The organism is Chryseobacterium wanjuense (assembly GCF_900111495.1).
GTDB lineage: Bacteria > Bacteroidota > Bacteroidia > Flavobacteriales > Weeksellaceae > Chryseobacterium > Chryseobacterium wanjuense.
Map to the genome: position 1 here is coordinate 1,786,783 of NZ_FOIU01000001.1, position 57,671 is coordinate 1,844,453.

The 57,671-nt window shown below is 36.0% G+C and carries 52 protein-coding genes (1 of these 52 running past the window's edge); 5 read left to right on the forward strand and 47 right to left on the reverse strand.

Translation table 11 applies throughout. The features are described from left to right. Positions 1–430: 430 nt before the first annotated feature. The 16 genes from BMX24_RS08085 to BMX24_RS08160 all read right to left on the reverse strand — a co-directional run bounded on the left by BMX24_RS08085 (position 431) and on the right by BMX24_RS08160 (position 19,375). Complete coding sequence (locus BMX24_RS08085; RefSeq protein ID WP_089791522.1) at positions 431–1,033, reverse strand: acetyltransferase; 603 nt, start codon at positions 1,031–1,033, stop codon at positions 431–433. A gap of 285 nt (positions 1,034–1,318) precedes the next feature. Next, positions 1,319–2,497: a glycosyltransferase family 4 protein gene (locus BMX24_RS08090; protein WP_089791523.1), complete on the reverse strand. Its 1,179-nt coding sequence runs from the start codon at positions 2,495–2,497 to the stop codon at positions 1,319–1,321. After that, positions 2,494–3,360, reverse strand: coding sequence for a glycosyltransferase family 2 protein (locus BMX24_RS08095; RefSeq protein ID WP_089791524.1), 867 nt, complete (start codon positions 3,358–3,360; stop codon positions 2,494–2,496). Before BMX24_RS08095 ends, BMX24_RS08090 begins: the two co-directional genes overlap by 4 nt. Positions 3,361–3,368: 8 nt before the next feature. Continuing rightward, a complete protein-coding gene (locus BMX24_RS08100) occupies positions 3,369–4,538 on the reverse strand; it encodes a glycosyltransferase family 4 protein (RefSeq protein WP_089791525.1) in 1,170 nt (389 codons plus the stop codon). Then, complete coding sequence (locus tag BMX24_RS08105) at positions 4,535–4,753, reverse strand: hypothetical protein (protein ID WP_089791526.1); 219 nt, start codon at positions 4,751–4,753, stop codon at positions 4,535–4,537. The genes BMX24_RS08100 and BMX24_RS08105 overlap by 4 nt, the downstream gene beginning before the upstream one ends. A 373-nt stretch (positions 4,754–5,126) precedes the next feature. Further along, on the reverse strand, positions 5,127–6,155 hold the full coding sequence (locus BMX24_RS08110) for an ATP-grasp domain-containing protein (protein WP_089791527.1): 1,029 nt from the start codon (positions 6,153–6,155) through the stop codon (positions 5,127–5,129). Beyond that, on the reverse strand, positions 6,152–7,339 hold the full coding sequence (locus BMX24_RS08115; RefSeq protein ID WP_262485635.1) for an oligosaccharide flippase family protein: 1,188 nt from the start codon (positions 7,337–7,339) through the stop codon (positions 6,152–6,154). Before BMX24_RS08115 ends, BMX24_RS08110 begins: the two co-directional genes overlap by 4 nt. 50 nt (positions 7,340–7,389) lie before the next feature. Continuing rightward, positions 7,390–8,487, reverse strand: coding sequence for a right-handed parallel beta-helix repeat-containing protein (locus BMX24_RS08120; RefSeq protein WP_089791529.1), 1,098 nt, complete (start codon positions 8,485–8,487; stop codon positions 7,390–7,392). After that, the gene (locus BMX24_RS08125) at positions 8,484–9,773 is read right to left on the reverse strand and encodes a hypothetical protein (protein ID WP_139176783.1); all 1,290 of its coding nucleotides are present in this window, start codon (positions 9,771–9,773) and stop codon (positions 8,484–8,486) included. Before BMX24_RS08125 ends, BMX24_RS08120 begins: the two co-directional genes overlap by 4 nt. Before the next feature lie 194 nt (positions 9,774–9,967). Beyond that, positions 9,968–11,260, reverse strand: a complete 1,293-nt coding sequence (locus tag BMX24_RS08130; protein ID WP_089791531.1) for a nucleotide sugar dehydrogenase — start codon at positions 11,258–11,260, stop codon at positions 9,968–9,970. A gap of 25 nt (positions 11,261–11,285) precedes the next feature. After that, entirely contained in the window at positions 11,286–12,254 is a 969-nt protein-coding gene (locus BMX24_RS08135) for an SDR family oxidoreductase (RefSeq protein WP_170835670.1), read from the reverse strand. Between the two features lie 2 nt (positions 12,255–12,256). After that, positions 12,257–14,593 (reverse strand): GumC family protein, encoded by a 2,337-nt coding sequence (locus tag BMX24_RS08140; protein WP_089791533.1) that lies wholly within the window; start codon positions 14,591–14,593, stop codon positions 12,257–12,259. Positions 14,594–14,601: 8 nt separating this feature from the next. Beyond that, entirely contained in the window at positions 14,602–15,312 is a 711-nt protein-coding gene (locus BMX24_RS08145; RefSeq protein ID WP_228404733.1) for a polysaccharide biosynthesis/export family protein, read from the reverse strand. 317 nt (positions 15,313–15,629) lie between these two features. Then, the gene (locus tag BMX24_RS08150) at positions 15,630–17,543 is read right to left on the reverse strand and encodes a polysaccharide biosynthesis protein (protein ID WP_089791535.1); all 1,914 of its coding nucleotides are present in this window, start codon (positions 17,541–17,543) and stop codon (positions 15,630–15,632) included. Between the two features lie 316 nt (positions 17,544–17,859). Next, a complete protein-coding gene (locus BMX24_RS08155) occupies positions 17,860–18,723 on the reverse strand; it encodes an SDR family oxidoreductase (RefSeq protein ID WP_089792830.1) in 864 nt (287 codons plus the stop codon). 82 nt (positions 18,724–18,805) lie between these two features. Further along, the gene (locus BMX24_RS08160) at positions 18,806–19,375 is read right to left on the reverse strand and encodes a Crp/Fnr family transcriptional regulator (protein WP_089791536.1); all 570 of its coding nucleotides are present in this window, start codon (positions 19,373–19,375) and stop codon (positions 18,806–18,808) included. 250 nt (positions 19,376–19,625) lie between these two features. On the opposite strand from BMX24_RS08160, the gene BMX24_RS08165 reads away from it, so the two are divergent. The 3 genes from BMX24_RS08165 to BMX24_RS08175 all read left to right on the forward strand — a co-directional run bounded on the left by BMX24_RS08165 (position 19,626) and on the right by BMX24_RS08175 (position 22,496). Next, the gene (locus BMX24_RS08165) at positions 19,626–19,856 is read left to right on the forward strand and encodes a hypothetical protein (RefSeq protein WP_139176785.1); all 231 of its coding nucleotides are present in this window, start codon (positions 19,626–19,628) and stop codon (positions 19,854–19,856) included. A gap of 118 nt (positions 19,857–19,974) precedes the next feature. Continuing rightward, positions 19,975–21,231 (forward strand): pectate lyase family protein, encoded by a 1,257-nt coding sequence (locus BMX24_RS08170; protein ID WP_089791538.1) that lies wholly within the window; start codon positions 19,975–19,977, stop codon positions 21,229–21,231. Between the two features lie 419 nt (positions 21,232–21,650). Further along, complete coding sequence (locus tag BMX24_RS08175; protein WP_228404735.1) at positions 21,651–22,496, forward strand: transporter; 846 nt, start codon at positions 21,651–21,653, stop codon at positions 22,494–22,496. 28 nt (positions 22,497–22,524) lie between these two features. Here the strand turns inward: BMX24_RS08175 and BMX24_RS08180 are convergent, their stop codons facing one another. The 6 genes from BMX24_RS08180 to BMX24_RS08205 all read right to left on the reverse strand — a co-directional run bounded on the left by BMX24_RS08180 (position 22,525) and on the right by BMX24_RS08205 (position 27,525). Continuing rightward, positions 22,525–23,220, reverse strand: a complete 696-nt coding sequence (locus tag BMX24_RS08180) for a lycopene cyclase domain-containing protein (protein WP_089791540.1) — start codon at positions 23,218–23,220, stop codon at positions 22,525–22,527. Continuing rightward, on the reverse strand, positions 23,217–23,669 hold the full coding sequence (locus BMX24_RS08185) for a sterol desaturase family protein (protein WP_089791541.1): 453 nt from the start codon (positions 23,667–23,669) through the stop codon (positions 23,217–23,219). The genes BMX24_RS08180 and BMX24_RS08185 overlap by 4 nt, the downstream gene beginning before the upstream one ends. A gap of 32 nt (positions 23,670–23,701) precedes the next feature. Next, positions 23,702–24,538, reverse strand: coding sequence for a phytoene/squalene synthase family protein (locus tag BMX24_RS08190; RefSeq protein WP_089791542.1), 837 nt, complete (start codon positions 24,536–24,538; stop codon positions 23,702–23,704). Beyond that, positions 24,522–26,030, reverse strand: a complete 1,509-nt coding sequence (locus BMX24_RS08195) for a phytoene desaturase family protein (protein ID WP_089791543.1) — start codon at positions 26,028–26,030, stop codon at positions 24,522–24,524. The genes BMX24_RS08190 and BMX24_RS08195 overlap by 17 nt, the downstream gene beginning before the upstream one ends. 28 nt (positions 26,031–26,058) lie before the next feature. Continuing rightward, complete coding sequence (locus tag BMX24_RS08200) at positions 26,059–26,724, reverse strand: MarR family winged helix-turn-helix transcriptional regulator (protein WP_089791544.1); 666 nt, start codon at positions 26,722–26,724, stop codon at positions 26,059–26,061. A gap of 405 nt (positions 26,725–27,129) precedes the next feature. Further along, the gene (locus tag BMX24_RS08205; protein WP_089791545.1) at positions 27,130–27,525 is read right to left on the reverse strand and encodes a winged helix-turn-helix transcriptional regulator; all 396 of its coding nucleotides are present in this window, start codon (positions 27,523–27,525) and stop codon (positions 27,130–27,132) included. A gap of 124 nt (positions 27,526–27,649) precedes the next feature. Here BMX24_RS08205 and BMX24_RS08210 point away from each other — a divergent pair, with 124 nt between their 5' ends. Continuing rightward, the gene (locus BMX24_RS08210) at positions 27,650–28,087 is read left to right on the forward strand and encodes a nuclear transport factor 2 family protein (protein ID WP_089791546.1); all 438 of its coding nucleotides are present in this window, start codon (positions 27,650–27,652) and stop codon (positions 28,085–28,087) included. 143 nt (positions 28,088–28,230) lie between these two features. On the opposite strand, the gene BMX24_RS08215 is transcribed toward BMX24_RS08210, so the two are convergent. From BMX24_RS08215 to BMX24_RS08320, 22 genes are all read right to left on the reverse strand, one after another. Beyond that, on the reverse strand, positions 28,231–29,148 hold the full coding sequence (locus tag BMX24_RS08215) for a helix-turn-helix domain-containing protein (protein ID WP_089791547.1): 918 nt from the start codon (positions 29,146–29,148) through the stop codon (positions 28,231–28,233). A 21-nt stretch (positions 29,149–29,169) separates the two neighbouring features. Next, on the reverse strand, positions 29,170–29,976 hold the full coding sequence (locus BMX24_RS08220) for an SDR family oxidoreductase (protein WP_089791548.1): 807 nt from the start codon (positions 29,974–29,976) through the stop codon (positions 29,170–29,172). A 306-nt stretch (positions 29,977–30,282) separates the two neighbouring features. After that, the gene (locus tag BMX24_RS08225; RefSeq protein ID WP_089791549.1) at positions 30,283–31,767 is read right to left on the reverse strand and encodes a xylulokinase; all 1,485 of its coding nucleotides are present in this window, start codon (positions 31,765–31,767) and stop codon (positions 30,283–30,285) included. Positions 31,768–31,938: 171 nt separating this feature from the next. After that, positions 31,939–33,030 carry an alcohol dehydrogenase catalytic domain-containing protein gene (locus tag BMX24_RS08230; RefSeq protein WP_170835671.1) on the reverse strand — a complete coding sequence of 364 codons (1,092 nt, stop codon included), beginning with the start codon at positions 33,028–33,030 and terminating at the stop codon, positions 31,939–31,941. Positions 33,031–33,177: 147 nt separating this feature from the next. Continuing rightward, positions 33,178–34,167, reverse strand: a complete 990-nt coding sequence (locus tag BMX24_RS08235) for a sugar ABC transporter substrate-binding protein (RefSeq protein WP_228404737.1) — start codon at positions 34,165–34,167, stop codon at positions 33,178–33,180. Between the two features lie 31 nt (positions 34,168–34,198). Next, on the reverse strand, positions 34,199–35,179 hold the full coding sequence (locus BMX24_RS08240; RefSeq protein ID WP_089791550.1) for an ABC transporter permease: 981 nt from the start codon (positions 35,177–35,179) through the stop codon (positions 34,199–34,201). A 27-nt stretch (positions 35,180–35,206) separates the two neighbouring features. Next, complete coding sequence (locus BMX24_RS08245) at positions 35,207–36,754, reverse strand: sugar ABC transporter ATP-binding protein (RefSeq protein ID WP_089791551.1); 1,548 nt, start codon at positions 36,752–36,754, stop codon at positions 35,207–35,209. A gap of 21 nt (positions 36,755–36,775) precedes the next feature. Beyond that, a complete protein-coding gene (locus BMX24_RS08250) occupies positions 36,776–37,546 on the reverse strand; it encodes a hypothetical protein (RefSeq protein WP_139176788.1) in 771 nt (256 codons plus the stop codon). Between the two features lie 111 nt (positions 37,547–37,657). Then, a complete protein-coding gene (locus BMX24_RS08255) occupies positions 37,658–38,677 on the reverse strand; it encodes a LacI family DNA-binding transcriptional regulator (protein WP_089791553.1) in 1,020 nt (339 codons plus the stop codon). Positions 38,678–39,212: 535 nt separating this feature from the next. Continuing rightward, positions 39,213–41,696 carry a TonB-dependent receptor domain-containing protein gene (locus tag BMX24_RS08260; protein ID WP_089791554.1) on the reverse strand — a complete coding sequence of 828 codons (2,484 nt, stop codon included), beginning with the start codon at positions 41,694–41,696 and terminating at the stop codon, positions 39,213–39,215. A gap of 98 nt (positions 41,697–41,794) precedes the next feature. Then, complete coding sequence (locus tag BMX24_RS08265) at positions 41,795–42,067, reverse strand: hypothetical protein (protein ID WP_185116621.1); 273 nt, start codon at positions 42,065–42,067, stop codon at positions 41,795–41,797. Positions 42,068–42,069: 2 nt separating this feature from the next. After that, the gene (locus tag BMX24_RS08270; RefSeq protein WP_139176791.1) at positions 42,070–44,019 is read right to left on the reverse strand and encodes a prenyltransferase/squalene oxidase repeat-containing protein; all 1,950 of its coding nucleotides are present in this window, start codon (positions 44,017–44,019) and stop codon (positions 42,070–42,072) included. Between the two features lie 4 nt (positions 44,020–44,023). Beyond that, a complete protein-coding gene (locus tag BMX24_RS08275; protein ID WP_089791556.1) occupies positions 44,024–45,343 on the reverse strand; it encodes a radical SAM/SPASM domain-containing protein in 1,320 nt (439 codons plus the stop codon). After that, on the reverse strand, positions 45,343–46,518 hold the full coding sequence (locus BMX24_RS08280) for a zinc metalloprotease (RefSeq protein WP_089791557.1): 1,176 nt from the start codon (positions 46,516–46,518) through the stop codon (positions 45,343–45,345). Before BMX24_RS08280 ends, BMX24_RS08275 begins: the two co-directional genes overlap by 1 nt. Positions 46,519–46,571: 53 nt before the next feature. Then, positions 46,572–46,814 carry a hypothetical protein gene (locus BMX24_RS21280; RefSeq protein ID WP_089791558.1) on the reverse strand — a complete coding sequence of 81 codons (243 nt, stop codon included), beginning with the start codon at positions 46,812–46,814 and terminating at the stop codon, positions 46,572–46,574. Positions 46,815–46,835: 21 nt separating this feature from the next. Continuing rightward, entirely contained in the window at positions 46,836–47,078 is a 243-nt protein-coding gene (locus tag BMX24_RS21285) for a hypothetical protein (RefSeq protein ID WP_185116622.1), read from the reverse strand. Positions 47,079–47,119: 41 nt separating this feature from the next. Beyond that, a complete protein-coding gene (locus tag BMX24_RS08295; protein WP_089791560.1) occupies positions 47,120–47,395 on the reverse strand; it encodes a hypothetical protein in 276 nt (91 codons plus the stop codon). A gap of 347 nt (positions 47,396–47,742) precedes the next feature. After that, positions 47,743–50,949, reverse strand: coding sequence for an efflux RND transporter permease subunit (locus BMX24_RS08300; protein ID WP_089791561.1), 3,207 nt, complete (start codon positions 50,947–50,949; stop codon positions 47,743–47,745). A gap of 90 nt (positions 50,950–51,039) precedes the next feature. Beyond that, a complete protein-coding gene (locus BMX24_RS08305; RefSeq protein ID WP_089791562.1) occupies positions 51,040–52,128 on the reverse strand; it encodes an efflux RND transporter periplasmic adaptor subunit in 1,089 nt (362 codons plus the stop codon). 237 nt (positions 52,129–52,365) lie between these two features. After that, complete coding sequence (locus tag BMX24_RS08310; protein WP_089791563.1) at positions 52,366–53,673, reverse strand: TolC family protein; 1,308 nt, start codon at positions 53,671–53,673, stop codon at positions 52,366–52,368. A gap of 199 nt (positions 53,674–53,872) precedes the next feature. Next, the gene (locus BMX24_RS08315; protein WP_089791564.1) at positions 53,873–54,343 is read right to left on the reverse strand and encodes a hypothetical protein; all 471 of its coding nucleotides are present in this window, start codon (positions 54,341–54,343) and stop codon (positions 53,873–53,875) included. Further along, on the reverse strand, positions 54,340–55,308 hold the full coding sequence (locus tag BMX24_RS08320) for a heme-binding domain-containing protein (RefSeq protein ID WP_089791565.1): 969 nt from the start codon (positions 55,306–55,308) through the stop codon (positions 54,340–54,342). The genes BMX24_RS08315 and BMX24_RS08320 overlap by 4 nt, the downstream gene beginning before the upstream one ends. A 137-nt stretch (positions 55,309–55,445) precedes the next feature. Here BMX24_RS08320 and BMX24_RS08325 point away from each other — a divergent pair, with 137 nt between their 5' ends. Next, a complete protein-coding gene (locus BMX24_RS08325; protein WP_228404740.1) occupies positions 55,446–56,585 on the forward strand; it encodes a LytR/AlgR family response regulator transcription factor in 1,140 nt (379 codons plus the stop codon). A gap of 144 nt (positions 56,586–56,729) precedes the next feature. On the opposite strand, the gene BMX24_RS08330 is transcribed toward BMX24_RS08325, so the two are convergent. From BMX24_RS08330 to BMX24_RS08340, 3 genes are all read right to left on the reverse strand, one after another. Next, entirely contained in the window at positions 56,730–57,164 is a 435-nt protein-coding gene (locus BMX24_RS08330) for an OsmC family protein (protein ID WP_089791567.1), read from the reverse strand. Positions 57,165–57,168: 4 nt separating this feature from the next. Next, positions 57,169–57,477 carry a rhodanese-like domain-containing protein gene (locus tag BMX24_RS08335; protein ID WP_089791568.1) on the reverse strand — a complete coding sequence of 103 codons (309 nt, stop codon included), beginning with the start codon at positions 57,475–57,477 and terminating at the stop codon, positions 57,169–57,171. A 67-nt stretch (positions 57,478–57,544) separates the two neighbouring features. After that, positions 57,545–57,671, reverse strand: partial view of a Crp/Fnr family transcriptional regulator gene (locus tag BMX24_RS08340; RefSeq protein ID WP_089791569.1) — the final stretch only. It continues 482 nt past the right edge of the window; only the last 127 of its 609 coding nucleotides appear in the window; its start codon lies off the right edge, out of view; it ends in the stop codon at positions 57,545–57,547.

The following is a 57,671-nucleotide window of genomic DNA, read 5'->3' on the forward strand; positions in this document are numbered from 1 at the left end:
CAAATCAAAAATTAGTAAAAGCATCCAGTGAGCTTTCAATATTTGTTTTTATAAAAATATACTTATAGAAAAATTCTGCTATCCTGTAGTTACCTGCTATTATTCTCTTCGATGAGAAATATGATTAAAAAAATTAATTTTACCCCTCTTTATTAATGCAAATAATTTATTTAATGAATATTTAGGAGGTCAAGAAAGAAAAGGTGAAAATGGATGATTTTCGAAGAATTAAAGATTTTTTTTAAATGAAGCTTAGATTGAGGTCAATGATGAGTATTTTGAAAACTAAAAACTTTGTCAAAGTTTAGAACTTTGACAAAGTTTATGGGTTATAATTAGAATGGTTTATTAGAGATTACTTTTGTTGGGAAAAGACAATCTTATTCTAATTTTATTTTTTTACAATTTTTAAATTTTACTTACTTAATCTTTAAATTTTTAAACTTTTACTTTTTATTATTCTTCCGGGATTGCCTACTACCGTACAACCGTCCGGGACATCACTAATGATAACTGCTCCTGCTCCAATGGTACACCATTTTCCGATAGTTATTCCCTGTATGACATTTACTCCGATTCCGACGTGGGTTCCTTCGCCTACATAAACGTTTCCACCAAGTCCGACATTTGGTGAGATATGTACAAAATCTTCGAGGATACAATCATGATCAATAGATGCATTGGTATTCACAATACAGTGTTTTCCCACCTTTACTATTGCATTTATGGTGGCACCTGGCATTACAACAGTTCCTTCCCCGATCTTTACTCTTTTAGAAATGATCGATTTTGGGTGGATCAATGTAGCATAACTGAATTGTTCGTTTTGTGCAACTATTCTTTTTCTTATTCTATTGTGTCCTATAGAAATAAGTATTTCTATCTCTTGCTGCGGAATTTCATTAAGAACAGGATAACTCAGGAGTTTATCTTTCGATGGGTTTTCATCGATATACGCATCAATATTATAACCACATTCTTCAGCGACTTCTGCCACTACTTTACCATGACCACTTGCTCCGTATAAATACATATTCTAACTACATTTAATTTAAATTAATAATTTCCTCTTAAAGCTTCTACCACAGCTTGTTGTGCCTGGTTCATGCCTTCTTTTTTAATTACTCTTTTTCAAGTAAGGAACATCACTCTGCAATCTGTTTGTTTGCAAATGATACATTATCTCTGTATCATATCTCTAATTCAAATTTCATCGTCCGGGAAATCATATTTCTTTCATTTCCCTGCGCCCAGTCTGTAATTCCGGGCTTCTGTGTCTTCTTTTTTGAGATCTAAAGTCTATAATTCATTAAAAAAATTATACACGATATTCTCTTTCTTTAATTAGTTTTTTGTATTCTGCCAATACGGCATTCCAGACCTCTGACTGCTCGTAGCGAGATTCAATCATCGGGCGGGCATTCGTTTTTAATTTTTGATAATACGCTGTGTCCGATTTTATTCTTTCCATGGCCTGGCTAAGCTTTTCACTGTTTTTTACCGGAACGATGACCCCGTTTTGATCTTCCATGATAATTTCGTTGCATCCGTTGATGTCTGAAACTATACTCGGCAATCCCATTGCTCCCGCCTGCATCACTACATTGGGGAATCCTTCGCGATAACTTGGGAAAGCCAATGCGTGAGAAATTGCAAAATACGGACGAACATCACTCTGAAAACCGACCGATATGATATCCGGATTATTTTTAATTTCTTCTAAAATATCGGGACGTACAGGATCCAGCTCGTGTTCCAGCGGACCAACTAACAATAATTTGGATCTGCGTTCTGAATCTTTGTTATTTAAAAGCGTAAATGCTTCTACCAGCTCATTAATTCCCTTATCTCCCAGCAAACGCCCTACAAAGACAAAGACGAAATCACTATCTTCTATATTCAATTCTTTTCTTAAAAGCTTTTTTTGCTCCTCGGAAATTTGTTCGGACGAAAAATGATTCAGGTCGATCCCGTTTACATTTCCATTTCCGATAACTCTTAAATATTTTGAAGTGATTTTGTAATTAATCAAATCTTTTTTCACGCCTTCCCCTTCCGGATAAACATGAGTGGCGGCTGAACACAGCAGCCTGTCCATATTAATAAGAAGCTTCTGCACCGGCCCTTTTCTGGTGGGAAAAATAAGCCCCGTAAAGGTGTGAATCCGGATAGGAACTCCTGCCATTTTCCCTGAAAGCATCGTTAAAAGCCCTGCCTTAGGTGTGATGGAGTGTACAATGACCGGCTTTTCTGTTTTTAAAATTTTATACAACTTATATAGAGAACTCAGGTCTTTTAAAGGACTGATTCCTCTTTCCATGTTCACTTTAATCGTTTTGATACCTTCTCTCTGCTTTACTTCGTCAAGTAACTCGCCTTCTGAAGATATTCCTACAATCTCATAAAATTCGTTTAAGAATTTCAATTGTCCTTTTAATAAAAGATTTAAGGACAATGGTACTGTTGATGTGCGAATTACTTTCTCATTTTTTGTCATACCTTCATTCTTAATTTAGTTTGATGTTCCTGTAATTCATTCTGAAGCGTCGGGCGCCCTATTTTATTGAGGTAAATCTTTTCCTTTCCTACAAGGCAAAGTATCCCCACATACATTATTTTCACTTGGTTGATAATGTATATTTTTAATAAATCCAATGCTCCCAATTGCAGTTTCTTTTTAGCATAAAAAGCCAGATGTAATGATTTTTTATACTTTTTAAAAGAAAAAGAATCAGCTCTGTTATATAAATATCCTATCTTAGGAATAAATGCATACTTCTTTTTTATCAACATTCTGATCATAAAATCCTGATCCTGACCCAACAACAGTTTTTCATCAAATGTAACCTCCCCGATTTCGGAAAGCCTGATGATGGAACATGCGTGCGGAACTGCTTTATAATTGATATAATGATCAAATTCCATAATCTGCTCTTTATCAAATGTTTCCAGAACACCTACAAGCTTGTTATCATGATCAATATATCCTATCGAGCAAGATAACAATGCTATATCCGGATGAAGCTCCATATAGTCATATTGCCATTTCAGCTTATCCGAGTAATAAAGGTCATCTGCATCCAGCATACACATATACTTCGCATCAATTTCCTTTACTTTTTCCAGTGCTATTTTTCTTGCAGCTCCCCTTCCCACATTATTTTCCAGATTGATGATATAAAACCTCTCATCGTTCTGATATTTTTCCAGGATCTTTCTGGTTTCGTCGGTAGATCCGTCATTTACGATAACATTCACCCAGCTATCAAAAGTTTGATCCAATAGTGACCTGATTGACTTTTCAATCGTTTCTGCACCATTATAAACGGGAGTTACTACTGCAATTCTTTCATTCTTCATACTCCTAATTATTTGACCTTAATTTTCAGCAACTGTTCTATTTGATTATCTGTTGTATAGCATTTCCCTATAAGCCCGGAAGCATTATTGGAGATAAATCCGTACAGTTCTTTATCTTTTTGCAAAAGACCGCAATACTTTATATAATCTTCAATAGAATTAAAATTGGTGAGATATCCTGTAAATCCGTGTAGAATATAGTCTGTCATTCCGCCTACAGCATTACCGATCACCGGTTTTCCCAACGCCATTGCTTCCATCACAACACGTGGTAATCCTTCTGTAGATGAGGGATGCAGTAAAACATCCATTTTCCCGAAATACTCCAGAACGTCACTTTTATTCAGTACAATTTCAAAATATTCCTGAAGCTGCTCTTCCTCAATCTGCTTTAAAATCTTATCATAATATTTCTGAGAAGCATCTCCCTGATAAATAATTCCTACCAACAGAATTTTAAACCTTACCTTATCACGCTTAAGCTTTTTCGCAATTTCAATCGTAATATGCTGTCCTTTTGACGGTAAAAACCCACCACAATGCATGATTACAAAAGGTCTGTCCGCTTGGTCATCGCTCCAGTTCGGGATATTTTCTCTGTCTTTAAAGTCATTTAAAAACCCGGTATAATCTATGGCATTCGGTACCGTATAAATATCTTCCAGGGCGGCAAAACCTCCTGAGAAAATGGCCTGTCTCGTTGATTGCGAAACTCCGATGTAGATATCCGTTAATTTTTTAATTAAAATGGTATTAAAGCGGTTAACTGTTCGTGGTAAAAACCATCCTCTTGCAAAAAATGCAATTTTATAGCTTCCGGATTTCGATAATATGGATAATGTTTTGGTATTATTCACAATCACAAGATCCGGCTGAAAATCATTGATCAGTAGTTTTATTTTTTTTCTGTAAGCACTTAGCAATTGCAGATATTTCATGTAATTAGAAAGCATCTTAATTTTATTGCTGCTTGCCAATATGAACGGAGTTTGCCTTTTGTCAAGAATAGAATAGCTGATATTACGCTTTTCCATTGCCTGTACGAAAGGTTCGCAGGTTCCCCAGAAATCTATTATTTTCACCCCATGTCCGTTTTCCTGTAACCGCCCAGCCAATTCTACGGTGCTTTTTCTTGCACCCCCATAGTTCTGAACAGCTTCAACAAATAATATTTTCATGAGAAATTTATTTCTTTAAAATCATCAATAGTTTCATACTCAAAATTTGACTTGGCTTCATGCAAATTCGAGCCTGTATCCTTTTCAGAATAAGACTGAACATTGTAACAGAAATTTACTTTTGGTGACCCCTCTTCACGTAGTCGTCTTTCTAATTTTATGGCACTTTTGCGAACACCAAAAATCTGAACGGCTTCAAGGAAACTTATATTCATTTTTATAGCACTTTCATTGTTATTATTGCAATCTGATAAAATTTGAGGTTATAGTTTTTTTAAGGCAAATATGAATAAACCAATACCACACTTTCAGAGCCATTAATGCTGAAAATATCGTTATTAATTCATTAATAAAAATGATTTTTTTTCAAAACTGTGTGTTCAGATACGAGTAGAAATGATACAAAAATGTTATTCACTAAATAATACAATCTTGCAAATTTATTTCTCGCAAAACCATTATTTAGATTACTATTTTACTACTTTCAAAACAAATATACGAAAAAATAATATATCACAAATATTAGAATAAAAAATCCAATATGAATTTTTGTAAACATTCATATTTTTAACCATAATTCTTTATTATTCAAGAATATGCATTTAAGAAACTGTGGACAATTTCGTATTCTAAATTAACATCTGTTTTATTCCATTTTAGATCCTTATCATAAAAACCTAAGCACTGATCATAAACATACGGTTGAAACCCGTAACTGATCTCTACCACCAATGGCTGATCATTTTCATCAAAAATAAAATCATACGCCACACATATCATATTAAGTTGCCGAGCCGCTTTAAAAGCTATATCTACAGCTTCTAAATTGAATTTTCCCGGAGCAAATTCGAGCATTCCGCTGCCGGAAGCTCTAAAATCATTATTTCGGGTATTCCTTTTTAAATAATAACACTTATTACCAATAACGATAAGCCTTATATCATAGCTCAGGTTCGGAATAAACTCCTGAAAATAGACATAGTTTCTCTGTTTGGGAAAAACTTTATATTGTTTGTCTACAAAAATGCCTTTCCCTCCCCATTTTATAATTCTTAGAAAATTGTGAAGTGTTTTTTGTCTCCGGAACCTTTCGATGGTATCCGTAAAGACCGTCCAGGAATCGAAAGCGTCAAACCCACGACCAAATGCCTGTTTCACCAGCTTTTTGGCCTGTTGTTTTGTTTTTACAAGTTTTACGTTGATGGATCCTGCACCTCCTTTTAGTTTAAAAACTTTCGGAAATGAGGTATTTTCTATATACTTTTCAGCTTCGTTCTGATGATAAAAAACATCTGATTTTACTAATGGAATATCAAGGGCTTCCAGAAGATATTTCTGTGACACTTTATCATCAAAATGCCAGTAAGATTCTTCATTGGGGAATGTTTTTATCCCGATCTGATTAATAGATCTGAACAGGGTTCTCGCCTGCAGCATGTCCTCAAAATAATTCTGATTGAAATGCCACATAAAATGCGTTATCCCATTGTCTTTTATCTGCTTAATAATATCATTATCAAAAGCATTCAATATCACATAAGGTATCTTTTTCTCCTCCAGATATTCAATCCAGCGATCAGAAAAACTTCCTTTACGATGATGTATTCCTATCTTCATTTCTTTCTGTTAAAAAATTTATAATATAATCCTCCACCCATTACACATCTTGCCAATGATAAATTGATAGCAGCCCCTAAAACAGAGTAAAAATGGATCAAAGGATAGGCTAAAACAAATCCCAAAAGGGAAGCAAATAATGTATTCTTCATCACCAGTTTATCCTGACGGTGTACAATAAAATAATTAAGCCCAAAAACATTATATAACGTATATCCAAACAAACCAATCGCCAATATCAGCAATATCCAGAAGGCATTATCATAGCTTACATTCAGATACCAGAAAATTACTTTATTAAAAGCCAACACCCCAATTACCATTACGGTTATCATGATCAGCATCATTTTTTTATACCATTGGAAAGCATCTTTTCTTCGGTTTAAAAAAGGGAAAAATACACGCGAAAGAATTTCAATTAAGGCTACAATTAGATTTATAATCGTTAAAATAGCCTGATAAATACCCACTAACTGTGCTGTTCCAAAGATCCCCAACACAAACGTACTGGTGTTATTATACAACGTAGGAACAAACTGATTGATGAAAATCGGTGAATTCACTTTTATTGTTTTAATAACCGTTTTGTAGGGCAGAAAAATAAACTTCAGTTTATATTTTTTTATCAATAAATACTGTCCTACTAAAGCTGCTCCGATATATCCGGCACTTTGAAGCAGAGGATAAATCCAGAAATCACTTTCTTTTTTAATAAAAATAAAAACGCATAGGGTAAAAAAAAGCTTAATGCCTAAATTTAAATAAGTGATATAACGCATTTTCTCAATCCCCTGAAAAAACCATTCTGGAAATAAAGCATATCCTAATAAGAGTAAACTTGTATAAAAATAAATGACTCTATTTTCATAAAAAGGCGGATAAAAATAAACTACTAATGCAATAACAAGCCATGAAAGCAATAGAAACAAAGCCTTAATTGTTAAAACTTTACTGTAAATAATATTCAGTTTTTTCGGGCTGTCTCTGTAGATAGCCACATCGCGGGTCGCCGTAATCTTGAAGCTATAATCCGTAAGTGCCGTAAAATAAGCAATCAACGATGCCGAAAAGACAATAACTCCATATTTTTCGAACCCAATTACCCTTAAAATATAAGGCAACGTGATCAGAGGCAGCACCATTCCTATGAGCTGCAATGCAGATAATGAAACAAAGTTTTCCAACAATGCTTTTTTATCTTTGGTGTTAAAAATCTTTTTTATCCTGTTAATCATTACTTTAAGGTAATCGTTTCGTCGTTATTTTTAAACTTCTGACCAAAGCCGTTGGCATTTTTTGAAGCTGGATTTATTTTCTGCAGATCGATATTCACATTTACCTGATGCGGAGCCCCTTTAAATGACCTGAATTTCGCAGTTGCATTGTTTTGTGAAGAAAAATTATTCACACTGATATTTCCGCTCAGCTGAGGAAATCCTGCATTTGGCTTATCTCTGGTAACCGCCATCCCGAAGCCTATTTTAGATCCATTATCTTTAAAATTATTGATGGCAATTGAAATGGCTTTCTGCTGTTTTCCAACTATACTTCCGGGAGAAATTACGATTCCGTAATTGCCGTTGTTCTGGGTTTCTATATTGGTAAGCTTTACATTTTTTACTTCGTAATTATTACTGTCCGGCTCAACATCAATCCCCGCCTGAGGATTATGTCCGGACGTATTGGCGATGTAGGCATTTTCTACCACCAAATTGGTAACTCCTCCTATGGTAAGACCATTTCTGCGGTTGTCTTTTAAGATGGTATTTTTTAGTGTTATATCCGAAGAACTGATATTATTTCTGCCGCCGATGCAAATTCCGTCGCCCCAGCAGCTTTCGATGGAAGCTCCGATGATTTTAATATTGCTTCCGGACAAAATATAAATTCCCATTCCCCATTCTCCGGTGGTCGACAAATGTTTGTGTTTGTCCCCGATAAGTGTTGGATAATAAATCGTTACGTTTTGAATATTAAACAAATTAAGAATACCGTTGCGGTCTTTTGCATTGGGCTTCATGATCAGTTTTGAATTTTTCTGAAACAGAATTTTTTGATTTGATTTTAAAGCCAATCCGTTTTCATTAACCAAAACAGGAAAATCAGGCATGATCAACACAGTATTTTCGTTGATCCCTTTTTGTATATAATCGGTATAATCTGTGTCCCCGTTTTTAGAATAGCCTTTTGGCAGGTACGACGTAAGATCTTTCGTTGTTTTAAAATATTGACTTTTAACGGTTGCATAGCCTGAAAAACGGTCTTGTACATACTGCTGACTGTTTCCCAAAAAATACATTAACGCAAAAAATAAGAATATTACCTTTTTCATTTTGTTACATTTAATTTGTTAATCATTGTAAAGAATGGTATAAACACCACTAAATTGATAAATAATGTAGCAGAAATAGAACCTATATTAATCATCATGGAAGTCGCACAGCCAAAAGCCAGAATGATGTATAAAAAAAACAATACTGCCGAATTGGTAGAATAAGCTTTTCTTTCAAATCTAAAGGCTAAAAGCGTTAAAATAAATATATAGATATAAAAAAAATAAATCGAAAAATGATACAATCCTGCTACCGAAACCGGAACAATCTGATCTCTGGAACGTCCCGCTCCGTAGATCTCATTATTGAATTTAATATTTGTCTTATAATTATCATTGGAAAACCTTGACAATACAGGAATATTCTGCGTAATATCCGATACAAAATAATAATACTTTTCAAAAGGATTCACCTGATTTTTTTTATAAGAATCATATCCTATCGCATAGTTGGCCACCCCTCCAAAATAAGCATTCAGATCATGAAGACTGAAAAACCCACCGACATCCGCCTTTTTTGTATTTTCTGAGAATTTAGCCACTGAAGCCAGCAACAATATAATTCCAAAGAACACAGAAGTATAGGTAAGGATTCTTTTCCTGTAAACCGGGTAAAAATAAATTAATAAAAGTACCAGCGGAAAAGTAGCATACACAATACTGAATCGGCTGATCCCCACAATTATCGTCGCATTCATCAATACAACGAGTATTGAAAGGGCAAGCTTTGTTCCTTGTTTTATCTTAAACGAATCTATTGCCGAAAAAATAAAAAGAACGATATACGCCCTCATCACAGGGAACATGATACTTACCAACGGAGAAATAGCCTCGAGGTCACCGGAAAGTTTCAGCTTCAAATAGGTTGAAATATCCCATACGAAACTTAATTTCTGCAAAAAGCTCCTGTTTAAAGCAATAATTAATATAAACAGAACAAATAAGCCGGTATTCACGGTATTAAGCGGTAAAAATTTTAACTGGTTTTTCTCTGCTTTAATTTCCTTTGAATACGTACAGATATGATAAGCTATTAATACAAACAACAGCTCTACCAACATCATAGCAACAGCATAAGGCTCATTAATTGTCGTACTTCCAAATCTCAGTTTATCAGTAGTCAAAAAAAGACATGGAATAACAATATACCGTATCAATTGCTGAATTGTAATGATCCAGAAAATAAAATAAGATTTGAGCTTAACAAATATATTTGAGATAAATAATGTGAAAAAGCCCAGCCCCACCGGTAAAAAATAAACATCCTGATAAGAAGCATTATTCACCTTTCCATAGATTAAAAAACCTATGAAAAAAAACAAAAAACTAAAAGCGAATAAAACTAATTTGAATGATTTATTTACCTCCATGCTCAATACAATGCTTCCTTCTTACTTAAATAAATACTAATGCATTACAATTTCAAATTCGGATGAACTATAGAAAAGCTTAAAAACCTTCTATCCTCAACTTTACCATATTACAATCTGGAATCACATACTTCCAGCACGCCTTTTACATCATAAATTACCCCTTCTTCTTTTAAATACTTACGTAGGTCTAAATTCCTGAATTCATTGTGTGCTACGGTAAGAATGATCGCATCAAACTTCTCTTCCGGAACCTCGTTGACAACCGTAAGACCGTACTCATGCTGTACCTCTGCAGGATCAGCCCAAGGATCAAAAGTAGTCACCTGTAAAGCGTAATCTTCAAGCCCCTGAATGACATCTACTGCTTTGGTATTTCTCACGTCAGGGCAATTTTCTTTAAATGTTATCCCTAAGTTTAAAACACGGGCATCATTTATATTAATTTTCTTTTTGATCATGGTTTTTACCAGCTGTGAAGCCACATACTGCCCCATTGAATCGTTAAGACGACGTCCTGCCAATATGATTTCAGGGTGATAACCGTTTTCCTGAGCCTTTTGAGCCAGATAATAAGGATCTACTCCGATGCAGTGACCACCTACCAATCCTGGTTTGAAGGGTAGAAAATTCCACTTCGTTCCGGCAGCTTTTAAAACCGCATGGGTATCAATTTCCAGAAGATTGAAAATTTTTGCTAATTCATTAACAAAAGCGATATTAATATCTCTCTGTGAATTTTCAATTACTTTGGCTGCTTCCGCAATCTTGATTGTCGGTGCCAAGTGGGTTCCTGCAATAATCACAGATTTATATAAACCATCTACGATTTCACCAATTTCAGGTGTTGAACCGGAAGTTACTTTTAATATTTTTTCTACCGTATGTTCCTTATCTCCGGGATTGATACGTTCCGGCGAGTATCCTGCAAAGAAATCCTGATTAAATTTTAATCCTGAAACCTTTTCCAGAACGGGAATACATTCTTCTTCAGTTGCTCCCGGATATACCGTAGATTCATAGATTACGATATCATTTTTAGATAAAACCTTCCCTACCGTTTCCGAAGCTTTGTACAAAGGTGTCAGGTCGGGGCGGTTATGTTGGTCAACCGGAGTCGGAACCGTGATAATGTAAATATTCGCATCCTGAATATCGCTGATATCATGAGAGCAGAACAATCCGTTTTTATCAGTTTGATGAAAAGGATTTTCCTGTATCAATACAGATTCCAACACATCGTTTTCTACTTCCAGTGTACTGTCTGTTCCTGTTTTCAATTCACCAATTCTTTTCTGATTGATATCAAAACCTACAACCGGAAATCGGGTTGCAAATAATCGGGCTAAAGGAAGACCTACGTATCCTAAGCCGATAACGGCTATTTTATATTGTTTTTCCACAAAGATTTACTTTAGAAATGTTTTATTATTTTAAATTTTCCCAATACCAACTTATAGCTTCCTGTAAGCCTTTTTCTATAGTATGGGTAGGTTTGTATCCTAATAATTTTCCTGCTTTTTCCACCGACGCCAGCGAATGCGGGATATCACCGACACGGTTTGGGCCATAAGTCGCTTCAATACCGGCAATTTTTTCATCGAATTCACTTAAATATTGTTTAAGATATCCGATCAGGTCGTTTAATGTCGTACGATCACCGACTGCTGTATTATAAACTGTATTGATCGCTTCAGGATTTTCAGTCAGCATCGCCAGTTCATTCATCTGGATGACATTATCGATATAAGTAAAATCACGTGAATAATCTCCTGTCCCGTTGATTTTAGGAGATTCATGATTTATTAATTGTTTTATAAATAACGGAATTACAGCCGCATAAGCTCCGTTAGGATCCTGTCTGCGCCCGAATACGTTGAAATATCGTAATCCGATACATTCCATCCCATAGGTTTTTCCGAATACATCAGCATACAATTCATTGACATATTTGGTAATGGCATAAGGTGATAACGGTCTTCCGATGACATCCTCCACTTTTGGAAGCGATGCAGAATCACCGTATGTAGACGATGAAGCGGCATAGATAAAACGTTTCACTTTAGCATCACGCGCGGCAACCAGCATATTCAAAAACCCTGAAACATTCACTTCGTTACTCGTAATAGGATTTTTAATCGACCTTGGAACTGAGCCTAATGCAGCCTGATGCAGTACATAATCTACATCTTCCACTGCCTGCTGACAGGTTTCCAAATCACGTATATCTCCTTCGATTAATTTATAATTTGGATTTTGAAGAAAAGGCTCGATATTATGACGGTGTCCTGTTGCAAAATTATCTAAGCAGACAACATAATAACCTTTATTTAAAAAATACTCTGTAAGGTTGGAACCGATAAATCCTGCTCCCCCTGTAATTAAAATTTTCTGCATTTCTATGATTTAAACATTTTCTTCCACCAACTTTTCTTATCATTCGTTTGACTGTAACCATAACCGTAGCTATAGTTATATCCATAACCTCCTGCGCGTTTTGAAACATCGTTAATGACAAAAGACACATTATTTAATTTTGAATCCTTCACTAAATCATTAGCAAAATTTATCAATATATTTCTCGATTCTCCGGATCTCACCACATATAATGTAGCATCTGCGGTATCTGCGATACTTAGCGTATCCGAAACCAACATAAGCGGTGCAGAATCTATAATAATATAAGCGTATTGAGAAGACATCTGCTCGATAAGCTTCTGATATCTTCCATTAGAAAGCAATTCTTGCGGATTGGGAGGAATTGTTCCTGCATATATCACATCACATGCAGGATTGGTCGTTGATGTATGGATAAGTTCTTCTACATCTACCGAATCATCATATAAATATTCTGTAAGACCTTTTCTTTTCGTCGGTTCGTTATCATACCTCTGAATTTGAGGGTTACGAATATCTGAGCCGATAAGAAGAGCTCTTCCGTTTTTATTGGCTAAAGTAAGGGCAAGATTCACAGAAACAAGGGTCTTCCCTTCTCCTTTTACCGAAGATGTCACCATAATTACTTTGGCAGAATCTTTTATTGGTAAAATAAATTTAAGATTGGAAACAAGTACCCTGAATGCTTCTGCCAACTCCGAAAAGTCGTTTTTCTGTACCAGATGATTTTCATTGTCTTTAAGTGAAGGTATATCAACCAATACTCCCAGCCCGGAACGTTCTTTAATATCGTCTCGGCTGTAGATTTTGTCATCCAGAGTGAATGATATGTAGAAAACTGCAAAAGGAAGCAATAATCCTAGGAACAAAGCTCCTGCAAAAATAATATCTTTTTTGGGTGATACAGGAAGATCTTCTGTAAATGCAGGATTTACAATTTTGGCTTTTGGTACATCTACTGATAAATTAATCGCATTTTCTTCCCTTTTCTGTAAGAGAAATAAAAAGAGTTGCTCTTTAAGATTTTGCTGACGCTCTATTCCTCTGTATACTTTAGATTGCCCGGGAACCTTTTCGATGACAGTATTGCTAGTTGAAATTTGATTTTGTAATTGAGCAATACCCTTCTGTACAGTTGCTTTCTGTTCATTTATATTATCACGAATGACTTCCTTCAATGAGGCAATTTCTCTATTCATTTCTATAACAGCTGGATTTTCATTAGTTGCCTGCCTCAGAGTCTTGTTTCTGGTAATAAGAAGCTGATTATATTGAGAAATCGATTGCTCTAATGAAGGGTTAAGCCCAAGATTAGAAGGCATAAGCTGATTATTATTTTTTGAAGCTTCTGCTGTAAGAGAGTTTAGAAGATCTAGTTGTGTTTGCTGCTGTAGAAGAACTTTGGTGTTTTCACTCGTATTTTGAAGTGCTAATTCTGCCTGTGCCTGCAAATCAACGATACGATTGCGGTTTTGGAAATCTTCTTTCTGGTTTTCTACTCCGGAAAGGTCTTTGGTAATTACTTCCAGTCTTTTATCGATAAATTTCTGAGTATTTTCAGCCTGTAAATTTTTATCTCTCTGCCCGTCCAGATTATACTGTTTGGTAACTTCATTAAGGATAGCTTCGGATTTTTCGGGAAGAGATCCGATAAGGCTAATGTCCATTAGCATAGCTTTCTCATCCGGAAGATTGACACGAATTGTCTTTTCCAGTTTCTTTACTTTGTCCATTGGACTCGAAAAAACAATTTTATATTCTGATTTTAAAACAAATTGAGGTTTTATTTGCAATACAACCGTTCCGAAATCCAATTGTAAAGGCATATTGAATTTCCCTGTAATTTTCTTTTTTTTCTCCGTCTCAAGGGTAAACTGATCACCTTTTATGTCTGTTACCGTACATTGAGAGGGTGCAAATTTTTCATCCTTGTAACTTAATATCTTTGCGGTAATAGGCGCTTTTGAAAACAATTGCGAGTCTTTAATCTCTCCTGCAGTGAAGTATTCTACATTCAGATTAAGGTTATTTACCACCTGCGTGAGGATCGGACGTGAGTTTACCACTGCCGCCTCACTTTTCAGTTCATCAGCATTACCGAGACCTATCCCAAGATTATCAAGATCAGCTAAAGCTGAGGAAAGATCATTTTGCTTTTTATCAAATTTAAGGGTGGTTTTCGATTGATATTGGGGTACACTGTACCTTAGGTAAATATAAGCTCCCGTTACAAATACCAAAATAGAGGCAATAAACCACGGCCATTTATACAGGTATTTAGAAATCGTTTTCTTTATATTTAATTTTTCTTCCTTTGCCTGAAAGTCTGTCTGCTGCATATTTTATTTTATCGTCGAGTTAAAGCAATAATAAGAGTACCTGCCGTAAGTAAAGCACCAATGATCTGGAATGTAAGCGCTCTGTTCGGGTTGCTATTTGCCTGAACCTGCTTATTCTTATCCGGCTGCACATAGAGAATGTCATTCTGCTTCATATAATAATAAGGCGAGCTTACAATATCCGATCTGGTAAGGTCTATATTCACCACCTGATCTACCCCGTCTTCACCGGTACGGATCAGTTTTACATTGGTACGGTCTCCAAAATCGGTCATATCTCCTGCAAGACCCAAAGCCTGGAAAACATTGATCTTTTGAGAAACACTTTCTTTCTGCCCCGGATCTTTTACCTCTCCTAAAATGCTGACATTGAAGTTTTTTAAAGTAATCGATACCATTGGATCTGTAAGGTATTTCTTCAGACGGGCTTCCAAATCCTGCTTTAGCTGTACCTGTGTCATTCCTTTACAATAAATACTTCCTATGACCGGAAAGTAGATATATCCTTCTTCATTTACGACATATTCGCTGGGCTGTACATATTGGTTCATACCGGCACCGGAATCGCTTCCGACTTTATTTGTAGTATTAAGGTTAAAGGGTTTTACAGCAATTTCATCCAATGCAGAGACAAGAATAAGGAGAACGTCTCCTTCCTGGATATGTAGTCCCTGATATTTTGCTTTCGTAACTTCCTCTTCCATATTATGCTTTGACATATACACCATATTCTGCTTGGGTTTGCATGATAATAAAATAACCGACAACAGGATTATATATGTAATAATAGATTTCTTCATATGTTATTTATTCTACTGAAATTTATGTTAAATCGTAATAAAATCATCAATTAAACCATAAATATTGCATATTTTTCATTAAATTAATAGATTTCACATAATAGTGAAACGAGAATTTATGATATATATTATTTTTAAGATCAATTCTTTTTGTAGCAATTTTTATTCCGATTGAGGATAAAATGGTAAAAATATTTGTTTATTTTTAGTTTAAGTTTAACGTAATTCAAACTATGTTATTGATATACTTCATGTTCCGGTGTTTTATCCAGAACCTCAAATTCTGAATTATTACTGATAAATTCCGGCACAATGGTCTTCAATATTTTTACAACCTGTAGCCTGTCTTTTTTTATTGCTGCCCGCATAATTTGATTACATAAAATTTCTATCTCTTCAAATTCCATCACCGGATCTCTTGAAATCATGATTTTTTCATGATGCGTAGGAATTGTTGTGGAATTGTCTGTCAACAGTTCTTCATACAGTTTTTCACCCGGTCTCAATCCGATAAAATCAATTTTAACATCTACATCCGGCGTGTATCCTGATAATTTTATCATTCTTTTTGCCAGATCAAGAATCTTAACGGGTGTACCCATATCAAAAACATAAATTTCACCTCCTTGCCCCATTGTTCCTGCCTGTAGAACCAGTTCGCACGCCTCAGGAATCGTCATAAAATAACGGATGATCTCCGGATGGGTGATCGTCACAGGCCCTCCTTTTTCGATTTGTTTTTTAAAATGCGGAATGACTGAACCATTGGATCCCAGTACGTTTCCAAATCTTGTGGTGATGAATTTTGTTGTATTATCTGATGAATTTTGTAACGACTGTACAAACAGTTCTGCAGCTCTTTTAGAAGCTCCCATCACATTGGTGGGATTCACAGCTTTGTCGGTAGAGACCATTACAAAACGGTTGACATTATATTTTTTGGATAAAAGTGCCAGATTTTTAGTTCCTCCGATATTCACAAAAATAGCTTCGTGAGGGTTCTTTTCTATTAAAGGAACGTGCTTATAAGCCGCCGCATGATACACAGTTGAAAACTGATAATCTTCAAATAATTTTTCAAGTCTGTAAATATTTGAAATATCGGCCAGCACAAATTCAAACTTCTGTTCCGGAAACCTTTCCAACAACTCGAGTTCAAGCTCATACAGGGGAGATTCTGCCTGATCAACCACCACAATAATCGATGGATTAAACTGAACCACCTGTCTTACGATTTCACTTCCAATAGAGCCTGCACCACCTGTTACCAAAACACTTTTGCTGAAATGGCGTTTTTTCACCTCTCCATTTTCTATTTTAATGGGCTTTCGGTTCAGCAAATCTTCGATCTGAAGCGGACGGATACCTCCGATGATGCCACCTTCATTCATTTTATTAATAACAGGAGCTTTTAGTATTTTCAATCCTTTATTTAAGGTAAGATTTGTCCATTCTTCCATTTCCTGTTTGGGCATATTTTCTTTAATCAATACCGCATCAATTTGGTTTGACAGATTATTAGCTTTAATGAATTCTCTTTTATTATAGATTGTATGTCCCAGTAATCGCGCTTTTTTGGAATCCAGCCTGGTGCTCAGAAATCCTGTAAGCTGATAAGGATGACGACGATTGTGAATAATGGCATTGGCTAATGACACCGATTCCTCATCCACTCCTACCACTGCAATTCTTATTTTAGAGGAAGAATCTTTAGGATCCATAAGCATCTTAAAAAGCTGCTTGGTAGCCATTCTGAAAAAGAACATCAGAAAAGTGGAAATGAAAAAAAAGAAAAAAAGCACGGGATTTACATACACGGATTTCCCCCATACCGATTCTGCTAAAAAATTGAACCCCAGCAAAACAACAAGCGTGCTTCCTGAAGACCAGACAATTCTAAAGAAATCAAAAAAAGTGGAATGCCTTATGATTCCGGCATACGTTTTGAATAGTACCATAAACAGAATATTGACCGCAAGAACGGCCACTGTTTTTTCATTATGGTATTCGATAAAATTAATTTCCGTATTCAGATTTTTTAGGATCAGATTAGAAATTAAGAGAGAAAAAGAAATGATTGAAATATCGATAAAAAAAACTAACCATCTAGGTATATACCTTAATTCTGTGATTTTAAAAACATTCCCCATACTACAAAAACCTATAAATATCTTTTTTTAAAATTAATTCAACATTTGGTGGGTTTTTATTATTAGGCAAATGTAGTAATTATTATTAATATTTTTAATCTTGTATATTAATTTTTTAATTTCATTTCATTAATATTAATTAAAATAAGTAAAATATTTCACTACAATTTACACCATAACTTGAAGAATTACAGCACATAAAAACAAAAAAAGCCTTGTTAATTTTTGGTTAACAAAAGCTTTGAATTTCTTTTTTAGTTTAAAAATAAGTTAAGCAGTTAAAAATGCTATTTCAACCTGCAACTTTAAAAACGATCTACTTTAAAAGGTCTCCCATTCCGAATTTAACTAATGTTTTTGCGTATTCAGCTTCTACAGCTTCATTAGCTCTTTGTACAAACTCACCTGTCGTAGGATCGACTACCGTTCTTAAAGGTCTTTGTCCTTTTGATAAACCGATCAGTTTTACCACTGCATCTGCTACATTCTGCGGATCAGGCTTTACATTTTCGAACATTTCACCCACAGCTTTTCCCATTTTATGCGGAAAATCAGCAATGGCTTGATATCCGTCTACCACTGAGCTATCGGATCCGAATTTTACTTTCTGTGCCATTTCAGTAGGAAAAGCTCCCGGCTGAAGAATCGCAACATCAATCCCTAAAGGTCTTACCTCATAGTGCAGACCTTCGCTTACTGCTTCCAAACCGAATTTTGAGGCACTGTACATGGTAGAAAAAGGAAAGGAAAATCTCCCGAAACCGCTTGTTACATTGATAATCAACCCTTCTGATTGTTTGCGCATAGACGGCAGTACCATCTTCATCAATCTCCATGGACCTATAACATTGATGTCGAATATTTCCTGCACATCAGCCGTGGTAAAGCTTTCTGCCACCCCATTTCTTGCGAAACCGGCATTGTTTACCAATACATCTATTTTTCCTTCTTCGGCTATGATGGTATCAATTGCTTTTTTCACGCTTGCTTCATCTGTTAATTCAACATCCAAAACAGTTACGTTGTCCAATTGTTCCAGAGCCTGTGCTTTATCTGCATTTTTTGTGGCGGTATCCCTCATGGTAGCGTAAACCTTGTGTCCTAAAGCTGCAACGCTATGAGCTGTTAACCATCCAAATCCACTATTTGTTCCTGTAATTAATACTACTTTTTTGTTCATTTTATTTTTCTCTATGAATTTTAATGCTACAAATTTCGGTGTTAAAAAAGACGAACCGTTTACCAATTGGTAAAAAATGATGTTACCGGATATTTTTTCTTATTCTGCTCAATGACTGCTGTGTAATTCCCAGATAAGAAGCGATATATGAAAGAGGAATACGGTTAACCAGCGCCGGAAACTTTTCAATGAAAGACAAATAACGGGTGGTAGCATCTTCGGAAATCAAAGGGCTTCTTCGTTCTATGGCTTCGGTAAGGCATTTATTAAGTATTTTCGTTTCAATTTTATCCCAGTCAATGATGGTATTTGCGATGTCTTCCCAATCTTTTCTCGAAAAAACAAGCAGCTTAGCATCCGTCACCGCCTGTACATATTCGGAAGCAGTTGCACGGTCGGTGAATTTTTGATAATCATTTACAAAATTATTTTCATCAACAAAGAAATGGGTAACCTCCGTTCCCTTATTGTTGTAATAACAAAAACGGAATACACCTTCAAGAATAAACCCGGCATATTTCGGAACTTTTCCGGCTTCTGAAAAATATTCGTCTTTACGAAGCTCAAGCACTGTTGCCTTGCTTTCAATAAAATCGATCTGTTGCTTGTTCAAATTACCAAACCGTAAAATATATTCAATCATTTTTTCCATATAGTAAATGTAATTATCATTATTCTGGATACAATTAACATATGGTAAAAAGCGCAAGATTGACTTCACTTTCATTTTTAATTTCGATGGCTATTGACGGATTTGTTCAGCCGTTGCCGAACCTTTAACTAAGACTTACTTTAAATATAAAACATTCTAACAATCAACACTTTGAAACATTTTTCCGGGAGCCTAAAGTGCAGGACACTCTATTAAAGCGATCATACTAATTTAGCTGTAAATCAAATCGATGAGTAAATCACATGATCCATTAAAAAGGTTTGAAATGAATGTAAATGTAAACAGAGCATTTTTAAAAGTAAGAACAGTAATTCTTCTTACGACTGTATGCGTTATTTTTTCACTACAAATTAAAGCACAAGCTATTGACCGGTTTGATCTGGTGAACCGGCACAATATAGTTTTAAAAGAAATCGACCCATTGGCACCGCTATCGGTAGGTAACGGAGATTTTGCCTAGGCTGCAGGATGGGACAACGGACCGTCGACCAATGCTCCCGGATTTCCTCAAGACGGAAACTGGCATATAAAAGTGGAAAACATGAATAAATTACCATAAATCTCATTAAATCATCATTATGTTTCGGAAACTCTATTTATCCTTATTATTAAGTTCATGCTGTGGGATGGCTTATGCACAACAACTGGCTTTTCCCGGCGCTGAAGGCTTTGGGCGTTTTGCTTCCGGCGGACGCGGCGGAAGTGTTTATCATGTAACCAATCTTAATGATACAGGTGCAGGTTCATTCAGAGATGCGGTGAGCAAGCCCGACAGAACTATTATTTTTGATGTTTCCGGGGTGATCAGAATCAAAGAAAAGATTGCTGCAGCTTCCGGGATTACCATTGCTGGTCAGACTTCGCCGGGAACCGGTATTACCGTTTATGGCAACAGCATATCCTTTAAAAGCAATACCATTGTGAGGTATATGAGATTCAGAGGAAGCATCGATATGCCTCAGGGAGCATGCACTGTAGTAGCGGATAACCTGAAGGACATTATCTTTGACCATGTTTCTATAGAATGGGGACGATGGGATAATCTGCATGTAAAAAACAGCACCCATGTTACCTTTCAATACTGCCTTATTGGTGAAGGTATAGATCCTCAGCGTTTTGGGGCTTTATTGGAAAATCCTGTGGATATAACCGTACATCATAGCTTATGGACAGGAAATCAAAGCCGTAATCCCAAAGCCAAAGCAAAAATTGAATACCTTAATAATGTAGTTTACAATTGGGGGAAAAGTGCTTTCGTAGGAGGGCATTCAAGTACGGATCATTATCAGGATCTGGTGGGAAATTATTTTATTGCAGGACCTAGCTCAACCGATGAATTTTTAGATATGTTCACGGCTACAGATCATGTTTACCATAAAGATAATTATGCAGACCTCAACAAAGACGGCCAAGTAAACGGCCGATTGATAACTGATGAAGATTTTATCAAAGAAACAGCCACCCTGGTAAAAAAACCATCGACATTGTCAAATAGTGTGAAAATCGATGCTGCAGCTGATGCTTTAAAAATAGTAATGGCAGAAGCTGGCTCTTCTTTGCGCCGGGATGCCGTAGATAAAAGGATTATCGGCTACTTTAAAAGTCTTGGTAAGAAAGGTCAGATTTTTAAAACTGAAGCTGCTGCCGGCGGACAACCGGAAATTAAACAAAAAAATTCAAAACTAAAAGATACAGATTCGGATGGCATACCCGATAACTGGGAAAATAAAAATAATCTGAATGCTGCGGATCGCACAGATGCGGCAATTCTAACGCAAACAGGTTATACAAATCTGGAAAACTATCTGAACAGTCTGGTGAAAATAGTTCATTAAAAATAATATAATTAAGATCAATGAAGCCTTTCGCATTCTTGTGGAAGGCTTTTTATTTCAAAACTAAAATAAAAAAAGAAACTTGTCAAAGGACAAGTTTCCAACTAACCATGATACCACCTAACCATTTAAATATTATTCTTAGGTATTTGCAAAAAATAAGTATTTCCACTATAAAAATTTAGTTTTTATAAATATTATAAATGGAAACTAAATTAATTCAAAATTGTGTTTTTTAATTATGATTAAATGTAAGAAGACTAAAGGTCTCAAAAAGAATATATTCTGTAGATTTTTATCGGAGGCTTGTAGAATTAAAACTACAAATTAAGACAAAAATTCTTCACCTATTCCGACTCTGGCTTTGTTATTGCGGTACGAAATAAAATCCTTTTCATTTTAACATTAACCAAAAAGCCATGAATAATAGTCACACCATTATTTCAACATTATTTTTTGGGGTCATGTTTCTGCCCTGCATATGTTTCGGGCAGCAGGAATCTAAACAAAACTACACGCTCTTCAACCCTGTTCCGAAGGATTTAATGCGGGAAATGGAAACCGACCGACCCGATGTCACCGAGTCTCCTTATACCGTAGACGCAGCACATTTTCAATACGAAACGGATCTGGTAAGGCTGACAAGACAAAAATCGGATGAACAGGAGACCCGCACATTATTGATCAATCAGGGAAATTTTAAGATTGGGCTTACCCGTACTACAGCGATACAGATCGGATTTCAAACGTACGGAAACCAAAAGGAAAAAGACCTGAATTCTGGAAGTGTGACAACGAGCAATGGTTTTGGTGATATAACATTCAGAATCAAACAAAATTTAATAGGAAATGACAAAGGTAACTTCGCTTTGGCGGTTTTGCCCTATGTGAAATTTCCGACTTCCAATTATGAAGACAGCCGTTTTGAGGGAGGTTTAATCGTACCAATGATTTACAAGCTGCCGGGAGAATGGAACCTGGGAATGCAGGTGGAAGTCGACAGGTTAAAAGACCGCGATCAGCAGACAATGCATACAGAGTTTTTACAGACTTTAGCGATCAGTCATCCGATTATAAAAGGTGTTGAAGCGATCGCAGAAACGTATTATACCTATGATTTTAAAGCTCATGAAATATCCACCTACCTGAATGCGGCCATTCAAATGGAAGTTGCAAAAGATTTTCAACTGGATGCCGGAATTAATTACGGATTACAGCACCACGCGGAAAAACATTATTTCATCGGTGCATCGTATCGTTATTAAAATAAATGATAAAAATTGAGGTACAGTTTTAATTTTCTCTATGCTTTTTCTTTAAAAGTGAAAAAAAATAAACATTAAGTAAAAATTGGCTGTAACCATACACCGCATCTTCTACAGGAATGGTCAACATTCTTATTCCCAGAAAGGAATCAGGGTTATAATTCACGATGGGAGAAGGGATAATGGAGCCTGTCAATATTCCATTTACGGCAAAGAAACCAGGCATGAGGATGAGATAAACAAGGCTGGCTTGTCCGATCCATTCTTTTTTAGCTATAAAATGTAGGTATGACAGCGTCAAAAGGGTCACGATCACCGTAATAAACGTGTAAATTTTGTGATGGTAAAGAAGTCCGACTACTGTTAAAAAAATAGTCGCGGTAAATACAATGATATTATTGAATGAATTCACCCATTTCAGGTCAAAAAATTTATCCATACAATAATATGTAAATACACAGGCAAAGGGGATGCAGTAAAAAAACAGCCATTCTTCAATCGGTAAACCCGCCAAGGTAAAGCCCAATGTATAACGGGTATCGAACCACCAGACTCCTTTTTCCGTAAACCAGATATCCCAGCCTATAAATGGAACAGCCACAATAGTACTCGATATCAGAAAAGTACCAAAGAAGCGATTGAATAAAATCTTCTTGTCAAAAGAAGCCAAAAAGCAGATGACAACAGTAAAAAAATTAATTAAAATATAAGTATAGGCTATCATTTCTTATTCATATACATTTTAAAAAACTTAACAGGAACCCACAAAAATCCAAAGCATTCCCCATTTTCTTTTCCGAGGTGTTTGTGGTGCTGCTTGTGAGCACGACGAATCGCAAGCAAATACGAATTGCGGGTCTTTTTAAAAAGCTGCGCTCTCTGATGGATGAAAATATCATGAACAAAAAAATACGCCATCCCGTATAAACTTATTCCCAGACCGATAAAAAATACGTAGCTGAAATCCTGCCTTACTCCAACGTACAATAAAGCAATCGCAGGAGTGGCAAATATTACAAAGAACAGATCGTTTCTTTCCAGAGATCCTTCATTACTGTGATCGTGATGATCGCGATGCAGTATCCATAAAAAACCGTGCATAATATACCGATGGATAAGCCAGGTAGCACCTTCCATCGAGATAAATACTAATATTACGATTAACAGATTCATGCGATTTTTTATATTAAATTTATCAAAACTTGTTATAAATAAGCCGACTTGTAACGGATATAGCTTTTAAACGCTACCAATATTTTCTGAGAATTAGGAATCCTCACTCTCTTTTTCATGATCTTCTGGGAACTCGTTCTTTTAATTTTTTCAAACAATGAAAGATAATACCGGTAAGCCAGATAAACCCCGAACATGGATGAGCCGGGCAGTTTTTTAATTCCTATTAAAGCTTCTTTAAACTCGGATTCAATTTCTTTTTCAATTTCAAATTTTACAGAATTATCGAAAACAGACATATTGATGCCCGGAAAATAAGTGCGTCCTAAGACCTGATAATCATCTTTAAGATCTCTTAAAAAATTCACTTTCTGAAAAGCAGAGCCCAATTTCATGGCAAAAGGCTTCAGCTCTTCAAATTTCTGTTTGTTTCCTTCGGTGAATATCTGCAGACACATCAGCCCTACGACTTCCGCCGATCCGTAGATATATTCTTTATATAGTTCTGAATTATAATTGATTTTTTGAAGATCCATCTCCATGCTGTGCAAAAACTGGTCAATGAGTCTTCTTTCAATTTTATATTTGCGTACTGTATCCTGGAAAGACTGTAAAATAGGATTAAGAGAAATCCCTTCTTCCAAAGCATGTTCTGTTTCTGTTTTTAAGCTTAAGAGCAGCTTCTCTTTGTCGAAGCCATGAAAACTATCAACAATTTCGTCTGCCAAGCGCACATAGCCATAGATCGCGTAGATGGCAGACCGTATGGAAGGGCTTAAAGCCAAAATTCCCAACGAAAAACTTGTACTGTATTTTTGAGTCGTACGCTTGCTCACGTCGTGAGATAATTCATCAAACAATTTTTTCATACTTTTTTACTTTAGGGTTATTCACTTCAGCGGCTGCGATTTTTCCGGAGATAATGGATGGCGGAACTCCCGGTCCGGGAACCGTCAGCTGTCCGGTATAAAAAAGATTGTCAACCTTCATGTTCCGGATTTTAGGCTTTAATACGGCTGTTTGCGACAAGGTATTGGCCAGACCATAGGCATTGCCCTGATAAGCATTGTAATCAGCAATAAAATCATTTACACAATAACTTCTCTTATATTCTATTCTTGAAAATATGTCCTGTGTTCCGGTATGCTGCTCAATTCTTGACAACATTTCTTTGAGATATTTTTCTCTAAGCTCTTCGTGATCTTCTATTCCGGGAGCTAACGGCATTAATAAAAATAAATTTTCACAATTCTCAGGCGCCACGCCGGGATCCGTTACCGATGGACTGCAACAATAAAATAAAGGTTTGTCGGGCCATTTTTTAGTGCCATAAATACATTCCACATGCTCATCCAGATCATTTTCAAAAAACAGGGTGTGATGCTTTATATTATCAATTTTTCCTTTTATTCCCAGATAATAAATAAGGCAGGACGGAGCAAATGTTCTGCTTTTCCAGTATTCTTCGTCATAGTTTCTAAGATCTTCGGAAAGGAGGGTTTCGGTATGATGATAGTCTGAAGAGGCGATCACAGCATCAAACCCGATTTCTTCATTATTGATTATTAATGAATTAACTTTCCCGTTTTTAACATTAATTTTATGAACAGTTTGATCAAAATGGAAAACAGCTCCCTGATCTTCTGCCACTTTCTGCATCGCCAAAACCAGCTGATAAAAACCGCCCATCGGATACCATGTTCCTAATGCATAGCCGCCATAATTCATGAGGCTGTATAAGGCAGGAATATTTTTAGGCGATGCACCCAGGAATATCACAGGGAATTCCATCAAAGCTTTAAGTTTCGGATCTGAAAAATACCGGGCTACATAACTTCTGAAATTGGTAAGAAGATCCAGTTTTAATGCACTTGAAGCTATTTTTAATGAAACAAATTCCAGCCAGCTGTGGCAGGGTTTATTGACAAATTCCTGCATTCCCACCTGATATTTGAATTGTGCCGACTGCATGAATTTATCATACTCCTTACCTGCTCCTTTCTCTATGTTTTCAAATAATTCCCTGATTTCATCATATTTTGAAGGAACACCAATCGTTTCATCGGAAAAAACCATTTCAAACTGAGGATCCAAAGAAACAAGCTTAAAAAAATCAACAGCTTCACGACCAAAATCCTGAAAAAATCCGTTGATAATATCCGGCATCCAATACCATGAAGGCCCCATATCAAAGGTATAGCCGTTTTCAGTGGTAAACTGCCTTGCCCTGCCGCCCGGCTGAGAAAGTTTTTCGAAAACATGTACCTCATTCCCTGATTTTGCGGCATAAGCAGCAGCTGAAATCCCGGAAAACCCCGAACCAATAACTGCAATTTTCTTTTTTGTTTTCTCTGTTCCCATATTTCCGATTTAGCGACTTATTTTTTAATTAATTTTTGCTCAACTGATCATAAGCAATATCCAACAGCTCTTTAGGCTCCAAATTCTTACAGTATATAGAATGGTGAAAATCATTAAGTTTAGAAAGCAGAAAGATAAGTTCCATCTTTTCCCGGTGTGTTAAATCTCCCGTTACGATCTGTGTCGCCTTACGGATTTTATCCATCTGGTCGTCCAAAGTTTTGAGGCCTTTTTCGGTTATTTTAATAACTTTTGTCCTTTTATCGGTATCAGAATCGGTCTGCTCTGCCCATCCTTGATGAATCAGCCGGTTTATGATCTGTATTCCTGCCGGCTTGTCATGTACATTTGCTTTTATTAATTCTGTTTTCGACATTGATCCGAAAGACTTCAGGGTGATTAGGTAAATAAAATCCTCCTGGCTAGAAAACATCGAATCATTGATGGCAGATTTGGAGTAAGATTTTGCGTACCTGTTCATATGCACGATCAAAGTGCTGATAACACTTTCGGGACTTCTGCCCTTTTCTTTTCCTTCCCAGTCGGGAGTTTTTACAGAATCTGTATTTTCAGCGGATGCGGCTATCCATTCTTTAAAACCATTTACATCATTGCTGTAATGGTTTTTATTTTCATTTTGAATCTCGAATTGTTGAACTAATTCTATGACTTCTTTTATAAGTTCGTAATTCATAAAAAATAAATTAGTATACAAATATACTAAAATAAATAATTAAAATATAATATTATACTAAAATAATACCATACAGTTATGCTACCCATTACCAATACGCAATAAGCAAAACAATCTTCTTAAGATAATTTCAAGGCTATCTTATGTTGAAAAAAGTGGTTTAAAGATTATTTTTTCGAATTCAAGATCATTATCTTTTCTGAAATTATGGACAGATCTCTATCCGTTGTCAGACATTGTGTAATATATGAAACGTATCTGGAAACAACGTCGAAATTACCCGGCAGAAAGGGTTTCAATACCAGATCGGAATGATAATTTAATCACATTTGGAGAAGGATGACAACTGCCTCAGCAAAAAAATAATTAGTATATCATTAAGCATTAATCATTTAAGTTTAAGTTTTACTTCTCTGATTTACCGGATGCCATTTCAGCCTTGATCTTCTCGCGGTGTTGCATTCCCCATTTTGTCATAGCGCCTACAACTTCTTCTAATGTATGACTGTAAGGAAGCAATTCATATTCGATGGTAACAGGATAGCCGTTCTCTACTTTTTTAATGATGAAGCCATTCATTTCCAGTTCTTTTAATTCACTTGACAGAACACGTGCAGAAATTCCGGTGACCTGTCTCTGAATCTCGGTGAATCTTTTATTTCCTCTCGCCATAGCGATGATGATCATCAATTTCCACTTGCCCCCGATCGCATACAAAGCATCGGACATAGCCATTAAAACTTTATGACAATCTTCTGTAAATGCCTTATTGTCCAGCTGATTTTTTTCTGTTTTTGCCATGAGTTTGATTTTGATTAGCCGATAACCTTTTAGTAACGACTAACAAATTGTAAGCAAATATAATATAATTTTGTCAACAATAATTACAGAAAGTAATTTTAAATATTCATTAAACAACAAAATTATGACACTAGAAATTTTAAAGGCCAAGGAAGACCTAAGAAACCTGATCGACGAGTATGCGTACCTAAGTGACGAGTGGAAAATCTCCGAAGTTATGAATCTGTTCACACCCGATGTTACCTATAAAGTTCATATGAATGGTGCTTTGGTAGCAGACGTATCGGGAAGGGAAAACATGGAGCAGGATTTCAATTTTCATGCTTCTCAAGTTAAAACATATTTTACCCTGAACGGGCAGCACACGACTAAAATTGATGGTGATACTGCTACCGGTATTTCCTTTGCTCAGATCAAAATGATCCGGGAAGCTGATGGAAAAAATGTATTGACCGATTATAGTGTAAAATATGACGACTACTATGTGAAACAAAATGAAAAATGGTTTATCAAAGACCGTGTTGCTCATTTTCTGATCATTGAAACAAGATCTATTTCCTGATTTTTTTGCGCATTAAAACCGTTAAGCCTTGTAATATATTTTATTGCAAGGCTTTGGGTGTAGAATTACAAAGATTTAAAAAATCAAATTAATGCATTCCTTCCATTATTCGGAAGATTGGCAGATTACGTTCTTTCGAAATTTTAATGGAATGATTGTTTAAATTGTAAGGGTGTCAAATTTGTTTTCTTTTTAAACAATTTGCTGAAGGATTGTGAATGCTCAAAACCTATCTCATATGCAATTTGCGAGACTGACAAATTGGTGGATGTCAAATACTCTTTTGCTTTGTCGATCAGGGTGTCGTGTATGTGTTGCTGTGCACTTCGACCAGTAAATGAACGAAGCATATCACTTAAATATCTTGGAGAAACATGTAACTGCTCTCCCAAATATTCAACAGTTGGAAGCCCTCTTTCTAGGGGTTGTCCTTCTTTAAAATAATTGTTCAAAATCTGCTCCATCCGTGTAAGCAGATCATTATTAACGTCTATTCGCGTACTGAATTGGCGTTTGTAAAAACGATTGCTGTAATTGAATAAAACTTCAATATGTGACACTACTAAGTCCTGACTAAAATCATCCATACTGCTGGTCAGTTCTTCCTTTATATTGTCAAAAACAGAAAAAACGGTTTGTTTTTCCTTATCAGATAAAAGCAAGGCCTCATTAGCCGAATACGAAAAGAAACCAAATGTTTTTATTTTGGCACCCAGCGGATAGTCGCGAATAAAATCAGGATGAAAAAGTAGCGTGTAGCCCGAATAATCTTTGTCTTCCCCGGCACTTTGGATAACCTGATTGGGCGAAACAAAGGACAATCCTCCCTCATTAAAATCATAATGGCTTTGTCCGTATTTTATTTTTGCCGTTAAACTTTTCTTGTATGAAACTTTATAGAAGTTCAGCAGTAATGCTTTTGGCAGCTCATCCGCGGGCGTTTTTATATCTGCATAGTTTATCAGGCTCACCAATGGATGCACTGGTTTTGGGAAGCCTAAAGCCTTATGCAACTCCGATATAGAATTGAATTTTTGTGGTGAGGCGTTTGCACTTTTCATCACTACAAATGTACTAAATGTTTAATAAGCAAACATTTTCTGTATCTTTTGATATTGTGCTTCCGCCCCGATTTCTTCCCTCTCCGTATAAAGTGAAACAGCGTCCTGTCCTGCAATGTAACGCAGTTGATCTTTGTTGTCGGTTGCCGCATCAAAAATCACGGCTGCAATGCTTTCGGGGGTTGAAAAGTTACTTACACGTTCTTCACTGTAACCTTCACTTACTTTTTCAACCAATTGATTATAAGCTTCATGTTGTCCACCGTCCATAGAACGCCCTGTAAAGTCGGTCTGTATTCCGCCTGGTGCAACTGTTTTGACCTTCACACCGAAGTGAGCCAAATCATAAGCCAAACTTTCTGAAAAACCGTCAATTGCAAATTTTGTAGCTGCATACACAGAACACGTTGGATACCCAATCAAACCGAACATTGAAGTGATATTGATAAACATTCCGTTCTTTCTTTCACGAAAATAAGGGGTAAATGCTTTTGTTACTCTTATAACCCCTAAAAGGTTTGTGTTCAACTGGCGGTTTATTTGTTCGTCTGTCAATGCTTCCAAAGCACCGATTAAGCCGTAACCGGCATTGTTTACTACTACATCTATAGAATGGTTGGTTATCGCCTTTTTTATTGTTTCTTCTATTTGTGTAAGGTCTGTTACGTCCAATTTCAGAACGGTAACATTTTCAAGTTTGTTGAGCTCCGTTTCGTTTTCGGGTTTACGCATTGTTGCGATGACATTCCAACCTTTCGATTGAAACAGTTTTGCCGTTGCCTTTCCTAAACCCGCCGAAGCACCTGTAATGAAAATTGTCTTTTGCATATTTTTGTTGTTTTAATTTTAACAATGCAAAATTCCGTAGAAGCTGAAACCTTTTTGTTGCTCGATTGAGTCAGGTTGTAGCCAAAATGACGAAGGCGGTAAATAGTAGATTTTATTTATTAAAAAAATTTTAATCTCTCGAAAATAAAATTCCTAGCAAAGTCGGAAACGAAAATTTCTACGGAAAAATTGGAATTGATCTTGAAAATGAAATGCCGTAATTGAAAGGATCATTATTAAAAAATAAACACCAGTCTAGTGATACTGGTGTTTATTTAAAAATTTTGAGTGAATCTCAAACTTAAATTATTTAGACTTACTCAGATGACTTTTCAAGCTTTCCAGCCATTTGGAATATTCGGCTTCATAGGTATTGAGAGTAGGCTCTACCGTTTTAATAGGTTCCGTATTTTCGAACGCTTCCTCAAAATTTGCAAAAGCACCGGAACCAATTCCCGCCCCTAAAGCAGCACCAACGCTTCCATCATTTTTATAAAGTTCCAAAGGTACTCCTATGGTATTGACAAAGGCTTCTACAAATACATCACTTAAAAAGAGGTTGGCTCTTCCGGCTTTTATCACTTTAGCATTCATTCCGTTTTCTTTCATAATATCAAAACCGTATCGAAATGCGAACGCAATTCCTTCCTGTGTCGCTCTTACAAGATGAGCACGAGTGTGCAGATTAAGGTCAATATTTATAAATTGTGTACCGATCAGCTTGTTATTCAGCATTCTTTCTGCACCGTTTCCGAAAGGCAGAACTTGGAGATTATTGCTTCCGACAGGTATATGAGACGCTTCTTCATTCAGTTGTTGGTAAGTTGTATTTTCGCCTAAAATATTTTTCATCCAACGATACATGCTTCCTGTTCCATTAATACAGAGTAAAGCTCCCAATCTTCTCTCGGATTCCGAATGATTTACATGGGCAAAAGTATTGATTCTAGATTCATCATCATAAATAAGCTGATCACTGACTCCATAAATAACTCCGGATGTTCCTGCCGTTGCAGCAATTTCTCCCGGCTGCAGCACATTCAGAGAAAGTGCATTATTGGGCTGATCTCCAGCTTTGTAAGAAACGGGGATTCCTTTTTTTAATCCTAATTCTGCTGCTATACTTGCAAGCAAAGTGCCGTGTACAGAAAATACTTCTCTTATCTCAGGAATGATATTTTCACTGAATCCAAAATAGTTTAGTATTTTTTGTGACAGCCTGTTTTCAACAAAATCATAGAACACTCCTTCGGACAATGTTTCTGCAGATGCCGTAACTTCCCCAGTCAATTCCATTGAAATATAATCTCCGGGGAGCATTATTTTATCTGTTTTTTCAAAAATATCGGGTTCATTTTCCTTTATCCATGCCAATTTGGATGCCGTAAAATTTCCCGGTGAGTTCAGAAGATGTTGTAAGCAATATTCTTCTCCCAGTTCAGCAAATGCTTTATTACCAATTTCCACAGCTCTGCTGTCGCACCAGATAATACTGTTGCGCAAAATTTTCTGATCTTTGTCCACCACCACCAAACCATGCATTTGATAAGCAATCCCAATAGACTGAATATCTAAAGGATTATAATTTCCAGTGGCATTACATTTAAGGATGGCCATTTTTGTATGTTCCCACCACATTTTCGGAGACTGTTCTGCCCAACCGGGTTTTACGGCAATAATGGGAGATTCTGATTCCGGATATTGTGCAGATGCTAAAACCTGCTTATTGTGAGCATCTACAATGGAAACTTTTATAGACGATGTTCCGATGTCAATTCCTAATAATAACATAAGCTTTTAATAATGGAAATGGTGTTTATAGTTTTAGGGTTGGTCTTGTATATTATGATAGATAAACCTTATAGGCTTTGTGAACCTATAAGGCATTAAAATAGCTTAAATCAATTCTCAGATCTTCTCAATTTGCATTCAGAAGAACTATTTTAAAACAATATCTTAGATTTAAGGTTCAAGGGTTACTTTAACGGAAGTGAGTCCGTCTGCAACAAGATCTATTGCTTTTTGATAATCGGTTAAAGGAAATTTATGGGTGACAATTTCTTCCATAGGCAGTAAACCCTGCTCCAGCATACGAATGGCAACCGGATAGCAATTGGGTCCTAAATGAGAACCATGAATGTTTAATTCTTTGGTATCACCAATGATCGTCCAGTCTACGGTAACTTTTTCGCGCATTACACTAAACTCAACAAAAGTTCCCATTTTTCGGATCATATTCAATCCCTGCTCAACTGCAGAAGGATGGCCTGTAGCTTCAATATAAACATCACATCCATACCCATCTGTAAGTTCCAAAACTTTCTTTACTGCATTTTCTTTTGTTACATTAATCCCTATATCTGCACCGGAACGTAAGGCAAGTTCTAATCTTTCATCCTGCATATCGAGGGCAATAATTCTTGCCGGACTTTTCATTTTTGCTGCGGCAAACATTCCTAATCCCAATGGACCACAACCTGCAATGACAACGGTATCCTGGTATTTGATATCGCCACGTTCCACAGCGTGTATAGAACAAGCCAAAGGCTCTATAAATGCAGCATGGTGTAATGGAATAGACTTCGGAACTTTAAAGTTGAATGCCCCTTTCGGGAAAAGCATATATTCTGCCCATGCGCCTTGTGTACGTTGGTGAAAGCCATAGATATCATGTACATTACACATCCAGTAATGTCCGTTTTTGCAGTATCGGCATTCTCCACAAGGAACAATTTGCTCGCTTACGGCATGGTCACCAATTTCAAGATGATACAATTCTTTTGCACCTTCTCCTAATTCTACTACTTCACCGACAAATTCATGACCCGGAATTACGGGAGCTTCACAATATGCAGTTCGGTTTTCATCACCCCAGAAAAGCGGAGCTCCGGTATAACATTTTATATCGCTTGCACAAATACCTGCACTTTTTACTTTTACCAAGATTTCTCCCGGTCCCGGTTTTGGCACTGGAACTTCTTCAAGTCTGTAATCGTGCGGAGCATAAGCTACGATAGCTTTCATTACCTCAGGAATTGTTTTATGACTATTCATTTTATGATTTCTTACTTTTAAATTTTAATTTTAGTTTAATAATTTGGTATTGTTAATTTAGAACCTATAAAGTCTTAAAACAGACTGAAAATCAATCTTTGAATTGTATTTAGCTGAAATGTTTTAAATTAACAATACCGATAATTTTTATGGATGTTTCTTTAAAAACTCAGCCAAATTTTCTTTTGTTACCAATTCGAATGGAATAAAATTGTCATGCGGATATTTTTTACCGGCTGCTAGATCTGCTGCAATTTTTACGGAAAGTGCACCCTGCCCTTTTGCATCCTGAAAAACGGTACATGCAAGTTTTCCTTCTTTTACAAAAGTTAAGGCATCAGCAATAGCATCGATCCCTGAAACAAGGATTTCTTTTTGTTTTCCGGCTGCTTCAATGGCTTTGTAAGCACCAATGGCCATCTCGTCGTTTTGTGAAATTACTGCATTTACCACTTTACCGCTAGATAATACATTTTCCATTACAGAAAGACCTTGTGCTCTGTCCCAATTTCCTGTCTGTTCGAATACGATTTTGATGTCAGGATATTTTTTCAACACTTCTTTTATCCCTTGTGTACGTTGCTGTTCTGCAGAATTTCCCCAAGGCCCGTGTATAATGACGATGTTTCCTTTTCCTCCCATTCTTTTTGCCATTTCTTCCATTTCCAGACGACCGGCAACTACATCTTCACTTCCAACATAGGCATTTGCTTTTTGTATATTTGCAGTCATTGCATTTACCACTACAATTGGGATTTTAGCGCTATTGGCCATTTCCACGGCAGGTACGGTTGCATCTTTTTCTATGGGTTGCAGAATGATCGCATCCACACCTTGTGTAATGAAATTTTCAACTTGTCCTACCTGCTTTTCGCCGCTTCCCATTCCATCAACTTCAATAATTTCCACACCCAGTTCTTTTGCTTTCGCCTGAAGTGCTTTTTGAAGGTTGATGGTAAATTCACTCTGAAGACTTTCATAGCTTACTCCGATTACATATTTCTTTTTTCCACCTGCATCTGTTTTGGATTTGTCGTTACAAGATGTAAGCATACAAAAGATTAATGCTACTACGAAGAATGATAAAGAGATCACCCTTTTTTTAGAGGGTACAATTTTTAAATTATTTTTTTTCATGACATAAATTATTTTAGTTAAAATTTTATTTTTATTTTTTCTTATCCAGCATGGCTGCCATAACAATCACGGCTCCTTTTACGATCTGCTGCCAATAGGAAGAGACTCCTAAAATGTCTAATCCGTTATTCATTACCGCAATGATAAGCACACCTGTAAGTGTTCCTAGTATACTTCCATAACCTCCTTTAAGGCTTGTTCCTCCAATTACGACCGCCGCAATAGCATCCAGCTCATAACCTGTACCCGCAGAAGGCGCACCGGCCATTACACGGGAAGAAACGATAATACCTACCAATCCTGCCAAAGCTCCGGCAATGATGAAAACTTTCCAGACTACATTTTTGGTGTTGATTCCGGAGATTTTCGCAGCCAATTCATTTCCTCCGGTTGCATAAACCTGGCGGCCAAATCGGGTGTATTTCAGTAAGAAAATCCCAAACAGCGAAATCAAAAAGAAAATAATAACAGGCGTCGGAATTCCTAGAATCAAGCCGCCACCGATGCTTTTATAAGAATCACTAAGGTTAATTTCCGGCTTTCCTGATGTATACACCAATGCAATTCCTCTTGCAGCCGTCATCATCCCAAGCGTAACAATGAAAGGGGCGATTTTTGTACGGGAAATTATGAAACCGTTAATTGCGCCCAAAAGTGCTCCCATACCAATACCAATTATTAATGGAACTACAAGCGGATAATTGCTGTCGGTATGTGCGAAAGAGGAAGCTATTACCGCACTTACGGCTACTATTGCCCCTACTGAAAGGTCTATGGATCCGTTGATGATAATTAAGGTCATTCCTATGGAAATAATTCCGTTGATGGAAGACTGTCTTAAAACATTTAATATATTTCCCGGCTTTAGAAAAGTAGGTGATAATATAGAAAGTATTAATATTATTAAGAGTAGCGCAATGTATATTCCGTATGTGGAAAAAAATTGCTTTAAGTTCTGGGGCTCTCTGCTGTACCCCGAACTTTGTTTATTGAAGATTTGTGAAAAATTCATAATAACGTTTTATAAAGATTAATTAAGCTAAGATTCTTGTAAATTCATTTCTGGATTTCGATTTTCGAATGTCATAGCAGCTTCCAGAATTTTTTCCTGGGTAATTTCTGATCGATCCAGGGTTGTGATGAGATTTCCGTTGCAAAGGACTAAACTACGGTCGCAGAGTCCTATAATTTCGGGGATTTCTGAGGAAATCATAATAATGCTTTTCCCGGATTCTGCCAGTGTTCTGATGAGTTTATAAATTTCCTGTTTGGCACCGATATCAATACCTCTCGTGGGCTCGTCCAGAAGTATAATGGAAGGGCCATTCAGAAGCCATCTCCCCAATATTACTTTTTGCTGATTTCCACCACTTAAAAGTCCGATAGGTTTAGAACGATGAGAAGTTTTGATATTCAGTTTCGAAATAAGGCCGTTTACCTCTTTCTTTTCTGTTTTCATATCAATAATTTCACCCATATAGCAAATATTTTTCAGACAGCTTATTGTCATATTATCGTTTACAGAGCTGTCTGCACAAATTCCCTGCTGTTTCCGGTCTTCCGTAATAAATGCCATTTTATTGGCCACTGCTGAACTTGGGGAGCTGATGTTTACCTTTTTACCATTGATGATGATATCGCCGGAATAAGCTTTGCTGAGCCCGAATAAAGTCTCCAGAATTTCTGTTCTGCCCGCTCCTACCAAACCTGCCAGTCCCAATATTTCTCCTTTATTTAATTTAAAACTTATGTTTTGGAATTTATTTTTAAGGTTCAGATTTTTGACTTCAAGCACTGTTTCTGCCTCCGGTTTTTTGGAAACTTCAGGGAACAACTCTCCCAAAGGTCTTCCTACCATATGCTTAATAAGGCTTTCGTTTGTAAAATTTTCTGCGCTGTCTGATATAATGGTATTGCCATCTCTCATTACAGTAATGCTGTCGCAAACCCGGAATATCTCATCCATTCTGTGGGAGATATAAATGATCGATACATCTTTTTCTTTCAGCTTTTTAATAATAGCAAATAACTTTTCGGCTTCGCGAACAGAAAGTGAAGACGTTGGCTCATCCATGATGATAATGGAAGCATTGCAGGAAACGGCTTTCATAATTTCCACGAGCTGCTTTTCCGCAATACTGAGGTCGCGCATGTATTTGTTTGGGTCGATGGAAATATTTGCATCCTGAAAAAGATCAATCGTCATCTGATTCAGTTTCTTTCTATCGATAATTTTAAGAAAACTGAATGTGGGCTCTTTTCCAAGGAAAACATTTTCAGCAACCGTCATATCCCCTATCGGATTCAGTTCCTGATAAATCATCGCAATTCCTGTTTCCAAAGCATGTTGTGGTGTTTTATACGTGATTTGTTTTCCGTTCAGGGAAATCTGACCTTTATCAGGGACATATAATCCTGCCAGAATTTTCATAAGTGTTGATTTACCGGCACCGTTTTCTCCCATTAAAGCATGTACTTCACCTTTTTTCAGAGAAAAATAGATTTTCTTTAAAACACTTACGCCATCAAAAGATTTAACGATATCTTTCATTTCCAGCAGTTCTGTAGTATTTGCTTTTAAATTCATGACGTTCTTTATTAGGTTAAATTAAAATAGTTGAACACCCAAGCCAAGAGTAGCTTTGTTGTGATTTGGATTCCACATTCCTTGTACGAATACCGGAACTGCATATTTTCCGAAATGTATCTTTTTATTTACAGTCACGCCCACATTGACAATACCCGGAGAAGAGCTATAGAACGTATCATGCGTTACAAATGAGAAAGCTCCGCCCATATATAAATGTACATTTGTATCGCCTTCTTCATATACTTTGTAATCTAATTCTGCATAATGCGAAAAACGGTTTTTCAACTTTCCGTTGGAATCAATAAAAGTATCCCTTCCCTGCACTACTGTTGCAAGAGAAACGGTAAGTGGAAATTTTTCGCTGAAATGATAAGCCAGATTTACATCTATAAAATGTCTTGTGGAAGATTTGTTATAATCAAAAATTTTCGCATCGGAAAAGCCCGTATAGTTAAAACTATCCAAAAGCGTAATGTCGAAATTCTTGATATGGTAATTCAGGAAATAACAAAATTCTTTGTATTCTCCATTGAATCCGTTTCCACTCCAAAGTCCGAATTGTAGATTTTTATCTTTAGTAGTAACTGTTGCACTAGCCGTGAGTACAGGCACATCTGCAACAATATATCCTCGCCATAAGTGTTTGTTTTTAATACTTGCACTTACATCGAAAGGTCTGTACTTGGGTTCCACACTTGCCGAATCGGTATTTTGTGCCGTTAAAGATTGTGTACATAAGCAGAGCCCCAAAGCGAATAAGCCAGAGAGTAGCGGTTTTTTTGTCATCATTTTGTTTTTTTTTAAAGTTTTATTTTCTTTTTACTGTATAAGTTTATTTTTTTATTTAAAATTTAATATTTACTTTATTTTGTTTAATCGATTAAACAAATTGATAAAAAATTAAGCTACCCCTGAAGATTTATTAACAACGAATGTTGTTTCAAGTACAATTTCATGAAGTTGATTGTCATTTTTCTCAACTTGTTTTAACAATGTTTGCACTGCAAGGCTTCCCATCTGTTGCATTGGCTGTTTTACAAAAGTGAGAGGAGAATAAAATAATTCTACAGCGTCCGTCTCGTCAAAACACACTATTGCCAAATCATCAGGAACCTTTATCTCAAGTTTGTTTAAAAGCTTCAAGGTTTGCAGTGTCAATCCGTTTGTAGAAACAAATAATGCATCTATTGATTTTCTGTTCTTTAAAAATTCGGCAATCTCATTTTTAATATTTTCAGGATTATCCCGCATTTTCACATTACAAACCCATTCCTGTTTAGGTTTAATTTTATTGGCTTTTAGAGCATCAACGTAACCTTTTGTACGGTTCTGTAAATGCACCAACTCTGATTCGTAATTTATAATGGCAATTTTTTCCCTTCCGGTTTTTGCCAGATGATCAACCGCCTGGAAGGACGCACCATAATTGTCAATAGTGATATAATTGAATTTTTCTTCAGGAAAATATCGATCTATTAAAATAAAAGGAATCTCCATTTGCTGAAGACTTTTAAGCTGAGACTGTGTACCTGCTGCTGCCGCAATGATGAATCCGTCAACTTGTCTATTAATAAGAGTATCCATAAGTTTTTTAGACTGATCTTTGTTTTCATCGCAGCTCCCGAAAATTACGGTATAATTGTATTTTTTCGCCTCGTCTTCTATAATGCGGGCAATATGATAAGAAAAAGGGTTCATAATATCCCCAAGCATCAGCCCAATAGTAAATGTCTTTTTTATCTTAAGGCTTTTGGCAATCTGGTTTGGGACATATCCCATTTCTTCAGCAATTTTTCTTATTTTGTCTGCAGTTTCTTTTTTTATCCTGTTTTCATAGCGGCCGTTCATGACATAAGATGCTAGAGCCGGTGAAACACCCGCGGCAAGAGCAATATCTTTTAGTTGAACTTTATTTTTCAAGATTGTTTCTTTTTTAAAAACTTATGGGGATAAATATATATTGTTTAACCGATTAAACAATACATTTTTAAAAAAAATTACATTTTGTTACAAAAAATATTGAAAAACAAGTATTGATTTAATGATAAATTATTTATAATCAATAAAATACAAATATTTTTAAAAACACGAATAAATTAAAAAATACAAGAAAAATGGTGGTAAAATTTTGTCAAAACGGAATTTATTAACAAAATTTAACATTGAAATACTCCCAAATTTTATATATTAAGGAGGTTTTAATTGTAAAAGACAAACATTTATTAAATTGCTAAAAATATCTTTACTGTACTAATTTGTATTAGATAATGTAATTAAATCTATCTGTTTTACCTTTAAAATATGAAGGTTTGAACGGAACTGAACTTGTTATTCTGTCAAGGTTTTTGGAAAATGTTTTTGTGTATATTTTATACGTAAAAGTCTTTTCCAAAAAATTATAGGGCTTGACCTTTACAGAACTTAGTGGCTGGATTAAATCAATTGCTGTTTCCTATTATTTTCCAATACTTTTACTGGAATCTACACTTTTGGTTTCCGTATTGATGTCTACATCATCATTTTTAGTTGTTTTATATTTTCCAAAGGTATATGTTAAAGATAACCTATACATTCTTTTCTCGTCGATTCTGTTATAGGAAGTTGTTAAATTCCGGTTATACAGCATAGCATTTAAGCCACTGTTATTTAAAGCATTCTGCACAGAAAAAATACAGTTTAAGGAATTATTGAAAAATTTATTGGAAAGCGTAAGTTCCAAAGACTGAACAGGTCTTCTAATATCATAAATAGTAAAAACACCTTTTGACATATAGCTGTAATAAGCATTAAACTTAAAATTTTTAGGCAAAACTATCTGAGAGTACGCATAAAAATTCCATGTTGCTTTATTAGACGGAACTAAGGTAGAGGAATCATCGAAAACAGTTTTATTATAACCGAAATTAGCAAATAAGAAACTCACCTTATCCGGATTGATATTTCCGCTTTTGAAAAAATCTAATCCTTTGGTAAACAGTGCAAAAGGTATCGGCAATCCCAGATTTAAAGAGTAGGTTTTTACATTACTAAAACTCTTTAAAGTCTGTACGGAATTCAAACTGTTTCCGTCATTTTCTATTACAGTTAAGTTTTTAGACCTTTCAAATGAATAGTTATAAGACAGATACGCATAATCAAATGCGGAGATCTTAGCCTGATAATTATCCACTAATTCAGGGTTCAAAAAAGGATTTCCAACTGTTTGAAAATAAGAATTGTTGAAATTATTAATATTTGGGTCCAAGTCATTATAATTTGGCTGATTGATTTTTTTAGAGTAATTCAAGGATACATTAATATCCGTACTTATTTTATAGAAGATATTAAGATTAGGGAAAAACTTCAAATAGTTTGTTTTTACAATATATTCATTGGGGTCTGTTTTGCTTCTGATATCATAATATTCCATCCTTAAACCTCCGCCAAATTCAAATTTTTTGACTTTTTTGTTTAAGGAAATATAAGCCGCGAGATTTTTTTCGTTGTAGTTGAAAGGAATTTCTGAAGTAAAATTAATATTTTCAAAAATTACAGGGTCAGGATTATTTAAATTATATCTCCCCAATCTTTCAGCCTGAAAATCACCATAACGCCCTCCAAAATATATATTTAAATCATATTTTTTAATCTTAAATTCCCAATCATTTTTCACATAATAGTTTTGTACATTTTTATCAGATTGAATGATACTATATAAATCGGTCGTGCTAAATTGCCGAACATTTCCGAAATATTTAGAATTAAATTCCTGGCCGTATGCCGTCAACTGAAAATTATTACCCAAAGAATCTAAATTCTGTTTATATTTTAAAATCAATTCATTGCTGGTATTCTTAGTGTGTGTACTCGACAATGAAGAATTACTGATTTCAGGTGTATAATTTTCACTAAAAATATTCACATGGGTAGACGGGTTATGCCCGTTTATCCAAAAATTATAATTTAAGTTGATACTAGACTTATCCTTGAATGTATATTTCAGACCTGTTCTGGCATAAGTTCCCCTGTACAAAAAGAGATTTAAAGCCTCCTGGTTGATTGCTGGCGTTGTGTTCTGCAATTTGTAAATACTTTTCACATTCGTTCTTTGGTCACCTTCGTTATAGTAATATCCGGTCAAAAACTGCCAGGACACAGCATCGTACTTTCCGTTTAGTTGTAGTGATGTTGCATTTTTATAATTGTGATTGACAGTATTAACCGTATTTATACTTCCATTAATGCCTTTTGTATTCTTTGATTTTGTAATAATATTAATAATTCCGCCGGAAGTATTGGCGCTAAATTTTGCACCCGGACTGTAAATCAGCTCGATTTTTTCAATGGAATTTGCGGGTAAACTGTTTAAATAATTATTCAGATCTTCACCTGAAATAGAAGAAGGTTCGCCATCCATGTAGATCGCAGAGATTTTTCCATTTTGTGCAATATAACCGTTTGGCGTTACAATAACTCCCGGGATTTTGGTAAGGGCTTCATAAGCTGAACCGTTGCTCAAAATATCATTACCTTCGACAAAGACAGTGGTTTTATCCGATTCAGATTTAATAAACCTCTTCTGTACTCCTGATATCGTAACTCCTTCAATCGTTTTGACAGGTTCCAAGGAAGCATTTACATCAATCTTCCTATCAGTTTCAGAAACAACAATTTCCTTTATTACAGGCTGATAATTGGCTTTGGAGATATAAATTTTATATTTTCCGTTTTTTAAAGAAATTTTTTCATGATGAGAGCATCCTGAAAAAGAAAACAGAGAATGGAGGACGCCATCATCCTCCATATATGACACCTTTGTTTCAGTATTATCCGGTTTACAATTAGAAATTGCTATGGCAAATTCGGTATCAGATCCTTTTAGATCCTGTGAATAGGTTGTGATACCTGTAATTATCAGCGATAATAAAAGAATATTTTTAAATACGGAATTAATTGGCATTAATAAAATTATTAAAGAATAAAAGCTTATTCTCTATATGTTAAACAATCAAATAAATTTGTGATGATGCTTATTCTCAACAGCAGGTTACAGTAAAATTATTTACTATTTCCTCCATTTCCTCCATTCCCCCCATTTCCTCCGTTGCCTCCACTTCCTCCGTTACCACCATTTCCTCCGTTGCCGCCATTTCCTCCTCTTCCTCCATTAGCTCCGTCACCACCTTTTCCGCCCTGTCCTCCTTTTCCATTTTCGCCATCTTTTCCACTCTCACCGTCCTTGCCTTTTTCGCCGTCTTTACCATCGTTAGAGGAATTCCATGATCCTAACTCCAATCTTTCTTCTAATTCTTCAATTTTAATTGTTTTCATAATTATATAATATTTTTTAGTTTGTATAAAGCATTTAGACACACTGAAGTCGTAAATAATCTTTTAAACTCCATTGCTCTTACATTGGTCCCGAAAGTTTTAACATGATCAAAATTAGAAATTTCAGGAGTCACAATTTCCGGTCTGGGAATTTTCAGGGAATTGCTGTTTTCCCATGAGCCGTCAGTATATTGATTTTGCAGCAAATACATGATACCGTTTTCTACATTTTTTTGGAAGAGACCGGCTGTTGATAAACTTACCAGAGCCAATCCTGTATAAAATAAATTTTCTCCGAAAAAATCTGAAAAACTACCGTTTTCATTCTGACATAAAGATAATTTTTTTAATTTATTTTTAATCACATCATCCGGAAAATTTACAAGATGAGATATCGTGGATATATAATAAATACTGTAGATTTCATCCGTCCACCAGTATGAATCAAATGAATCTTTTTTCAATTTATCTGTTATGTAGCTGTTTAATTTCTGCCATCTATCCTGGTAGGTATCTTTATGATCGTACAACACATGCAGCGCAACAGAACTTACACAAAAATGTGACTGAGTCCACCCGTCGTAGGAAAAGTAATTTTCCTGAGAAAAGTATTTGCGAAGATTATTATCATCATTATACGTTGAAAATCCTCCATCCTCATTCTGATAAGTAAACCATTTTTCCAGCTTACCGGCACTCTCCTCTTTGAGCTCATCTCCCAGGAAAAGAAAACAGAAATTGCTTGTATCAGCGTCTTCTACACTCCATTGTTCATTAAAAGACCAAAGCGGACTTTTATTATTCCGTATATAATTTTTAGCCTTATTTAAAATTTTACCGATTTCCGGATATTCATTTTCCAGGGGCTTCAAGTGTGTTCCAATAAATGATGTAGCCCAATAAGAGCTGACACCAGCCTGGGTAATATAGTCTTCCCAATACTCAGAATTAAAACTCGACAAAATATAATTGATCGAGTTATCAATAGCTGTATCAATACTAGTTTTTAAGTCATTTCCTACATTATTAATTTTAACGGCAGACTGATTTGCTAATTGTGCATTAACATTTTGATAAAGCTTGATGGTCTGGATCTTTTGTACATTTTCGAGCTTTTTGTATTTAATTACATTAATCCACAGTTCACATTTATCTTTATAGCTTCCCAGACTTTCTATTGCCAGATCAAAATAATTAAAAGCTTCCTCAAAAATATTTAAAATCAAATCACTGTAATAAAAATACTTGATGTCGCTTTCAATCTGTTCAGAATCTATTAAAAGATTATTTTTCTTTGCAACGTAAATAGCATAATTGATCTGATTATTGTTAAAATCTTCTCTAATATCCGAGATGTCATCCAAAATTTGAAAGCCAATGGAAAAAAAGGTGTGGGACTTTAAAAGTCTGTCATACAAATCATCACTTTTTTTATCGCCCATCAGATAGCAGGAATCGATCGCTACCTTAGCAAAAGCCGATTTATTGGCCGCGATTTTTTGGTAATTTTCTACATCAAAATCATCGTAGGAACCGGCCGATTCTTCTAAAATACTTTCGTGATATTCTTTTTTTCTTTTATTCCAGAAACTCCAGAAATCAGAATGATACTCAAAAAGATCCGATAAAATCTTTATAGATTGTTCCGTGAGTGCCTCGATTAAAAAAATCTTTTCTTTGATGAATTTGCTGTCTTTTTCTCTTTTATTATCAATCAAATAATCAGACTGCAACAAGCTCAAATAATACAAAAAACCCGCAACGGAAAGCTTTTCAAGCTCTTTACTATCCTTTACATCAAAAGATTGTGTAAAGAGATATGGATAAAATAAATATATGGAAGGGTTTTTCTTAAACTGCTCATAGATATATTCCAGATTCAATATCTCAGAATTATAAACCTCTGCCTTCAGAGAATCCAATAATTTAGTTATAATCTTTTTATCTACCATGTGATTAGTTTTTTTTAATTGTGTCATAATATAGCCTTAGACGTTCCGGCATATTATATTTGAAAGATGGGCACGGAATATTTCCTTCCATCCATGACTTTGGGCATGCGCCGCCACATACCGGAAAAAAATTACATGTAAGGCAATAACTTTTCCCAGCTTTGATGTCTGACTCCCAAGTCGCAGCAAAATCCAGATCATTAATTGTATCCTGATTCAGTTTTCCTAAAAAGAACTCAGATTGCGTATCATTATTAATATATGGGATTTCCGTACACTTGAAAGTATTCCCATAAGCATCATATACAAATGAATTTTTTCTCGTAGCCAAACAAACATTATACACTCTGTTCGGCAGCAAGGGAACCGCTTTTTCGTTCTCTATTAATTTCTTCAGCCAAAATATTTCCTGATTCGGATAATCAAAAGTGAGAACCTCGTCATTACTTTTATCACCCCACTCATGGATTTTTGCCGTGTAAAATTTAACATGCTGCAAAATCTGCTTCTCATTTAAAAAATTGATCAATGGTATCACCGTATCCTGATTTACCTGATCAACATTGCATCTGATACTGATTTTAACATTATAATTATTCTCTGACCTCAGTTGTAAGATCTTTTCTAAATTTCTAATAATTGTACTGAAAGTTCCTTTGTCACTATTTTTAAGATTTCTTCTTTCATTGTGCGTATCCTCAGTGCCGTCTATTGTAATTTCTATAGAATCCACAAAGAGGGTATTACATAATTCGGTAAAAACAGTTTCAGTTAATTTTAATCCGTTTGTAATAATTTTTGCACTATACCCGATATTAGCTCTTTCGCAGATCTCTTTCAGGCGACTTGTTATCTCACGCATACTGGCCATGCCTATCAGAGGTTCGGCTCCAAACCATCCAATTTTAAGGGCTTTGAATGCATTGGTTTCTATTTTTTCCTCTATTCTATTGACAATACTTAGGATATTTTTTTCATTTAAATTAATATTCTGATGATTTTGCCCACAATAGAAACATCCCATCTGGCAATAAGCCGAAGGCTGAATAACCTCATAAAGCGTCGTAATGTTACTATTTATCATTTCATTTTGGTTCAGTATTTCAGTAAATTCATCTCGTCCAGCGTCTACCAGAATCTGATTATTTTCCAGATATTCTCTTATGTCAGCCGGCAGTTTATGAATGCTTTCATTGTTCAGGTATTCCCATACAATCTCAGAAATCTTTATTATTTTCCCGGTTTTGGTAGAGAAAACAATTATTCCGTCATCATGTTCCGTAGCAGCTATATATTTTGATAATACAAGAGTTTGTACTTCCATTATGCTTTTTTAGTTTTTAATTTTATATATCTGGATAATGATTTCACTTGTGAGAAAACAATGAAATAAAAAGCCAACGGTAACGAAATCTGCCAAAAAGTAATATGATTTTCTGTCTGCCAGAACCAGTTTTTAATGTAGTAATACAAGTTAAGCGGAAACTTAAACAGATCCACAAACATATATTTTGAAACATAATATAAAAACCAAAGCAGGAATAAATTGCTCAATAATCCGTACACTACTAAAAAAGCTTTATTTGCCGTAAGTTTTACATCTTTTAATGAAATAAACTTAAATAATTGTTCATTGGCTTTTGCCCGTAAATTGTACGTATTGGTAATATCCGAAAGAATCCAATATCCATCAAATCTTAAAAACGGATTAATATTAACCAATGTATTAAAGACAATCACAGAAGAACAATAATAAAACAGGGGATTTCCTGTAATAATATAAAGGAAGATTAAGGCTAATACCAATAGGCTTTCCATATACATTCCTGCAATATCCACGATTACCCTTTCTTTTCTAGACAGCTTCCACACATCCGTCACATCCGCATACAAAACCGGAGTCAGCAAATAGAATCCGAAACCGATATCTCCATGCTTTGCACCATAAGAACGGCAGGAAATGGCATGCCCGAATTCGTGAAGCAAGAGTGTAACAGCCATTGTCAGGGGTAAAATATATATTTTTTGAGAATCGAGCTTAAAATTATGCACTCCACTATACAAAAACCCTACACAAAATATGATATTGAAAATGAAAGAAAATATGACAAAGTTTTTATTTTTAAATATAAATGACAAATACTTAGAAATAAATTCTACATATTTTGATTTGATTAAAGTTATTTTCAGAAGCAGATATGAATTTTTAGACTTTCTATAGACTTCATCAGAAGTTAATTTTGCCAGTTTTTTAAAAATGATATCATTTAATGCTTCTACAGACAGGTCAATATCATGAATAGCTTTTAACTTTTCTTGAATCATCAACAAAGAATTGCTTCCGTCAATAAGTTCTAATATATGCAAAACCTGTTCATCACAATACAAATACGCATTGTGGCTTTTGTCGAGAGTGATTATCAGTAAAACATTTCCTTTCTCTTTTTCTACCACAGAAAAAGAATTATGGATTTCAGGTATTAGATTTTCTATATTCATAAAAAAGCCACTTATTATTAAAAATAAGTGGTTTAGAATTAAAATTATATTTTTTAATTAGCTGGCTGTATTGTCGTTGTAGTAGTTGTTGGTGCCGGTGTTGTTGGCTTTGTACCCCCACCTATATCTACACCAATAGTACCATCTCCACCGTTACCTCCATTACCACCATTACCACCGTTACCACTTACTGTTCCGGCCTGGCCTCCGTTTCCTCCTTGTCCGCCTTCTCCACCTACCCAACTGCCTAACTCTAATCTTTCTTCTAGTTCCTGAATTTTAATTTCTTTTTTCATAGTATTAATTAATTTAATGTATTAGTTTGCTGGCTGTATTGTTGTTGTAGTTGTAGTGGGTGCCGGTGTTGATGGTTTAGGACTTCCACCTACGTCGATCCCAATTGTTCCATCTCCTCCGCTTCCACCATTACCTCCGTTTCCGCCATTTCCGGTTTGTGTCCCGGCATTTCCGCCTTGTCCTCCGCTACCGCCTTCGCCGCCTACCCAGCTGCCTAATTCTAATCTTTCTTCTAGTTCCTGAATTTTAATTTCTTTTTTCATAGTAATTAATTTAAATTATTAGTTAATAATATGTTTTGTAATTATATTGATCTGATTATGTTGGCGGGTTGTATTGTTGTAGTTGTCGTGGTTGTAGATGTTCCAATGGTGCCGTTTCCGCCGTTTCCGCCGCTTCCGCCATCTCCACCGGTATTCGGCCCGTCTCCGCAGTTACAGCCGTCATTATGACAGCAGCCGTTTCCACCATTTCCGCCGCTGCCACCATCACCTCCAACCCAGCTGCCTAGCTCTAGTCTTTCTTCAAGTTCTTCAATGTTGAACTCATTTGTTTTTTCCAAAGAATCTGGTTTTTTCATATTAATTTTGTTTAATGATTTAATTAGTTTAATAACAAAAATATAAATATTTACCTAATAACAAAATAAATTGATAAAAATTTTCACATAACATTAAACATAAAACATTTAATAATATTCATTAAAAGTCTGGTATTTTTTTTAATATTTCAACACTTTATGAATTATCTATCAAGTTTATGCATTTTAGTTTTGTAAAATTTCAAAATTCATTAATAAAAAAATTTAAAAAATATTTATTTACATTTTATTGATGTAGTATAAATTTCTTTGAATTGCTGTTTTTTCTAATTTAAAGGCGCAAAATTTTTATTTTAATATTTAAAATCATTAACATCAATTAAAAGTCATTTCAGTGTATTTTTCTCCCATTTCTTCTTTTCTGTAATATAGTAAACCAACGGCACCACAATCAGTGTAAGCAAGGTTGAAACAATCGCTCCGAACACCAGTGAAATGGCCAGTCCCTGAAAAATAGGATCAAAAAGGATAATGACGGCTCCAATTACTACTGCTCCTGTTGTCAATAAAATCGGGGTTGTTCTTACTGCTCCCGCTTCAATAATGGCTTGTTTCAGAGGAATACCTTCCTTTAGACGAATTTCTATAAAGTCGATCAAAAGAACGGAATTTCTTACCATTACACCTGCAAGAGCAATCATTCCGATAAAAGATGTTGCTGTGAAGAATGCGCCTAACAACCAGTGTCCCAATACAATTCCAATGAGTGAAAGAGGAATCGCAACCATCATGACAATCGGTGTTTTAAAATTCTGAAACCATCCGACAATCAGCATATAAATAATAATGATAACAACAGCGAAAGCGGTTCCCAGATCACGGAAAACTTCCAGCGTAATCTGCCATTCTCCGTCCCATTTCACGGTATAATTGCTTTCATCTTCAGGCTGATTCATATACAATTCGTTCATCGAATAACCATTTGGAAGCTGGATTTTTTTAAGCTTTTCCTCCATTCCAAGAATGGCGTAAGCCGGACTTTCAAGTTTTCCTGCCATATCAGCAAGAACATACACTACTCTCTTTTGGTCTTTTCTGTAAATGGTTTTATCCAGTTCTTTTTCTTCTACTTTTACAAGGTCACCTGCTGGAACCATCCCCATCTGTCCTTTGATTTTTAATCCTGTAATCTCCTGAATATTCGTCTTATCAGCATTTTTCAGTTTCATGACAATATCCACAGGATCGTTGGATTTTTCGTCGTACAGATTTCCAATCGGATACTCGCCCATCAGATAGGTCATATTTCCTACAATCTGCTGTGGTGCAACCCCGTTCAGCATTGCTTTTTCTTTATCAGGAACGAGCTTGAATTCTTTCTGCGGCGCTTCTACCATCCAGTCAATATCAACTACATCATCGGTTTTCTTCAGAATATCTTCAACCTGTTTGGCTACTTTTATCTGCCCTTTATAATCAGGTCCGTAGATTTCTGCTACAATCGTTGAAAGAACAGGCGGTCCCGGCGGAACTTCCACTATTTTTACATTAGCTCCGTATTTTGCAGCTATTTTCTGAATTTCAGGACGGATATTCTTGGCAACATCGTGGCTCTGCGCATCACGGTCTTCTTTATGTAGAAGGTTCACCTGAATATCAGCAGTATTGCTGTTTCCACGCATATCATAATGACGAACCAATCCGTTAAATGTAATCGGAGCCGAAGAGCCAATATAGTTCTGGTAATTCACCACTTCCGGAACGGTTTTCAGGTATTGTGCAATATCCTGCGTAACAGCCGAAGTTCTTTCCAGCGTTGTTCCTTCCGGCATATCGATCACCACCTGAATTTCATTTTTATTATCAAAAGGAAGCATTTTTACAGCCACCCATTTGGTGAAAAATGCAACTATGGAAATCAGCAGCAAAACAACCGTAATCGCCATCATCGTCCATCTTTTTGATTTTGAATCTAAAAGCGGCTGTTCAATTTTCTTGTAGATCTTATAAATCCTGCCAGTTTCCAGCCCCTGCTCTTCTTGATGATGTTGCTCATCTTTTACCTTTAATAAATGATACCCTAGATACGGCGTAACCGTTAATGCCACAAAAAGTGAAAGCAGCATCGCAATAGAAGCCCCGATCGGCATCGGCGACATATAAGGTCCCATCATCCCACTTACAAAAGCCATTGGCAGAATCGCCGCAATTACCGTAAATGTTGCTAAAATTGTAGGATTTCCCACTTCATTAATGGCATAAATTGCCGCCTGTTTAAACGGCAGCTTTTTCATATGAAAATGCCTGTGCATATTTTCAGCGATAATAATGCTGTCATCCACCACAATCCCTACCACAAAAACCAATGCAAAAAGCGTAATCCTGTTGAGCGTATATCCTAAAATATAATAACTGAATAAGGTTAAAGCAAAGGTCAACGGGACAGAAAAGAAAACAACCAAACCGCCTCTCCATCCCATTGCCAGCATTACCAGAAGGGTTACCGCAAGAATTGCAACGCCAAGGTGCATCAATAATTCTGAAACTTTGTGGGAAGCAGTTTCTCCGTAATTTCTGGTGACTTCTACATGTACATCATTTGGAACCAGATTCTTCTTAAGTTCTTCCACTTTCGTAAGAATTTGTTCAGAGATTTTCATGGCATCAGCGCCTTTTACCTTGGAAACCGAAACGGTAACCGCAGGATATTCTGATTTAAATTTTTTACCGTTTTCTACCGCATTTCCATATCCGAAGCTTACATAATTGGCAGGATCAGAAGCACCATCTTTGATAGCAGCTACCTGTTTCAGATACACCGGCATATTCTGTGAAGTCCCGATAACGAGGTTTTCCACATTTTCAGCAGAGTTCAGAAATTGCCCTGTTGTCAAAAGATATTCCGAATCGCCTGAATCAAATTTCCCGGATTGGGAACTTCCGTTATTGGCCTGAATCATCTGCATTACAGAAAGTGGGTCTACATTCAGTTCAGCCATTTTATCTTTATCTAAAATCACCTGCAGCTGGCGGTTTCTTCCTCCGATTGTTTTGGTGAGGGAAACATCTTTTATTTTTTTGATTTCAGAAGATAATTCCTCTCCTATCTGGCGGAGCTGAAAATCATTATAATTGGGATTATCACTCCACAAAGTCAGTCCGAGCATTGGGACATCATCAATGGAACGGGTTTTCACCATCGGTTCCATTACGCCTTTCGGAAAGATATTCTTGTTCTTCATTAGCTCATCATAAAGCTTTACATAAGAACGTTCCGTGTCTTCTCCTACATAAAACTGAACGATAATCATGGCCTGTCCGTTCATTGCCATCGAGTGAATGTGTTCTACCCCTTTGATATTGGAAATAATTTTTTCCAGAGGTTTTACCACACGACTTTCCACTTCTTTGGGGCTAGCTCCGGGATAACCGACCATTACATCCGCCATTGGGATGATAATCTGCGGTTCTTCTTCTCTTGGTATTAATGTGGAACTGTATACTCCGATAATCATTAAACCCACCATCAACAGAATAGTTAATTTTGAATTGATGAAAAATTCTGCGATACGTCCTGCGAATCCTTTTTCCATAAAAAATATTTTTTTAATGTAACAATGAACCAATCTAACAGTGTAACAATGATTTTCATTGGTAAATTGCTACACTGATATATTGTTACACTATTTTACCTGAACTTTTGCTCCGTTATACAATTTTCCTGTTGAAGAAACGATGTACGATTCTTTTGAACTTAAGCCTGACAGGATTTCAATCTGATCTCCAATTGTTTTCCCTGTCTTCAGCCATCTTAAAATGGCCGTATTTTGTGAGCTTACCACATAAACACCTGTAAGCTGGCCGTTTTCCACCAAAGCAGTTTTAGGAATCATCATACTTTCCTGGAAATTCTGATTGATTTTTCCTGATGCTTTGAAAGGAAACTGTACGTTGACAAACATTCCCGGAAGTAGATCCGAAGCATTATGAATATTGATTTTCACCATATACTGCCCGCCAGTATTCGCTGCCGATTTGCTGATTTCCGACACCGTTCCTGAAACAGTTCTGTTCATCGATTTTAAAGTGACATCAACAGGCATTCCGTTGGAAATCATGGCGATATTCTGCTCGGAAACCAGAACCTGTGCCTGTAAAGACGATGCTGATTCTATCGTAAGTAAAGGCATTCCGGGACTTGCCATATCACCCTGTTCTGCAAATTTTTCCGTAATAGTTCCGGAAATAGGAGCTGTAACATGGGTATAACGATATTGTGCATTGACTTCATTTTTCATCTGCTGTGCGGCCTGCAATCCTGCCTGTGCCATTTCGTAACGGGCTCTCATATCGTCAAGCTCTTTCTGTGATGCACTTTGGGATTTATAAAGATTTTGGAATCTTTCATAATCTTTTTTGGCAATATTATAGCTGGCCTGCGCCTGGGAGATCTGTGCAGAAGCCTGTCCGCCTTTTGCCTGAATATCTGCTGCGTTGATGCTTACCAAAAGTTGACCTGCACTTACGTTTTGTCCCACTTCTGCCTTCATGGATGTGATATATCCCATCATTCGGGTAGAAACATTGACTGAATTTTTGGCAACCAGTTTTCCGCTTGCTGTAGCGGATGAGCCTTCTGAACCTGCTGTCGTACGGCTTACTGTGACTGCAATTGGCGCATCGGAATTCTGAGCGGATTTTTTTTCGTCTGAGGAACAGCTTCCCATCAGAATCGCACTGAGAATCAAGGTTGAATAAAGGTATGTTTTCATTATTAAATTTTTTCTTTTTATTTGTTTCCACAGTTTTCACCTGCGATGATTGTTGCTAAACTCTTTAGATTATTTTTTTTCAAACCCTATAGGTTTTTTGGCGGAATATGATCATTAGCCCCGATGGGAACGGCATCCTTTTTTGTTATTGCGATTGACTGAAAGTTTAAGGGATTGCTTCACTTTGTTCGCAATGACAAAAAAGATACAGTGGACAGCGGGAATTGCTCCTAAAAATTATTTTTCTAAAAACTGCTGATATTCCCAAGCTACATTATACTCGAAAACAGCCTGCTGGTACTCAAGTTCTTTTTGGGACATCAGAGTCTCTGCAGAAAGCAAGTCGGCCGATTTTTCCAAGCCCTGATCATAACGGTTTTTACGAATTCTGTATGCTTCCTTACTCTGTTCCCAGGCTTGTTTTGTGAAATTTACCTTAGAGATGGCATCTTCAATCTGTCGGCTGGCTTTATTAAGTTCCAGTTGGCTTTGTTTGGAATACTGTTCGATTTCGGTCTGTGCTTTTGAACGCTCTGCTTTGTATTTTTCCTGTTCACTTTTTGATTTAAGCCCGTCAAAGACATTCCAGGAAAGCTGAATTCCTGCTAAGTATCCGTTGGCATTGAACTGTGCCACTTTATGGTCATACATTTCAAAGCTTCCGAACGCATTGAGCTTGGGAAGAAATTTTGCTTTTGATGATTTTATCAACCAATCGTAAGCTTCAAGTGATTTGTAGTAAGCCTGCAAATCTTTACGGTTCTGATTGAGCCTGGTTTCAGAATTTGAAATGCCTTCTGTGTATTCCAGGCTTTCTGTGGGTTTCAGAATTTTGTTTTCTGAGTTTTCATCCAAAAGAAAGTATACGTAATCGGAAGCGTTTCTGATGTTGGATTTTGCCGTCTGAATCTGACTTTCTATCTCACTGATGCGCACATCCATATACAGAACTTCAGATTTCTGGATCATTCCGTTTTTGTAATAGTTGTCGATGACTTTTTTGTTGGCGAGGGTTGTTTGCTTTGCGTTTTCTAGAGTTTCAAGCATTTTATACGCCAGCTGAAGCATCATATACGATTTTTTCAGCTCAAACTGAACATATTCTTTGGTTCTTTCCGTTTTGATGTTCAGAACATCTGCTTTTACCTGTCCTGCCTTTTTCTGATACACCGCATCCATATTGATGATCGGCTGCTGCACTTCTATTTTTGTTGCAAAATTGGAGATACTTTTCGGATTGTTCAGATGATCAGGATTAAAATCCATCATCGTTATTCTTTCCTGATTGAGCTTTGAACCGAATGCATACAACGGATTATTCGTGTTGGAAAAAGTGTATGATGCATTCACATTCGGCAGGTACATTGCTCTGGTTGCCAAAAGTTCGGCTTTGGCAAGCTCGGCCTCCTTTTTTACCATTTTTACCTGAAGATTATTATCAATAAGTTTATTTTCCAGATCCGCTTTGGAAATAGGAATAATCTCCTGTGAAAAAGCTTCGGAATATGCTGTGAATAATAAAATAAGTATGGTTATTTTTCTCATTTCTCTAATTTTAAAGCAAAATTAGATGGATGGAATCTCTTGTACAGTAACCTTTATCACATAAGGGGATTTTTCTAAAAAAACATAAAAAACCGCCTGCAGAGGCGGTAATAATATAAAGTAATTTCAAAACAAATGACTGTTAAGCATTATGAAAAACCTCAATGTGCACATTCATGGGAGTTACTTTTATCTCCTATTATGGTGAGACTGCCATTTTCTGTGAAATAATAAAGTCTTTCCTTGAATCCTTATCGGCTATGTTTCCTGTAATCCGCTTTAAAGGTTTACCTTGATATTTTTCATAAATCACACCGGAATCATTAAAAACAATTCTTTCCACGGAGTAAATACTTTTAGGAATATTTCCTCCCAACCAGACCTCATCAGGCTTTTGTTTCCAGGTCACTTCGTAAAGAACCGTACCGGGAGGGTAGTTTGCACCTGTGTTTTTCTGAGCGTAATTAAAAGCGATCTCATTTCCATACAAAGTTGACATAGTACCTTCTTTCGGCTGGACTGATGATGTAATTGCATTCATCAGTAAAGGATTTTCAGGCAATTCATCATTTTGCTGTACAGATGCCGGAATGTTTAGTGTTCCCGTCTTTTTTTGACCGCAAGAAACTATTATGACGGATATAAATACCAATTTCAAAAGTGTTTTCATTGTTTCTTAATTTTTGTAAGTTGAGAAATCAAGTATAAAGGTGAAGTAAAAACATAATCCCGATTCGTCATCGGCTTGTGGCATTCAATACATTCATTATCAAAGTCATGTGTTTCTCCATAAGGCTTAAGATCATTTCCCTTCCATCTTCCCCATCCCCATCCTTTAGTCTTTTTATACTTTTCTGCATCTTTTACCATAAATTCGACCTGAAGAAATTCACCTGTTGAAATACTACCATCCTGCTTTATCAATTGTTTCCAGGCTGTTTTTGCGAAAACCGTTCCATCTGGCCATGGATTTGTGTTTTTATTCCGGATCGCCTTTACGGCAATATCATTTCCGAAAATAATGCGCATGGTTCCGTTATCAAAACGATCTGTCGTACTGACGGCTTTCCAGTTTCTGTAATCAGGAATATAATTGAGTCCGTTCGGTGAAGGTTTTACAGCAGATTTCTTTAATTCTCCTTTAATCCATAAATTATACTGCTGCTCTGCAGACTGTAGTTGCAGATTTTCTGCAGGTTTTCTTGGGGAAAGTGACAGTACATACTTTTTAAGAATTTCAATCTGTTTATCATCTAATTTTGCAGACGAATGTACCGCCGAGTAGCTCGGGATTGGCATTTCGCCGGAGAGAATTTTATTCATAGAGTAATACATTGTTGAAATCCTCTGTGCCTTCGGCCATGTATTCCATTTTGAAAAATCCAGTGCCTCCCTGCCCTCTTTGATGTGAGAGTTGACCAAAAAATTAGCCGGAGTAATTTTATCATACCATCGAAGGTGGGTTTCCGAAGAATGGCAATCAAAACATGAAGTCCTCAAAATGGTATTAACATCTTGGGGGACATTCATAAGGTTGGGAGTATTCGTTCCATGATCAATTTTTTCAGGACTAAAAAACTGTAATCCGATAAATATCCCAAACAAAACCAAGACAAATATATTCTTATTTTTCATAAAAGAATGAGTTTAAAGCTTATTGCAAAACTTCTCCAAAAGTAATCACTTTCAATGTTTTAGCGATTAAATTTAAGTCTAAAACGGAAAAAAATGATCTTAAAAGCGAATATTTTGTTCTGAATAATTTTCTATTTTTGACAGAAATAACCCCTTTCACTCTTTCTATGAAAAAATTCAGCCTTTATACCATTACATTTTTTGCAGTCGGTATTACTGTTTTACTGATCAGTTTTTTTTCTTTTCAGCATATATATTCTTTATCCAAAGAAGATCTTTTCAATGCAAAGTTTGAAGCAGGAAAAAGGGAAGCCCGGGAAATCGGCAAGCTTTTAGAGATGCAGTTAAAACAAGGGATTCCCAAAGAAACCGTTATCCAAAATCTTCAAAATAGCATTGTAAATACCGATACCCAAAGCAGTTTCATCTGTATGTATAATCAAAAAGGCATCGAACTTTGTCATCCGAATCCTGCGTTAGTTGGGCAGATCATTGATAAAGACAATTCCACGTTTACTTCGGGCAGTAAACATTCTGATTTTATTGAAATTTTAAACTCAGGAAAAGAAAGTACAGGGACACGACATCTTGTTCAGAGTAGGGATCGGAGGTCTGAAATCGTAAGTGTTTTTCCCGTCGGAGGAAGTGACTGGATGGTCGCTTCTCATGCTAACCTGGAAGTAATCAACGAACAAATCCGCAGCTTATATCTAAATTTTTCAATCGCTTTTTTACTTGCTACCCTCTTAATTCTTGTGGTAAGTTTTCTGTTAATCCGAATGATATACAGGAAATATGAAGCAGCAAAAAACAGTGAAATTAATGATCTTAATGATGAAATTAATATGCTAACAGCCATTAATACCCAACTTAACAGCATTCATGAAAGATTAAAATTACATGCTGCTCTCCCGTCTCAAGAAGATCCTGCCGAAAATTCTAAGAGAAGGGTGATCACTTACCAAAAAGACGAGCTTATCTCTTTGGAAACTTCTGAAATTGCATATTTTTTTCTGGAAAATAATATTGTTTATATTAAAACCACAAGAGCAAATCAATATCCAATCACTTCAAGCCTGGACGAACTGATCAAAACCTTAGATCAGAAAATGTTTTATAGGGCCAACCGCCAGTTTATTATTAATATCAAAGCCATTAGTAATATTCTTCTTTACGGCAAAAACCAGCTGAAAATCGTCACCATGCCTGAAAGCAAAGAAACAATATTAATCAGCAAAAACAGGGTTGCAGAGTTTAAGAAATGGCTTGAACAATAGCCTGTTGTTTATTTTCTAGTTAAAAAACATAACAAGTTAAACGTTCTACAAACATTATTAACTCAGAACCCTGAAATGATTGAATTTAATTGATCTATATAAACAAAAGTAGCTTCAACATGAGGTTGTTTCCTCCATTAAAAACTATATTAATTTTATCTGAGGAATCATTGTTATTTTAGACCTCACAGAATTGGATATCAGACAATTGGCTTCGGATTTTTGAAGAACTCTTTCTGCCTTCTCTCTTTCGGATTCGTTTTTGATGGTAACAATGGGTTCCAGAATAACTTCGGTCATCAGGAATTTACCTTCCACCTGTTCGAGTTTTCCTTTAGACTTACATTCAAAATTTGAAAATTCAAGCTTTGAGTTTTCTGCAATGGCCAGAAATGTGGTCATCAGGCAGCTGCTTACGGCTGCTGTAAATAAATGCTCAGGAGACCAGATACCATCCATTCCTTTTGGAAATTGCGGAGGCGTTGCGACTTCTATTTTCTGTGAAAGTTCAGGAGAAGACATTTCGCCTTTACGCTCGTTTTTCCACTCAATATCTACGTTATAATAATGTGCTTCCATTGTTTTAGATTTTGTTGTTTAAACTCATCCATCCTCCGCCGTTGTGTACATTTTTATAGCCGTTATTCTGAAGAATACTTTTTGCGGAAGCGCTTCTCATCCCTGAAGCACAACATGTAATAATAGTCTTGTCTTTACTTAATTTTGAAAGATTTTTATCCAGCTGGTCTACAGGAATATTAAGAGAATTCTTGATATGCCCTTCTTCATATTCTCTTTTGCTTCTCACATCTACAATCACTGCACCTTGTTTTACAAGATCTGCATAATCGGTTTTATCCATCCCGAAAAGGTTTTTTATTGCATCTAACATTTTTTTATTGTTTTTAAGTTGATAGTGCAAATGTAAGGTGCAGATAAATGCCTGTCAGTGATGAAGGTTACAATAGGGTAATTTTATTTCGGGAAAGTTTTATTTTGCCGTCTGTTTCAATCTGTTTCAGAACACGGCTTACGGCTTCCCGTGTAATCCCGAGTTCATCTGCCAGTTGCTGATGGGTTACATTA

What these genes read in the sequence shown, in the direction of transcription:
- BMX24_RS08085 (WP_089791522.1), bottom strand. Translation starts at nt 1,033, where the DNA reads ATGTATTTATACGGAGCAAGTGGTCATGGTAAAGTAGTGGCAGAAGTC.
- BMX24_RS08090 (WP_089791523.1), bottom strand. Translation starts at nt 2,497, where the DNA reads ATGACAAAAAATGAGAAAGTAATTCGCACATCAACAGTACCATTGTCC.
- BMX24_RS08095 (WP_089791524.1), bottom strand. Translation starts at nt 3,360, where the DNA reads ATGAAGAATGAAAGAATTGCAGTAGTAACTCCCGTTTATAATGGTGCA.
- BMX24_RS08100 (WP_089791525.1), bottom strand. Translation starts at nt 4,538, where the DNA reads ATGAAAATATTATTTGTTGAAGCTGTTCAGAACTATGGGGGTGCAAGA.
- BMX24_RS08105 (WP_089791526.1), bottom strand. Translation starts at nt 4,753, where the DNA reads ATGAATATAAGTTTCCTTGAAGCCGTTCAGATTTTTGGTGTTCGCAAA.
- BMX24_RS08110 (WP_089791527.1), bottom strand. Translation starts at nt 6,155, where the DNA reads ATGAAGATAGGAATACATCATCGTAAAGGAAGTTTTTCTGATCGCTGG.
- BMX24_RS08120 (WP_089791529.1), bottom strand. Translation starts at nt 8,487, where the DNA reads ATGAAAAAGGTAATATTCTTATTTTTTGCGTTAATGTATTTTTTGGGA.
- BMX24_RS08135 (WP_170835670.1), bottom strand. Translation starts at nt 12,254, where the DNA reads ATGCAGAAAATTTTAATTACAGGGGGAGCAGGATTTATCGGTTCCAAC.
- BMX24_RS08140 (WP_089791533.1), bottom strand. Translation starts at nt 14,593, where the DNA reads ATGCAGCAGACAGACTTTCAGGCAAAGGAAGAAAAATTAAATATAAAG.
- BMX24_RS08145 (WP_228404733.1), bottom strand. Translation starts at nt 15,312, where the DNA reads ATGTCAAAGCATAATATGGAAGAGGAAGTTACGAAAGCAAAATATCAG.
- BMX24_RS08150 (WP_089791535.1), bottom strand. Translation starts at nt 17,543, where the DNA reads ATGGGGAATGTTTTTAAAATCACAGAATTAAGGTATATACCTAGATGG.
- BMX24_RS08155 (WP_089792830.1), bottom strand. Translation starts at nt 18,723, where the DNA reads ATGAACAAAAAAGTAGTATTAATTACAGGAACAAATAGTGGATTTGGA.
- BMX24_RS08160 (WP_089791536.1), bottom strand. Translation starts at nt 19,375, where the DNA reads ATGGAAAAAATGATTGAATATATTTTACGGTTTGGTAATTTGAACAAG.
- BMX24_RS08165 (WP_139176785.1), top strand. Translation starts at nt 19,626, where the DNA reads ATGAGTAAATCACATGATCCATTAAAAAGGTTTGAAATGAATGTAAAT.
- BMX24_RS08170 (WP_089791538.1), top strand. Translation starts at nt 19,975, where the DNA reads ATGTTTCGGAAACTCTATTTATCCTTATTATTAAGTTCATGCTGTGGG.
- BMX24_RS08175 (WP_228404735.1), top strand. Translation starts at nt 21,651, where the DNA reads ATGAATAATAGTCACACCATTATTTCAACATTATTTTTTGGGGTCATG.
- BMX24_RS08180 (WP_089791540.1), bottom strand. Translation starts at nt 23,220, where the DNA reads ATGATAGCCTATACTTATATTTTAATTAATTTTTTTACTGTTGTCATC.
- BMX24_RS08185 (WP_089791541.1), bottom strand. Translation starts at nt 23,669, where the DNA reads ATGAATCTGTTAATCGTAATATTAGTATTTATCTCGATGGAAGGTGCT.
- BMX24_RS08190 (WP_089791542.1), bottom strand. Translation starts at nt 24,538, where the DNA reads ATGAAAAAATTGTTTGATGAATTATCTCACGACGTGAGCAAGCGTACG.
- BMX24_RS08195 (WP_089791543.1), bottom strand. Translation starts at nt 26,030, where the DNA reads ATGGGAACAGAGAAAACAAAAAAGAAAATTGCAGTTATTGGTTCGGGG.
- BMX24_RS08200 (WP_089791544.1), bottom strand. Translation starts at nt 26,724, where the DNA reads ATGAATTACGAACTTATAAAAGAAGTCATAGAATTAGTTCAACAATTC.
- BMX24_RS08205 (WP_089791545.1), bottom strand. Translation starts at nt 27,525, where the DNA reads ATGGCAAAAACAGAAAAAAATCAGCTGGACAATAAGGCATTTACAGAA.
- BMX24_RS08210 (WP_089791546.1), top strand. Translation starts at nt 27,650, where the DNA reads ATGACACTAGAAATTTTAAAGGCCAAGGAAGACCTAAGAAACCTGATC.
- BMX24_RS08215 (WP_089791547.1), bottom strand. Translation starts at nt 29,148, where the DNA reads ATGAAAAGTGCAAACGCCTCACCACAAAAATTCAATTCTATATCGGAG.
- BMX24_RS08220 (WP_089791548.1), bottom strand. Translation starts at nt 29,976, where the DNA reads ATGCAAAAGACAATTTTCATTACAGGTGCTTCGGCGGGTTTAGGAAAG.
- BMX24_RS08225 (WP_089791549.1), bottom strand. Translation starts at nt 31,767, where the DNA reads ATGTTATTATTAGGAATTGACATCGGAACATCGTCTATAAAAGTTTCC.
- BMX24_RS08230 (WP_170835671.1), bottom strand. Translation starts at nt 33,030, where the DNA reads ATGAATAGTCATAAAACAATTCCTGAGGTAATGAAAGCTATCGTAGCT.
- BMX24_RS08235 (WP_228404737.1), bottom strand. Translation starts at nt 34,167, where the DNA reads ATGAAAAAAAATAATTTAAAAATTGTACCCTCTAAAAAAAGGGTGATC.
- BMX24_RS08240 (WP_089791550.1), bottom strand. Translation starts at nt 35,179, where the DNA reads ATGAATTTTTCACAAATCTTCAATAAACAAAGTTCGGGGTACAGCAGA.
- BMX24_RS08245 (WP_089791551.1), bottom strand. Translation starts at nt 36,754, where the DNA reads ATGAATTTAAAAGCAAATACTACAGAACTGCTGGAAATGAAAGATATC.
- BMX24_RS08250 (WP_139176788.1), bottom strand. Translation starts at nt 37,546, where the DNA reads ATGATGACAAAAAAACCGCTACTCTCTGGCTTATTCGCTTTGGGGCTC.
- BMX24_RS08260 (WP_089791554.1), bottom strand. Translation starts at nt 41,696, where the DNA reads ATGCCAATTAATTCCGTATTTAAAAATATTCTTTTATTATCGCTGATA.
- BMX24_RS08265 (WP_185116621.1), bottom strand. Translation starts at nt 42,067, where the DNA reads ATGAAAACAATTAAAATTGAAGAATTAGAAGAAAGATTGGAGTTAGGA.
- BMX24_RS08270 (WP_139176791.1), bottom strand. Translation starts at nt 44,019, where the DNA reads ATGGTAGATAAAAAGATTATAACTAAATTATTGGATTCTCTGAAGGCA.
- BMX24_RS08275 (WP_089791556.1), bottom strand. Translation starts at nt 45,343, where the DNA reads ATGGAAGTACAAACTCTTGTATTATCAAAATATATAGCTGCTACGGAA.
- BMX24_RS08280 (WP_089791557.1), bottom strand. Translation starts at nt 46,518, where the DNA reads ATGAATATAGAAAATCTAATACCTGAAATCCATAATTCTTTTTCTGTG.
- BMX24_RS21280 (WP_089791558.1), bottom strand. Translation starts at nt 46,814, where the DNA reads ATGAAAAAAGAAATTAAAATTCAGGAACTAGAAGAAAGATTAGAGTTA.
- BMX24_RS21285 (WP_185116622.1), bottom strand. Translation starts at nt 47,078, where the DNA reads ATGAAAAAAGAAATTAAAATTCAGGAACTAGAAGAAAGATTAGAATTA.
- BMX24_RS08295 (WP_089791560.1), bottom strand. Translation starts at nt 47,395, where the DNA reads ATGAAAAAACCAGATTCTTTGGAAAAAACAAATGAGTTCAACATTGAA.
- BMX24_RS08300 (WP_089791561.1), bottom strand. Translation starts at nt 50,949, where the DNA reads ATGGAAAAAGGATTCGCAGGACGTATCGCAGAATTTTTCATCAATTCA.
- BMX24_RS08305 (WP_089791562.1), bottom strand. Translation starts at nt 52,128, where the DNA reads ATGAAAACATACCTTTATTCAACCTTGATTCTCAGTGCGATTCTGATG.
- BMX24_RS08310 (WP_089791563.1), bottom strand. Translation starts at nt 53,673, where the DNA reads ATGAGAAAAATAACCATACTTATTTTATTATTCACAGCATATTCCGAA.
- BMX24_RS08315 (WP_089791564.1), bottom strand. Translation starts at nt 54,343, where the DNA reads ATGAAAACACTTTTGAAATTGGTATTTATATCCGTCATAATAGTTTCT.
- BMX24_RS08320 (WP_089791565.1), bottom strand. Translation starts at nt 55,308, where the DNA reads ATGAAAAATAAGAATATATTTGTCTTGGTTTTGTTTGGGATATTTATC.
- BMX24_RS08330 (WP_089791567.1), bottom strand. Translation starts at nt 57,164, where the DNA reads ATGGAAGCACATTATTATAACGTAGATATTGAGTGGAAAAACGAGCGT.
- BMX24_RS08335 (WP_089791568.1), bottom strand. Translation starts at nt 57,477, where the DNA reads ATGTTAGATGCAATAAAAAACCTTTTCGGGATGGATAAAACCGATTAT.